The sequence below is a fragment of the Massilia sp. P1_C10 genome (genome assembly GCF_056406475.1).
The window spans coordinates 792,373-848,103 of record NZ_JBFUAC010000001.1 but is presented as its reverse complement, the minus strand read 5'-3'; the positions used below and the strand labels follow the sequence as shown (position 1 = coordinate 848,103).

Below are 55,731 nucleotides of genomic sequence, written 5' to 3'. Positions count from 1 at the left end.
CAGTGCAAACTGACGGATACCCAACCGTAACGCGAAGAGTCGTTTCGCCATTGCATACATTCTCCAGTCCATTGCGCCTGGAATTATTCATCCGACCAAGCGATCAAACCAGTGTATTGATGCGTTCCTAAAAAAACGTTGATGTGCGTCAAAAATGATTGAGCGCGCCGCTCGCCTCGGCAATTGCTGCCTTGTGATAGCGTTCGACGCTGCCGTCCTTGAGCATGGTTGCAAGCGACATCGATAAGGGCTGCACCAACGCGCGCTTCGATCGATGAATATAACAATGCATGGCAACCGACTCGACCACCGAAAGGCGCCGAATCCCAGCGCCGGCGAATTCAGGCTGCAACAGCGCGCGTTCAACAACGCTATCGATATCGACGTACAGGTCAGTGCGGCGCTGCACGAGTTTGCGTATCCCCAAGGTCGCATTATTGACCACGGAGACGTGCAATTCCGCAGGATGTGCGCCGAGCATTTCCCTGCATCGCACTACCCCATTGCGATATTCGACCCGCGGCTTACCGAACTCCGACAGGCCGCGCCACCCTTCGCCAAGGCGCTGCGTGGGATAACCGTAGGCGCAAAAGTTCATCGAGAAATGCGAAGGCGCAATGCGGATCATGTCCGGATGCAGCGTTCCATAACTGCCGACCCGGTTGATCTCGCCGTCCACCAGACCGGCGTCGGACATCGCAGATGCCCGTAGCGCCGGATACGATTGGAGCGTCAAGCCACGTCCTATCCGGGCGCAGGCATCAGCATAAATCATCCTCAGCCAGGCCCCGTGAATCGAATCCTCAACGTCTTCCGCAGTGACCAGCACGAGTTTGGATCGGCGCGCGAACGCGGCCGGAGCGCCCCCCAAAAGGACGGCGGCGGCAAGCGCTTGGATCCGGGATCTTGAAACCTGTTCGCGCAATGTTCACCTCGACATATGGGTTTGTGGATTGCTAACTTATTGCCCCGCTCCACGCGTCGGGCTGCATCAACTCGCGTTAATAATTCGTTAATGAAACATCGTTAGCATAACATTCCACCACCAGTCGCTCAGCGACATAGTGCAAGCGCCATGGCACCACAGCTAATCCTGAATGCAGAGGGCACATGACAAAGCTATATATTGCAAGCATCGCGCTGCTCGCATCAGTTGCCGCCACATGCTGGTTTTGGCGCTACCGGCGCATCACTATTGGGCTCCTATTGAGCAATGTAATTTGGGCAGCGATCGTGGCCGGCCGCCTCATTTTCGTGCTGACCCACCTCGATGTCTATGCCGCTGCGCCATTGCGCGTACTGGATCTGAGCGATGGCGGCTTGGCCGATGTGGTCGCATTATTCGCAGCGTTGGCGACGGCGGCGCACGGCACCGCACGCTCGGCCGAATTGCGCAAGCCGCTTGCCATTGCGCTCGCCAGCGGCGCCTGCGCATCGGCGCTAGCCACCATCCTGTTTCCTTTTCTTTCGACAGTGCCGATGACGACGCCTCAGATCGACGTGCGCAATCTCGACGGCGGCACCGTCAACCTTGCTACGTTGCGAGGCAAACCGTTAGTGATCAATTTGTGGGCCAGTTGGTGTCCGCCATGCAGACGGGAAATGCCGCTGTTGCAGGATGCGCAGCGAAAGCACACTGAGGTTCAATTTGTTTTCGTCAACCAAGGGGAGGACTTTACGGAAATTGTGCGATTTCTACACGAGCAGCAAACACCGCTGCAAAACGTGTTCGCCGATCGATTGAGTCAGGTTGGCAGCGCGACAAACGCCATCGGTATGCCAACCACGCTTTTCTTCAACCTCCACGGCAAGCTCGTCGCCCGTCACGTCGGCGAGATCGACGCGACGTCCCTGGCCGCCGCGCTGGCAGGGCTTGAGCGCAAACCGGGCGCAGTTGACTGACGCCGGCGACACAGCACGCTATTGCAGCAGCGCGCGCGCAGGTGTGGCGCGCGTCGCGCCCGCGCGTGCGCGATGATCGGCACGTGGGTGTGCCGGCGCCGCACCGGTGGCCAGCTTGAACGTGCCCACCACCGACGACAACTGCTTCGCCTGCTCCTGCATCGAGTCCGCCGCGGCGGCGGCCTCCTCCACCAGCGCCGCATTTTGCTGTGTGACCTGGTCCATCTGCGCAATCGCCTGATTGACTTGGGCGATGCCGGCACTTTGTTCCTGTCCGGCCAGGGCAATCTCCCCCATGATGTCGTTTACCCGCCTCACGCTGGCCACTACGTCGCTCATTGTCGTGCCGGCGGCATTCGCCATGCGGCTGCCCGCCTCGACCTTACCGACCGAGTCGCCGATCAATTCCTTGATTTCCTTGGCCGCCGCCGCGCTGCGCTGCGCCAGGTTGCGCACTTCGGACGCCACGACCGCGAAGCCCCGGCCCTGCTCCCCCGCGCGCGCCGCTTCGACCGCCGCATTCAGCGCCAGAATGTTGGTCTGGAACGCAATGCCGTCGATCACGCCGATGATGTCGACTATCCGCTTGGCCGATGCATTGATCGACTCCATCGTGCCGACTACGTCCGCAACTGCAACGCCGCCTTTGGTGGCGACTTCAGACGCCGCGTTGGCCAGCTGGTTCGCTTGACGCACGCTGTCGCCGTTCTGCTGCACCGTCGAAGTGAGTTCCTCCATCGATGCCGCCGTCTCTTCCAATGAGCTCGCTTGCTCTTCGGTACGGGCGGACAGGTCGAGGTTTCCGGCCGCGATCTCGCTCGATGCCGTCGTGATCGTGTCGGTTCCAGTGCGTACTTTGCGCACCAGCGCCGCCAGACTGTCTTGCATCATGCGCATGGTAAACAGCAGGCTGGCAGAGTTATGCTCGTTGTCGACATCAATGTGGCGCGTCAGGTCGCCCGCTGCAATCGATGCGGCGATCGACGCGGCGTAATCAGGCTCGCCACCCAACTGGCGCATCACGTTACGGGTGAGCCAGAATGCGACGCCGGCGCCGCCAAGAATTGCGCCGGCGGCCAGGAGCAGGCTGTATGTCAGTGCGGCGTGGGTGCGGTCCGCCAGATCGACTTTCGCGACCGCCACCGCGGCATTCTTGGCCTTGATCAGATCGAGCAATTCGCCGCGCATCTGGCGCCACATCGGCGTCTCTTCATTGTTCAGGCTCTCGATCGCTGCGCCTTGGTTCTCCTTTGCCAATCCGACAATCTTCCTCTGCATTTCCGACTGGCGTTCCTGCAGTGCCTTGACCTTCTGGAGAATCGACAATGCCGCCGCATCGTCTTGCGCCAGCGTCATCGCTGTGGTCATCTCTTTGGCGAATGCATCGCGCGCCGTATCGAGATTCTTGTAGCCCACCTGGTTGGCGGGCGAGAGGATGACGTTACGCAGTGCCTGGCCCATTTGCAGACCTTGGGCATACAGATTGGTGCTCGCGGCGAGAAACGCCTGGTCATGTTCAATAAACTTATCGAACTGCGCCGCGGCATTTTGCATCCCGGAGATGGCCACGCCGAGCGCGATTGCAAAAGATGCAAAGACCACTGCCATGCAGGTCGCCATTTTGTTACGTAATTTCATCGTATCGTTCCGCTCGAGTAAAAAAGGCGCTGATCAATATCTCAGCGCTTTTTCATTATCAGTGGAAATTAAAGATTACCAAAAGCAACTTTTAATTTTTCCGACCAATAGTAGGGCGATGAGGCGCTTGCACAACAATGCATGCCGCACGCCGGCGCAAGGCGGCGCCATCAACTGCGCGCGTCCTTCGGTTTGTCGCCTTTCGGCCAATCCTTTGCCTTGAATTTGTACACCGGGCGCGGCAGGTGGGTGAAATACTCGGCCACGTCGAGCGCCTCCTGATCACTCAGGGTGCCGCCCTGGCCGAGCGGCATATTGTGTTTGACGAACGCAGCGGCGGTATACGTGCGTGCCATGCCGGCGCCGTCGTTGAACGAATCCTTGCCGGCCACCGGCGGGAACAGATAGCCGCCTGACGGATTTTTGGTACCGGCGCCAGTGGCGCCATGGCAGCTGGCGCACTTGGCAGCGTAGACTTCTTGGCCGTGCGCCGGGTTCGCTTTGAGCTCCTGGTCGAGCGGGCCAAATCCGCGCCCCTTCACGCTCGTTCCCGTCGGCACGCCCGTCGACAGCCACTGCATGTACGCGAGGATATTGTTCATCTCCGCCGAATCGTAAGCGAGCGGCTTGCCGTTCATCGAGCGCTGGAAGCAATCGTTGACCCGCTCCGTCAGCGAAATCACTTTTCCGCTGCGCGAGCGATACTCGGGAAACACGCCCCAAATGCCCACCCAGGGCGAGGCGTTGGCGGTGGTTCCTCCGGCAAGGTGGCAACTGGTGCAATTTAACCCATTGCCGACGTTCTTCGGCAGGCGTTGGTGGGTTTCAGTAAGCAATTTCTTGCCTTCCTGAATCGCCAATCTCTTCGGTCCCGCCGGGATGGTTGCGTCGGCAGGCGCAGTAAATGGCGGCGCCGGCGGTTGGGCGGCAACGCTGCCTGCCAGTACCAGCGCGAGGCCGGCCGTTATCAATTCTAATTTGATCGTCATGTGCGGCTCCTGTAGTTCATTGTCAGTGCGCGGCTGACATCGTCGTCAGCGCGCTTGTCTTCGAGGCGATATCCACGCCGGCATCCTAGCGAAATTTTTCCAGGGCGCTGTCATCGTTCTTTTGCTCCGGCAGGCCGGTTATGGCCGGAAACTCCGACAGGCGCGGCATGCCGCTCCTGATCTGGACTTTGCCCTGTTTGTCCTTCCAGATCAACCCGGGCGTACCGGCGATGCCGAATCGCTGCATCAACTCGCCATTGCGGCGGATCGCCGCTGCCGCACCTGGTTGGGCAGCCTCGCTCGACTGTGACGAAGGGGTCCAAGGCTTGCCGTGGTTCGTTTCCATGACGCGAAACGCCGCCACCTTGTCGGCCGCCACCATCACCTCGATCGCCTTTGGCATGCTGTTCGGTCCGAGGGTGGCCACTGGAACCCAGCGCACCTGGAGACCGGCCTTTTCGTAGGGCTGGAATGCAAGCCATGCGGAGTGACAATACGGACAGTTGGCGTCGACGAACACGTAGACGGTCGATTTTGCGCCGGCGCCGGCGACGGCGCCTTCCGCGACGTAGCTCGACTTCTCCAGTTGCAGGAACAAGCCGCCGAGATCAGGCTTCGGTACATATTTTTCCTCGTACTGCGCGCTGATGCTTTCGCCGTTCTCGCCGATGAGCGCGCCGGCCAGCAAGGTTTTCTTGTCGGCCGTGGTGTACACGGTCGAATAATGGCCATCCTGCGCCAACACCCAGCCCGTCAGCCCGGAGACGGCGGGAAACTGGCGAACCACCTTGACGCCCGAATCCACGGCCTGGCGGATCGCCTTCGGATAGGCATCAGCCGAGAAGGCCGTGGTGGAGGCAAGCAGCGCGGCGCCGCCAGTGATCAGCGCGGCGGCGACGAGGCGCGGGTTCTTGTTCCTAAAGTGCATCGGGAGTGTCATTGAGTTTCCATGTGGTTGTCGGAAGGATTTATTTGGGCAATTCGGCCAGCCGCTGGGCCAGGCTGGCGGCCGACAGTTCGCCTAAGCGGCGCTCGACCAATCTGCCCCGGGCGTCGAAAAACAGGGTTGCCGGCAATGCTTGCGAACCGATCGCCGACGACAACGCGGAATGCGGGTCGAGCAGGACATTGGCGAGGTCGATGCGCGATGCATCAAGATACTGTCGCACCGTGGCGGCCGATTCGCTCTGATTGACAAAGACGAAGTTGACGTCCGCGCGGCGCAACTGCGCGTCGCGCAACAACGGCATCTCGCGCCGGCACGGCGGGCACCAGCTCGCCCACAGATTGACCACCAGCGGTTTGCCGGCGAACGCCTGCAATTGCTGCGGCCCGCCGCGCAGATTGGTCAGTTCGACGGCGGGGACGCCGACCTCAAGCTTCGGCTGCAGCGCGGCGACCAGCGCCACCCCCGCCCACAATGCGACGCCTGTCGCCACTCCCGCCGCCAGCGCAGGGCGTTGCGCCGGCCGCCGCCAGCCCAGCCAGGCCGCCACGATGACGCCGCCCACCACGCCGGCCCATCCCATCCAGCCGCCATCGCGCACGTCGAGGATGCTCGAGGGATGGCCGAGATACGCATCGCTGTAGCGCAGCACGTGCGCCGCGCGCGCCGCCAGCAAGGCGCAGGCGATCGTCACCCACATCATCGGTTCGGCATGCACGCCGCGCGCGCGTGCCACCCAGTTAGCCACGGTTGTGGCGAGCAGAATCGTCGCCAACACGACCAGCACGTCAAGCGAGAACGCCATCGGCCCTATGGCTATCGTACCCATCAGCTTGGCGACTCCGCGGCCATCCGCGCCTTGCAGCCGTCGCGAACGGCGCCGCGTGCTCCGCGCGTCATTGTTCTGTTGCGAAAGTATTCATCGCCATAGCGTACCAGCGGCCGATTACGGCAACATTAAGGCAATGGCGACAGTCAGCCTGGATGCGTCCCCGCGCGAGGACTGCTATGATCAAATTTTTGCGCGTTCGCCTATGCATGTTTTGCTGATTGAAGATGACGAGTTAGTAGCCAGCGGCATCCTGGCGGGCCTGCGGCTCTCGTCCATCACGGCCTACCATGCCGACACGGCGAGCGCGGCAAGTGCGGCGCTGGCAACGAGTGCGTTCGACGTCGCCATCCTGGACCTCGGCCTGCCAGACCAAGACGGCATGGCATTGCTGCAGCGCTGGCGCGGCGCCGGCAAGGACCTGCCGATCCTGATCCTGACTGCCCGCGACGACGTCCTGGATCGCGTCGCCGGCCTGCGCGCGGGCGCCGACGACTATCTGCTCAAACCGTTCGACCTGGCAGAACTGGTGGCGCGCCTGCACGCCCTGCATCGCCGTGCCGGCGGCCGCAGCGTCGATCGGATCGCCCACGGCGCGATGTGCTTCGACCCGGCCACTTGCGTCGTCACCTTGCATGGCGAAGCGGTGGAATTGTCGCGCCGCGAACTGGCGCTGCTGCAAGCGTTGCTGCACGCCGGCAAACGGATACTGAGTGCCGACCAGGTCAAGGACAAGTTGTACGGGCTGATCGACAACGTCGAGAGCAATGCGATCAATGTGCACATTCACCATCTGCGGCGCAAACTCGGCCCCGGGATAGTGGAAACCGTTCGCGGACTCGGCTACAGACTTGGCGAAGCCGGGCCATGAGCCTGCGGTTGCGGCTCCTGCTGATCATCGGCCTGCCGTTCCTCGTGCTGTGGGTGACGGCATCGACCTGGATGCTGGTCGAGCTACGCACCGAATTCAGGGCGGCGCTGGATGAACGGCTGGCGGCGTCGGCGCACATGGTGGCCGGCTTGCTGGCGCAATCGGCGGTCCCGCAAGCGGCCATGTCGCCGGTGCGCACAGTGACATCGATTGGAGCGATGAACGGGGTGGCGTGCGAAATTCGCCTGCTGCGCGGCGGCATCCTGGCGCGCACTGCCAACAGTCCCGAGCAGCTCGGCATCGCCGCTGCCGGCTACCGTACCAGAACGATCGACGGCGAACGCTGGCGCAGTTTCACGCTCGAAGAGAATGGCGTGCGGGTGACGACCGCCGATCGCGTCGATCGCCGCGAACAGTTGTTGCGCGGCGTTGTAGCCGCGGCGGCCATACCGGTACTGATCGCCACACTCGGCAGCCTGCTGGCGCTCTGGTTCGGCATTCGCCATGGCCTTGCCCCGCTCGAATCGATTCGAGCCGCGCTCGCGGCGCGCGAACCGGATGCGTTGCAGCCCGTCCCTACCGCCCGCGTGCCGGCTGAAATGTCCCCGCTCGTCGCGGCAATCAATGCGCTGCTGGCGCGTGTCGAGGGCGCACTCGAACGCGAACGACGTTTCACCGGAGATGCGGCCCATGAACTGCGCACACCGCTGACGGCCGTCAAGACGCACATTCAGGTAGCGCGGCTGTCACACGACGGCGACGGCAAAGACCTGGCGCTGCAGCACGCCGAACAAGGAGTCAACCGGCTGCAGCACACCATCGAACAGCTGCTGATGCTTGCCCGCCTTGACGGACCTTTCCGGTTCGATGACGATGACCTGGCCGGCGCTGCCACGGTCGCGCATGCCGCGCTAGCGCAGATCGCGCCCGACTTGACGCGCCGGGTGGTCGTCGCCGCCGACGGTGCGGCCGCCATGCTGACAATGCCGGCCGCCCTCGCCGCGACCGCGCTTCGCAATCTGCTCGACAACGCAATCCGCTACTCCCCGCCCAACACCGAGGTGCTCCTGCGATTCGCGCGGGACGGCGAGTCGATCGTGTTTTGCATCGAGGATCGTGGCATTGCAATGAGTGCGCAAGACAGCGCACGCGCCGTCGAACGGTTCTGGCGCAATGGACGCGGCCAAGGCAGCGGGCTTGGCTTGTCGATTGTGGAGGCCATCGCCAAGCGTTTCGGCGGCGACCTCCAACTCAGCGCCCGGCCGGGCGGCGGCCTCGTGGCGAAACTGCGCCTGCCGGCGGCTGACTAAAGCCAGCCGGCGGCCCCCTACACGGCAGCCATTACTCGTTGCAGCCGTTGTCGCACCTCGCCGGCGAGCACGGCGATGTCGGGCTTGCCGACCAGTTGAAGCACTGCATCGGTGTCCATGAATTCCACGCTGACGTTGCCATCGGCTACTTCGCGCACCAGCACATTACACGGTAACAGCAGGCCGATCGACGGCTCGGCCTGGATCGCCCGCTGCGCCAGCGCGGGATTGCAGGCGCCCAGTATCCGGTAGGCCGGCATATCGGCGTTGAGCTTCTTTTTCAAGGTGGCGGCGACGTCGATGTCGCTCAAGATGCCGAATCCTTCTGCCTGCAAGGCTGCGGTGACACGTTCAATTGCCTCGTCGAAGGCGCACGACACCGTCTTGCCAAATCCATAGTTGCTTGCCATTTTCATTCTCCATGTGATGATGTTTGTTGATTAACCGCAGCGCGGGATTTATACATTATATTGATTTATAGTTTGTCGCGTAATATAATATTTTCGTACAAGACGAAACAAGGAACGATCAACCATGAACCACCCCGTCCCGTTTGACCCGGCCGCGATGCGCGCGGCGGCAGCGCAGGCATGCGGCCTGCTGAAAGTGCTCGCCAACCCTGACCGCTTACTACTGCTGTGCCAGCTCACCCAAGGCCCACTTTGTGTCAGCGAACTTGAAACCATCCTGGGGATTCAGCAGCCTACCCTCTCCCAGCAGCTCGGTGTCCTGCGCGACGAAGCGCTGGTGACCACGCGACGCGAAGGAAAGCAGATTTTCTACAGCATTGCCAGCAGCGAGGCAATGGCCGTGATGGCGGCGCTGTACCAACTGTATTGTGAAAAACCGAACGGAGCAACATCATGATGATCGACTGGGTGCATTTCACGCCGTGGGCCTCCCTGGCCGGTGGCGTATTAATCGGACTGGCCGCGGCGCTGTTCGTACTGTTCAACGGCCGCATTGCCGGCATCAGCGGCATCCTGGGCGGCTTGCTGCAATGGCCGAAAGGCGACATCGCCTGGCGCATCGCATTCCTGTTCGGCCTGGTCGCCGCCCCGGCCGCGTATGGCCTGTTCGCCCCGCTGCCCGCGGTGCAGGTCGATGCCGGCACCGCCACGCTGGTGGTGGCCGGCCTGCTGGTTGGCATCGGTACGCGCTATGGCGCCGGCTGCACCAGCGGCCACGGCGTGTGCGGCCTGTCGCGCCGCTCACCGCGATCGCTGGTGGCCACGGCCGCCTTCATGGCGGCTGGATTTGTCACCGTTTTCATCGTTCGTCACCTCATCGGATAAGGAGCACATCATGCACATCATCATGGCACTCGTTGTCGGCCTGGTCTTCGGCATCGGCCTGATCGTCTCCGGCATGACCGATCCGTCCAAGGTAATCGGCTTTCTGGACCTGGCCGGCCACTGGGATCCCTCGCTCGGTTTCGTCATGGGCGGCGCCATCCTGGTCGGGCTGGTCGCGTTCCGCTTCGCCGCGGGGCGCGACAAGTCGCTGCTCGGCGACGTCATGCGCCTGCCCACCGCAACGCACATCGACCGCCGGCTGGTCTTGGGCGGGCTGGCCTTCGGTATCGGCTGGGGACTGGCCGGCTACTGCCCCGGTCCGGCGCTCGCATCGCTCGCCAGCGGCGGCAGCAAACCACTCATTTTTGCAGCAGCAATGATCGTCGGCATGGTGATCTTCGAATTGCTCGAGCGCCTGCCGGCGCGCCGCAAGCAGGCAGCGTAAGGGGCAGCGCCATGTTAATCGTGCTCGGACTGGGATTGGTGGTTGGCGTCATCCTCGCGCTCACCGGGGCCGGCGGCGGCATCCTGGCGGTGCCGCTGCTGGTGTTCGGCATCCAGATGGGCGTAGCCCAGGCCGGCCCGATCGGCCTGCTGGCAGTCGGCATGGCCGCCGCGCTCGGCGCAGTGCTCGGGCTGCGCGAGGGCATCGTGCGCTACCGCGCCGCCATGCTGATCGCCGCGGCCGGCATGCTGCTCTCGCCGCTCGGATTATGGCTGGCGCACCGGCTCGACAACCGCTGGCTCAGCATCCTGTTCGCCATGATCCTGCTGCTGGTGGCCTTTCGCACATTCCGCCAGGCGACGCGCCCACCGGTTGCCGCCCCCGCAAATGTCCATTCCCTGCTTCCCTGCAAGCGCGATGGCGCAACCGGCCGCTTCATCTGGACCAGCAGCTGTGCGCGCGCGCTCGCGCTGTCGGGCACCGTCACCGGCCTGCTTTCGGGCCTGCTTGGTGTTGGCGGCGGCTTCGTCATGGTGCCGGCGCTGCAGCGCTACACCGATCTGGCGATGCGCTCGATTGTTGCCACCTCGCTGGCAGTGATCGCCCTGGTCTCAGTGACCGGTGTCGTCACCAGCGCTGCCACCGGCGGCATGGTCTGGAGCGTCGCCATCCCGTTTTCCGCCGGCGCCCTTGCCGGCATGCTGGGCGGCCGGATGGTGTCGGCGCGCCTGGCCGGCCCCCATCTCCAGATCGGCTTCGCCGTTGTGTCGGCCGCGGTTGCGATCGGCATGATCGTCAAGTCGGCATTGTGACCCCCCTTAACCTCGCCTCTTTGGAGATCCGCGATATGAACGTCAATCCTATTCAATTGTTCGACGTCGAATCGTCGACCTTTACCTATATTCTGGTGGCCGACGATGACAGGTCGGCGGTGATCATCGATCCGGTCGAGCGCCATTGGGAGCGCGACTTGGCGCACCTTGCACGGCTCGACCTGAAGCTCGCCTACGTGCTCGAGACGCACGCGCACGCCGACCACGTCACCTCGGCGGGCAAGCTGCGCGAGGTCACCGGCGCCCAGGCTGCTGTTCCATCCGGCTGCGGCATTGCGCCAGCCGAGCTGCAGCTGAAAGACGGCGACGTCATCCGCTTCGGCCCACATGACCGAATCGATGTGCTGCACACACCCGGCCACACCGCAGGCAGCGTCAGCTATATCTGGCGCGGCAACGTGTTCACCGGAGACACCTTGCTGATCGACGGCTGCGGGCGCACGGACTTTCAAAGCGGCAGCTCGGCGGCGCTGTACGACAGCGTCGTCGGCAAGCTGTTCGCGCTGCCCGATACGACGCGCATGTGGCCCGGTCACGACTACAAAGGCCAGTCGGTGTCGACGATCGGATGGGAGAAGCGGCACAACGCCCGCCTTGCCAATCGCAGCAAGGGAGATTTTGGCGCGCTGATGGCGGCGCTGAACCTGCCGAAGCCGAAGCTGATTGACATCGCCGTACCCGCGAACCAGAACCTGGGACTGCCGCATGGCGCATGATAATTACTTCAGCGATCCGGCGCAAACCTGGGACGCGCGCTTCGGCGGCCCGGATTTTTTGTTTGGCACCGCGCCGAATGCTTATCTGGCGAGCCAGGGCGCGCTGATGACAGCGGGCCAGACTGCGTTGGCCGTCGCTGATGGCGAAGGCAGGAACAGCGTCTGGCTGGCGCAGCAGGGCCTGCTGGTCGACGCCTTCGATATTTCCGCGGTGGGGGTGGCGAAGGCGGACGAACTGGCACGCCGCGCTGGCGTCAGCGTCAACCTGCACGCGTCTGATTGCGACTCCTGGGACTGGCAACCTAACGCCTATGATCTCGTCGTCGCAATCTTCGTGCAGTTCGCAGGAACCGAGATGCGGCGCCGCCTGTTTGCCGGCATGGTCGCCACGCTCAAGCCGGGCGGCTACCTGATCGTCCAGGGCTACACGCCGAAGCAGCTCGACTACAAGACCGGCGGCCCTGGCCTCCTCGAACACCTGTACACCGGCGCCATGATGCGCGAAGCGTTTGCAGCGCTGGAGATCGTCGAACTGCGCGAATACGACCGTGTGCTTGCCGAAGGCACGCAGCATGTCGGCCCCTCCGCCCTGCTGGGCATAGTGGCGCGCAAGCCGGCCGCCTGACAGAAGGCTACGGTTTGATGTAGGCGTAGCCTTCCTGCGACTGCAGCCGGCTCACTTCGGCGACCCCGGACGGCACGATCGTCGCTTCGGGGATCACGCGCTTGCGGTCGATCTTGCGGATCTCCAGGGTGTTATTGCAGACCCGGAACTGGACATTGCGATTGACGAGCTCCTGCACCACGGCGTCATACGGGTTGCCGTTCTTGTCCTTCGCGCCGTCGAGCAGGAAGTCAATCCCGGGGCCATGGGTGACCACCACGATCTTCGCTTTCGGACTGGCGTTCAGGTGATTGCGAATATTGTTCAGGGCGGCCATCGGGTTGCTGCCGTCATTGATGTGATAGACGACCTTCTCTTCCCTGTCCGCCGCACCGGCGACAGAGAGCGAAGCGAATGCAAGGACCAATACGGCAAAAAGAGTACGAACGATTTTCATGGCAGCTCCGTGTGATTGACGTGGTGGGGTACTACTTGGCAAGCAGGCTCTCGCGCTCCATGAGCAGGTAGGTCTGGTAGGCATTGATCCGATTGGCCTGGGCGAAGGCCGGATAAGCAGCAAACGATTTCCAGTCGGTCTTTTGATAAGCTTCCTCGAACGGCACCATGTCGGCCACCGCATCGCCCATCGCCCGGCGCAGGAACAGCAGGTAAGACCGGGTCAGCTGCAGGTCCTTGAGCGGCGCGCGCGACATCTCGCCGTGACCGGGCACCACGACTGCTGGCGAGATCTTCAACATCTCCTCGAGGGCGGCCAGCCAGACCTTGCTGTCCGCTTCGCCGACGAACGGAATCCTGCCGGTAAAGAACAGGTCACCGGCGAACAGCATCTTGTCCTCGTCGACCGCGAGCATGATGTCTTCCGGCGAATGCGCGCCCGACATGTCGATCACGCGGAAATGCACGCCGCCGAGCGTGAACGGAATCGCCTTGCTCGCATCGAAATGCAGCCAACGGTCGGCTGTCACCAGCCGCGTCTTCTCGTTGACCCATGGCGCGAGATCGGCCTTGCGTTGCGCCAGACGCGATGGCGCGATGTCCGACGCGAGATACAGGCGGCCGTTTTCATGCGCCCATATTTCCGCTCCGGCCGCCTTGAACGCCTGCAGACCGTAGAAATGATCTGCATGATAATGGCTGACGATGACACGCCGGATCGGCTGCGCCGTGATTGCGCGGATCGCGCTCACCATCGCTTCGCCGAGCGCCGGCGTGCCGAGCGCGTCGAATACCACGACGCCGTCCGGCGTGACGACAAAGCCCGCATTCGACATGAAGCCCTGGTTGGCCGCATCGGCCATGCCGGTATGGCCGTGGAAGTAGTACACGTGCGGCGAAATCTTCACCGGCGTCAGTGCCATCGGCTGCAGCGGCGCCGCACCGGCGCCAAATGCCGGCACCGCCACGGCAAGGGCAAAAATCCAACGACGGCAGCACCGCGTCGCGGCCCCTGAAAGTGTGATGAATTCGTTTTTCACGCAGGCTCTTTTCCGAAGGTCAGGGTTGGGGATCGGTGGAGCGCGCCGTAGCGGCACCCGCCAGTTTGGCGCGCGCCTCGTCGAGGGCCCGGTCCAGGTAGGCGCCGTACATGCCGGCGACGTCGCCGCCGAGCAGCGGCGCGGCGAGCAGCTTGCCGTCGCGGTCGAGCATGACGACGGACGGCGCGACCGCTAGGCCATAGCGCGCCGCCAGCAAGCTGCCGCTGGTTCGCTCGCCATGGAACCCGGCCAGCGTCGCCGGCGAGGTCAACTCCAGTTCGCGCACGACGAGGCGGTCCGCCGCGCGCGGCGCACGCGTCAGCGGCGCCAGGTAATTGCGGCGCACAACGGCGCAATACTGGCACTCCGGCAGCGAAAAAAATACGACCAAAGGGCTGCCGCGCGTGGCGGCGAGTGCACCGTCAGCACGCAGGTCGAGCGGCGCCGCCAGCGCCGCGCCGTCACCCGCTTCGGCACTGCCGGCGAATGCGCCGCAGATCGCCAACGCGGCCAGCAGCCGTACCGCATGGCTGGCGGGGCGACGCCGATTCGACGGCGGGCAGGATCTCATCGCGCTGGTCACGTCACAATTTTGGAATGGTCATGCGCTCTTTATCGAGCTTGTAGCTCCAAGGCAGGTCGGCGTTTTTCCAGCCATTCACCACGCGCTGGCCCTGCTTTGGCCCGCTGGTGGCGACATCGCCTTCGAAGCCGTCGACCACGCTGAACACTCTCGAATAGCCCAACTGGGTCAACAGCGTGGCGGCGCGGGCGCTGCGGTCGCCCGAGCGGCACATGACGATGACCACATCGCCTTTGCCGAGGCCCTTGGCCGCCATCCGCCGCGCCAACTCGGGGCCGAAGTCGCTGTTCACCTCGAGCTTGAAGCGGCCGGCCTTGTCGTCCCACGGCGCATCGTCCGGATGCTCGACGTACGGGATATTGGCATCGGCAACCGTCGGCATGCCGACGTAGGACACTTCGTAGCGCGTGCGCACGTCGACGAAAAACGCCTTTGCGCCCAGCTTCTGCTTGAGGGCATACGCTTCGCGCGCGTCAAGGTAGCGGCCGGCCGTGGTCTGCTTGCTGGCCGGGACGGCTGCCGCCTCGACTGCTTGCGCCTGAGTGTGCGCGGCGGCCAGCGTAGCGCAGGCCGAGGCGATGAGGATCCAGTTCTTGACGCGCATGTGCTTCCTTGCCGAGTTAATTGAAATGGTGTTCACGCCAGCATCCCCGCATTGCCCTGCATGCCGATCAGGCGCGGCGTATTCAGCGTGCGCGGCGTCACCGTCTTGTGTGCCTTGAGCCACTGCGCCACGACGTCCCACACCGGTTCGCCCTGTGCGCCCTCCGCTACCGGCGCCCAGCCCGCCACCTTGTAGGTCTTGCCGGCCTCGATCAGCTTGCCGTTGAGGCGCATGTCGCTGATGCGCGCGCCCATCGCGGCATTCGGTTCGATGGCATAGGTCATGCCGCCGACGCGCACCATGTCGCCGCCCTGCTGGTAATACGGGTCCTTGTTGAACAGGTTGTCGGCGACGTCTTCCATTACTGTCTTGATCGTGCTGCCTGTCATGTCGGTCAGAGTGCTGTAGGAATAGGTCGTCGCGGTCTGGTCCATCAGGTGTTCCATCAGGATCGGGCTGTTCGGTAACAGCGACGTGCCCCAGCGGAAGCCCGGCGAGAACGCCATGTCGGCGCCTTTGACGTCCATCAGCGCATCGATGATCAACTGGTCGAAGGTGCCGTTGAAATTGCCGCGGCGATACAGCGTGCCTTCGGTCATTGCCAGCTTCTCGCCAAGTCTCGCCTCGTAGGGCGCCCTGACCTTGTCGATCAACGCCGCCATGTCGCGGTCGGCCGGCAGGAAGTTCGAAAACACCGGCAGCAGGCGATACTGGAACGCCCTGACATTGCCTTCGCGCACGTCGAAGTCAAGCACGCCGAGGAACTTGCTGTTGCTGCCAGCGTTGGTCACTAGCGTCTTGCCGCCGCCATTGCTGACGACCACCGGCACCGGCACGCCATCGTGAGTATGGCCGCCCATGATGGCGTCGATGCCGCGCACACGCGAGGCCATTTTCAAGTCGACGTCCATGCCGTTGTGCGACAGCACGACGACCACCTTGGCGCCCTTCGCACGCGCCTCGTCGACCATCTTCTGCATGTGCTCTTCCTGGATGCCGAAGCTCCATTCGGGCGTCATGTAGCGCGGGTTGGCAATCGGCGTGTAAGGAAAGGCCTGGCCGATGATCGCCACCGGCACGCCGTTCATCTGCTTGATGACGTACGGCGCAAACACCTGGTCGCCGAAATCGGTGGTCTTGACGTTTTGCGCCACGAAATCGACCTTGCCCTTGAAGTCCTTGCCGACGATTTCCTGCACCCGTTTGTCGCCCAAGGTCATTTCCCAGTGCGCCGTCATGACGTCGACGCCTAGCAGCAGGCAGGCGTCGACCATGTCCTGGCCTTTGGTCCACAGCGCGGTGCCGGAGCCTTGCCAGGTGTCGCCGCCGTCAAGCAGCAGTGCGCCGGGCCGGCCGGCGCGCATCCGCTTGACCAGCGTTGCGAGGTGGGCGAAGCCACCTACCTTGCCGTACGTTTGCGCGGCCTGTTCGAAATTAAGCGCCGTGAAAGCGTGCGCCTGCGGCGTATTCGGCTTCAGGCCAACTTGCTTGAGCAATTGTTCGCCGACCAGGTGCGGAATGCGCCCGGACGCCGCGCCGACGCCCAGGTTCATGCTCGGCTCGCGGAAATACACCGGCTTCAACTGCGCATGGCAGTCAGTGAAATGGAGGAAGTGGACATTGCCGAAGCGCGGCAGGTCATACAGGTTGCCCGCGGTCGCCGTTCCGGCCAGAGCCGCCTTCGAGTTGATCAGCATACCGCCTGCAGCAGCGATGCCCAGCAGTTGCGCAAATTCGCGCCGATTCATTCCCATCGTTCTTCCTTACAGTGATGGCGGGCGCGGCATGTCGCCCGCATTGCGGGAAACGCGCCGGCGCGCCTCGGTTACTTGTTGACTGGCGAGGCCGGGTCGAGCAGCAGCGCCATCACATCCTTGATCTGCGCCTCCGTCAGCACGCCGTTGTGGCCAAAGCGCGGCATGTTGGAACAGGCTGTATAGGCCTGCGCGTTGTAGATCTTGCCCCAGGTGTACTTGACGATCTCGTCGCTGCTGCCGCGCACCTTGCCATACTGGTACAGGCTAGGACCGATGTTGCCAAACGAGATTTCCTGCTTGGTGATCTGGTGGCATGCGTAGCAGTTGCCGCCGTTCGCCGCGCCAAGCGCGTCGGACGACTGCATGCCGCGGCCGTTCTGCGCCACCTTCTCGCCTTCCTGCCACTTGCCGAGGTACTTGCCGTCGGCCGGCAGCTTGATCGTTTTCAGCTGCGCCGCCTCGATCCTCGCGTTCACCTCGCTGGTACGCTCTTTCGGGAATTCGCTGCACAGCTTTTGCGCGTCATCCTGCACGGCAACGCGTTCGAGCGTGGCCGGCCCCTTCGAACGGAAATCCTGTTTGATCAGGTCGAGGGCAACATGGCCGTAATCGGTGTCGGCCAGCACGCTGGCGCAGCCTGCAACGGCCAGCGTCGCCACGGCGACGGCCACTATCTTTCGCATCGGAGTCATCGCTTATCCTTATCGTTTCAGGGCTGGGCCGGCGTAGACGCCGCCTTCGGCATTTTTTGCCAGGAACATGGTCATCGCGGTGATCGCCTCGGAGGCGTACACCGGCTCGGGGAAGCGCTGTTGGCGGAAGCAGTCGTTGAGCCGGTGCTGCATCGTGCGCACCTCCCCTTGCGAGACGCGGTACGCCGGCCAGGTGGTGTAGGCAGCCTGCGCGTTGGCCTTGTTGAGGATGTTCGGCAGCTCCTGCAGCCGGATGCGCTGGCCATCGGCCGAGTGGCATGTCGCGCAGGCGAAATCGTGCGAACCGCCGCGGTAGAAGAACATCTGCTTGCCGGCCTCGTAGGCGCGTTTTTCCAGCGGATGGGCGGTCGACACGGCCATCTTCATGCCGCGCGACTCGGACGTGATGTACGCCACCAACGGCTCGATGGTCGATTGCTTGGCGGTCGAACCGAACGGCGTCTTGACGGCTTCCTCGTGGCTCAGCCCCTGCAGCGTCATGCGGCAGTAGACCAGGCGCTGTTCCAAGTCCATCACCTTTCCGGTGTCCTTGAAGAAACGTGGCAATTCAACATACGTGCCCTTGACGATGCCGGCGCCCTTGCCGAGATCGCACTGTTCGAGCGACACCTTCTTCGGCCCGGCCTTCGCCTTCCACAATTCCTCGCCGCGCATCTCCCACAATTCGGCAGGATTGCCGTCTGCCAGCATCTGCCGGTATTTGGCGATTTCGTCCGTTGCGGAAGTCTGCGCCATTGCCGGCGCCAGCGCGCATAGCAGCGTTGCACAAACCGCGCCGAAGCGTTTCTTGGTCATGTCGTCTCCTTGGTTCGTCGTCATGCGGTCTGCGCCGCATTGGGGGGGTGAAACCGGGTACTGCGAAGTCAGCTCACTGTGCCTTCATCGGTGCGCGTGTCGCCGGCGGTGTCGACCCACGTGACGGTCACTTTGTCGCCTGCTGCGCCGCCCTTGAATTTGAATGACAGGAACGGGTCCTTCGACACCGACGGCCCGAAATTGGCGTCGAACACGACCTTGTCCTTGTGCTTGGCGACGAGAGTCTTGATGTAATGCGCGGGAATGACGGCGCCGGCCGCATCCTTGCGCTGGCCGGTCTCCATATCGTGCCGCATCAGAATCTTCACTTCCACCATGTCGCCAGCGATGCTGGCGCGGATACGCATTGGGTTACCCATCTCATTGTCCTTGTCTGTGTATGAAGGTTGGCTGTCGGGGCGCCGGCCTAGCCGCCGCAGCCGCCCAGCGTCACTTTGATTTCCTTGGAGGCGACCAGCCACTTGCCGTTCGCCCGCGCCAGTGCGTGCACGTTCGATGTCGCCCCCATCTTGACGCGCGTCGTCACCGCCGCCTCGGTGCCGGCCGGGATGTTGAAGCTGGCCGACATCGCGCTCGGGTTCTTGTCGACCAGGATCGCCATGAAATCGGTGCCGAGTGCCTTGCTGCTGATCGACACCGGCACGACTGCGCCGTTCTCGGCGATGTCCGGGCCGGTGATGGACACTTCCGGGCTGACTTCGAACTTGTCGCCGCCCAAAGCCTTGACCGCATCGGCCAGGCTCTTCGCATCAAACACCTTCTGGCTCCACTCCGCAGCGAAGACATCCTTTGGACTAAGTACGCCTGCCGCGAACGCGGCGCCGAGAACTGCTGTGATGCGCATTACATCGCGCCGACTCTGAATCATTGCTACCTCCATTGATTGATTGAACGCTGCCTGTGACGACCCGCCTGCGGTTACTTGACCTGCGCCATGTACTTCGAGAGGCGGTCCTTGTTCATGACGAAGCCCTTCGAAATGGTATCGGCCTGCTTCTGCGCGTCCGCCAGGTTGACTGGCTTGCCGACCTGGATCACGCCCGCCATCCCCATGACCTTGTGCGGATCGCACGCATAAATGTAGACGCCCTCCTTGTTGAGCGTGACGCTCACTTCCTCATCCGGTTTGCCCTTCCATGCAGTGGCGCCGGCCGGCACAACCATGGCAGCGCTGTTGTGGGCCGCATCGACCTTGATGAACTTGACGGTATCGCCCTTCGCAACGCGCAGGAAGCCCGGCTCGAACACCATCGAACCATCGACGCCCGTGTTGACCATTTTTACATGATGCTCAGCCGCAAAGATGGTACCGCAGGCGATCGACATGGTCACTGCAAACAAAACTTTCTTCATTACTTCTCCATTAAAAACACACTAATTACTTCGCCCCGGCGAGAATCCATTGCACCAGCGCCTTGACGTCATCGTCCTTGACATGGCCCTGCGGCGGCATCGGGATCGGCCCCCACGCGCCGCTACTGCCGTTTTTCACCTTCTCGAACAACTTGCCCGCGGCGGTCGGGTCGGCGCGGTACTTGTCGCCCACCTGCACGAAGCTCGGGCCCATGACTTTCGTTGACACGGCGTGGCAAGCAATACAGGCGTTCTGCTGCATCAACGCAAGGCCGGCGCTGGCCTTTGCAGGCGCCGCTGCGGGCGCGGCGATCGTGGCGGCGCCAACTCGGGCAGCTGTCGCCGGCTTGCTCGTATCAACGCCGCGCACGGCGCCGAACGTGCGGTTCTGCAGCGCCAGGTTGCCGTGCGCGTTGCGCGACGCCTCCGGCAGCGACGAACGGATCTTCTCGTCAACCGGGCAATTCTTCATGCAGGCGACGCTTGCCACATCACCCTTGCCGCGCACGTCCCACATGCCGTGCCTGGTCGACATGCCGTTGCGGTTCGGCATGCGCTGCTGCGCCTGCGAGATCGTTTTTTCTGACAACACGAAGTCGTCGGGCAGGATTTCGCCCATATTCAGGATGTAGGCAGTCACCGCATACACTTCGTCAGTGGTCAACGACTTCGGCGCCGTCCACGGCATTGCGCGGTTGATGTAGTCCCACAGGGTCGACACCGTGGCCACCTTCATCAGCGTCGTCTTCTGCGGCTGCTTGCCGTTGGTGAGCGAGGCGACACGGCCGGTCTTGACGTCATCGGGACCGGTGCCGCCGACGATCGGCGTGAACACCTCGTTCGACTCGCCGAAGGTGCCGTGGCAAGAGGCGCACTTGCCTTCCCATACCTTCATGCCGGCCGACACGCTGCCGGAGCCTTTCGGCAGCCCCTTGAAGTCGGGCCGCACGTCGATATCCCAGGCAGCGACCTCCTTCGTTGTCGCCGTGCGTCCCAAGTTGGTCAGCGGCGCGGCGGCCTGCACGGCCGGCGCCAGCAGGGCGAGCGCGGTCGCAATGGCGTTAATAGACCTGGACATTGGATACCTCCCCCGATGGAGCAACCTGCCAGGATTGGATCGCGTTGTTGTGGTAGATCGAGCGCGTGCCCCGCACCGCACGCAGCTCATTGATTTTCGGCTGCACGTAGCCGGTGTCGTCGATGGCCCGCGATTGCAGTACCGCCGACTTGCCGTCCCATTCCCAGTCGATGTTGAAGCGGGTCAGGCATTTCGTCAGCACCGGCGTTTCGAGGCGCGCCGTGCGCCAGTTCTTGCCGCCGTCGACCGACACGTCGACGCGCTTGATCTTGCCGCGGCCGGACCACGCCAGTCCGGTGATGTTGTAGAATCCGGTATCGAGCAGCGATTGGCCGGCCGACGGGCTGGTGATCACCGACTTGCATTCCTGGATCGAGGTGTACTGGCGGAAGGTACCGTCGGGCATGGCGTCCATGTAGTGGATCGCCTCGTCCTTGGTGGCATACGGCTGGTCGCCCACTTCGATCCGGCGCAGCCACTTGACCCAGGAGACGCCCTGCACGCCCGGCACCACCAGGCGCAGCGGATAGCCGTTCTCCGGGCGCAGCATTTCGCCGTTCATGCCCCAGGCGACCAGCACGTCGTCGAGCGCGCGGTCGATCGGGATCGTGCGCGTCATTGACGAGCCGTCAGCCCCCTCTGCCAGCACAACCTTGGCGTTGCGCTTGTCGAAACCACAGTCGTCGAGCAAGACCGACAGCGGCACGCCGGTATATTCGCTGCAACTGAGCATGCCGTGCGAATACTGTACCGATGGCACCGCCACATTGCCCCACTCCATCGCCGTGTTCGCGCCGCATTCGATGAAGTGCATGCGCGACACCGATGGCATGCGCATCAGGTCGTCCATTGTGTAAACCTTTTGATGCTTGACCATGCCATTGATCATCAGGCGGTGTTTGCTCGGATCGATGTCATGCCAGCCCTGGTGATGGCGCTCGAAATGCAGGCCGGACGGGGTGATGATGCCAAACAGCCCCTGCAGTGGCGTGAACGCCACCGACGCCGCCGATACGCGCGTCAGGCCGGGCGACTCGCGCCGCAGCAGGTTGGTTTCGAACGACGATGGCACGCCGTAGGGATTCGACGCTACCGGCTTGCCGAGCGTGCGCGAGTGCTCGGGCAGCACCAGGATGTTGGGGTCGCCGTCGGCGCCGATGGCGGCGGCGCTCTGCGCCAGCGCGCTGCCGGCCGCCAGCGAGGCGCTGGCAGCGAGAAAGCTCTTGCGCAGGAAGCCGCGGCGGTTCTCGTCGAGCGGACCACGGTTGATCTCGTCGATCAGTTCCGGTTGCAGGAAATTTTCGGGGGCGCGCAGGATGCGACCGTATTTTCGAATCAAATTTGCCATCTGACGTCGTCTCACTCTTCCAGAAATGTTGGTGCCAATTACTACATGAGCATATGACTATGCATGCATATGATGCGCGGACGCCGTGTGCGGCGGCCTTGCTTTATTCTTCTCTTACGACGAAGGCCTCCACTGGCGCCTGCCTCAGGCGCCCGGTCTGCTGGATCACCTTGTCGACCATCTGGGCGCACACGACGCGGCACAGCTGGATCGCATTCTGGTCTTCGATGCGGTAGTAGACCTGGGCGCCGTCTTTCCGTCGTTGCAGGATTTTGGCCTGATACAGCATGTTCAACTGGCGCGACACATTCGCCTGGTTGGCCTCGATTTCCTTGACGATCGCGCCGACCGGCTGCTCGCCTTCGCACAAGGCGTAAAGAATCTTCAAGCGCGTCGGCTCCGACAGCAGGAAGAAATAGTGCGAAACTTCCTCGAACACTTCTTTCATCTGTTCGCGGTTGAGGTCATCGTTCATCGTTAGTGCCAAGCAATCATATGAGCATATACGCATATAACCAAATGCACGCGCGAGAAGCAAGCGATTTCGATGTTGCAGCGCGACATGAGAAGCGCCCCACCCGCCTCAATGTCTGCATTAGAATTCGCCGCTGGCGCCGCGATCGAGCATCTTGAGCAGCGTACCGCGCACCCTCAACATCGCATCGCTTAACGGCGGCGGCATCTGACGTCCCATCTTGATCAGCATGTCCATGTTCATCGTGTAGATCCACAGTCCGTCGGCTTGCTCGACAACCGTGATGCGGCACGGCAGGAACGCTGACATCGCCGGACTGAAGTCGACCATCAGCCGCGCCGTCGCCGGATCGCAATACGAATAGACTTTCAGGAAGCGCTCCGGCTTGCCGGAACGGGTCGCCAATTCATTGGAAACGAACAGTTCCCCCACCGGGCGCACGTTGTCCTCCACGGCGACGCCGGCAAACGCCTCTTCGATTTCGGCGACCGTCACGCCGGCCTTCACCTTGCGCGACCAGGACGCGGCCGCCGCGACGTCGCCGCCGGAATCGACCCAGCGCGACACCATCTGGTTCGCTTCCGCGCCGGCGCCGGCCTGGGTATGCGCGACAACGTCCAAGGTGCGGCAACCAGACAGGCCGAACATCAGGAGCACTGTCAGCCAAGGGAGGGAACGAGGGAAGCAGCGCATGAATTTATCGAGAAGCGGAAATGGTGGAATAGAAAGTGAGTCGCTGGCCGAGAATAGCTGAGTTCGGCTCCCGGTGCAATCCAGCTACTGTCACGCCACCAGCTCGCGCGATCGAATTCAGCTCGCAGGTGTCACACCCGCCGCCGGCAGCGGCGAGAGGGCAAACGTCCACATATCCGCGCAAGCAGTGAACCAGTTGGCGGCCGGCGCCGCAGTCCGCCGACTAGCGTGCGCACCAACAGTCCCACGCTGAGTGCTTGCATAAACATCGAAAACTAGAGTAAACCCCGCTCCGGAAACCGTGTGCTCGTTTGAAAGCCGGCGTCCGGTCCAACTAAACGATCAAAATCGCAGGCTCCTCGAAGTCCGAGCGCGGAGCACGTAAACCGGCGAGAGCCTATCCTGCATTACGGTGGCGGCTCTTCGTTTTGTATAAAATATATACAAGTCGGTTCGCATACAGTCACCCCGCCCTGCTCCGAGCTCCTCCACCGGAACCTCGATGCGAAATTCCGGCCACAGCTGAGGAGCTAGGGGTCAATATCATTTGACGTGCCACCGCGCCACGTTGGTCTGCATTACGCCGGCGACCTTCCGCGAATGTTCCGTGATAACCCGGTTCAGTGCCACCATCATCGGCGCCAAGTTGGGCCCGACGCCAGGAAGCCCGCTGTTCGCCGCTCGGGTTAGCTGATTGAGATTGCGACCGATCGCAAGCAGATTCAGATTCGAGCGCGCCAGAGCCTCAAGTTCTGCCTGACCAAGCTGAGGGTCCCCGTCGAGGCGCACATTGATGAGCGCAACGATCCAGCGGTTCAGCGAGAAACCGTCGCGCACGGCCAGCGCCTCCGCGCGCCGAAGTTCCGAGGTTGTCAGGCGTAGTTCCTTGCGGATCTTGGCACCTGATTCCCCAACGATTTCGGCGACCGTATGTTGGCCGGTTGTCTGGGTCGTCAGCTTTGCGACCACCTGGCGGAATGCTTGACTCGGGGTTACTCCATTGGCTCGGCAGTAATCAAGCCAAGGCTGCTTGTAGCTTTGCAAGTCGATGTTGATTCGATTGGGGCGAGATGAGGAGTTCACGATGGATTAGTGATGAGGTTGCCGAGTGACCGCTCATCGTATCGAACCGCGCATGGAGCACATTGACCGGCGACAGCCTATGCTGCTAGCCCATTAGACGCTCCGATTTCTTTAAAATTTAAAGTCAACATGCCTGAAGTCAATGCCAAACAAGTCCTCCACCGTCCACCGAAATTCGGGTCGCGGCGACCGCGCTGCAGCCACCAGAGGCACTACGCGCGTTGGCGGCACCAACATCTTGAAGAGAATCACATGAATCACCTTCGGCGACACCTCGCGTAGACATCGGCGCGTGAGGTGCAGCTTCGGGGTGCTGGCGATACCCAGCCTAACGGAAGGTTCGAGCTTTACGTTCTGTTCGCCGGCAACATGCGGCGCAACGTCCCGTCGTGACGAATCACATGGTGATACAGGGCCGCTACTGCGTGCAAACCGATCAGCCACAGCAATGCCCACATTGCCGTCGAGTGAATATCGCCCGCCTGATTCGCCCAGCCGGCGCCAGGCTGGGCAATTGCGGGCAACGTGATCATGCCAAACAGCGTGACCGGCAGCTTGTGCGACGACGCGGAGGCCCAGCCGAGGACAGGACCGACCAGCAGGATCAGATAAAACAAGTGGTGGATTGTCTTGGCAAGGAATTGCTCCACAGGCCGCGCATCCTTGGCTTCCAAGGGGACCGGGTGCCCCAGTCGGTGCACGAAGCGTACCGCCATCACGGCGAGAATCAGGATGCCGAAAGAGAAGTGCAAGTTGATGACGGTGCTCGGCGGTGTATTGCGGCCGATATGGGGCAGGAGGTACGCGGTCACAAACTGAATGGCTACTAGCAAGACAATGAGCCAATGCAGACGCTTCGCTGTCGCCGAGTAGACAGGTGCAAGGTTCGTCGAGGTCATTAGAGTGAGGCCGGCTTATTTTGCGCCGAACTTGGCGTAGTACTGCACCACGACTGGCAACCTGGCGATGCGCTCCATGTGGGCGTTCAGTGCAGGGGCTACTTTTTCAACCAGGTCAGTCGGCACATAGTCTAAGCGGCCGGAGTTGAGCCCACGCACGTCAACAAACACCTTCAGGTCAGCTACGGTGAGAAGGTTGTCTGCGAAGTATTCGCCGCCTTGCGCGATCAATCGACTTTGCAACCAGGCCAGGTACATCGGCATCGAGCCGTTAACCAAAGCCAGGCGCGCCGCTTTCTGCTCATTGCCGGTCATGCGAAACGATGGGCCCAATTTGACGTTGGCGTCTTCAACAACACACATGACCTCGTCGCACAGCAAGGCTTGGTAGGCGTCCTCAGGATACAGGCCCGCGAGTTTGCCGACGTAGCGAATGATGGAATCGGACTGCGTGACGACCGTACCATTCACTTGCAGAGTGGGAACCTGGCCGAATGGCGTCGCCTTGCGCACCTCGGCGAACTCGGGAAAGGAGAAACGGTGGTCTTCGAACTCGACGCCGCCAATGTGCATTGCCAGGCGTGCAGGCTCGGCACGGCCGCCGTGAAAGTCGAAATAGGTGAGTTTGAGTTGAGACATAATCTTTAGCTGAGGTGGTTAGAGGCAAAATACGTGCAAGAGCTGGATTGAAACGACAAGTGAATCCGTCCGCAATGATAGTACGTATTCCACACTACCGCCCTGTCCGCCAAAACCGGTCAGCGGTTTTCAAACCGCCATTCCGGCCGCCTTTGGCGACCGTTCACAAATGCCCCGGGTTTAGCAACTTCCAGCTCCACTGGATGCACGCACAGCTTATCGGTCGACGTAAGTTTCCGGATCGATATCGTGAGGGGTAACTCCGTTGATATTTTTCGCCTCAAATACGATGAACTGGAGCGCCAGCGCATCCCGGGCGGTCAATGTCAGGGTCCGGCGCGCATCGGCAAGTCCTTGTCGCTCCTCCTCACCCATATGCTCGCTATTGACCTTGTTGACCTCGTTGATCGCGTCGAACCAATCAAGGGCACCCACCTGATGCGCTGAGACCTTGGCGATCGCATCTCGAATTTCGTTGTGGTCGTGAATGGCGTCCTTGGTCTCGCTACGCGCGTCCGGCATGCCGCCTTCACCTTGCCCATGGCGCAACAGCGAAGGATAGAAGAAGAGTTCCTCCGCACGCGCATGCACTTCGAGCAGGCAACTCAGGCGCTGCCAGACCGCCGACAATTGCTCCGTCGATGCCTTGTCGATCTGCTCGAGCACCGAAAACAAGTAGCGCTGCTCCTGATGATCCTTGAGAATGACTTCCGTGATGTCCATGTTTCGCCTGTGCCCGTTAGAAAATTTTCATATCTCGCATCGAGCAAGCTCTGCAGCGAATCCGAGACGGAATTATGCCTGCGCTGCAGATACGAGGGCGCACGCACCCCGCCTGAGACACTCCCAGCATAAGGCCGGATGCTCTGGAGGAGCACCGTGACACGCAGGGGTGCGCCCTAACGGGCTTCCTCGCATTGGCTCGGCTCAAATCGCCCCTGCCGGCAGATCGACGGCTGGCCGATAGCCTGCAGAACCCAGCATCAAACTGCATCTCCTGGTGCTGGGGCCGCCACCTTCTCCACCATTGACATACTGTAGTCCGCCCAGGCCTGCATCAACAGCACTCGCTTACCGAGCAGGTCGCCACGTCGATATGCGGCTTCGACCTTGTTTGGCAAACTGTGGGCCAACGCGTGTTCACACACCTCGCGCGAGAACACATTGTCCTCCGCTTCCGAGCACCAGTCGCGGAACGTCGAACGAAAACCATGGACGGTGATATCGCCGCGACCCATGCGGCGCAGCACCGCGGTCAAGCTCATGTCCGACAATACCGTATCCCGCGTGCGGCCAGGGAACACAAAACCGTCTTCACGCGACAGACCCTGCAGAAGGGCTTTTGCAGCCGTCGACAAGGGAACCCTGTGTTCCTTACCGGCTTTCATACGCGCGCCCGGGACGGTCCACAGCTTCGCCTTCAAATCGATCTCCGACCAGGTGGCGCCGCGTACTTCGCCGGACCGGCAAGCGGTCAGAATCGCGAACTGCACGGCGCGCGCGGCGACTCCTTCGCGCTCGGCGAGTTGCGCCATGAACGTTGCCATCTCTCGCCAAGGCAAGGCTGGGAAATTCGTCACCGGCGCGATCTTGTTCGGGTTGGCCAATAAATTCTCCAGGTGACCGCGCCACCTGGCGGGATTGTCTCCCGTTCGGTATTTGCTTACTGTCGCCCAGTCCAGGATACATTCGATCCGGCCGCGCAACCGCACGGCTGGATCGGTCTTGATGTCCCAGATCGGCCGCAGGGCGCTGACCACCAGGTCGGTATCGACGTCGGCAACGGGAAGCTCCCCGAAAACCGGCGACGCGTAGTTCGCCAGCGAGGTTTCCCATTGCGCGGCGTGCTTGGCGCTCTTCCAGCTGCCGCGATGCGCCTTGATGTATTCCGCGGCGCATTGGTCGAAGGTCTTCGCCCGCGCCCTGCTTAGCGCGGTGGCGGTCCTGCTCGCGTTGCGGGCAACGATCGGATCCTTGCCTTCGGTCAGAAGCAGCCGGCATTCCCGCGCCCGCTCCCGCGCTATGCTGAGGCTGACTGCGCTGAGGCCACCCAACCCCATCTCGCGTCGCCGGCCAGCCAGGGTGAACCGAAGCACCCAGCTCTTCGAGCCTGAACCGGAGATCTGCAGCCACAACCCGTCGCCGTCGCCGTAGTAACCAGGCGAACTTAGCTTGCTAACGAGTATGGCGGAGAGTTTTCTGACTGTGTGCGCCATGAGACCCTACCCATGCTTTTACCCGTGCTTCATCGCTGGATTCTGGCGAACAGTATAGGACGTCGGCGGACGTCGTTTTTTGATTTTTCCCTATGAAGAAGCGAAAAAAAAGCTCCCGGTCGGGGAGCTTACTGATGTGCTGCTGGCGGAAGCGGTGAGATTCGAACTCACGAGAGGGCTTCCCCTCCGCCGGTTTTCAAGACCGGTGCCTTCAACCGCTCGGCCACGCTTCCGTATTTCTTTATAACAATCTTCAAGATAACAATTTTCCGCCACGGTTGCGGAGATGATACGCAAATTGCGGAGATCAGCCACCCGAAACCCGCATGGAATAAGGCTCGCCTAAAAAGTCGCCAGTTTTCAAGACTGGTGCCTTCAACCGCTCGGCCACGCTTCCTGCAAGACCCGCATTATACATAAATCACCACCCCGCCGGTAGCGGCGGGCCCGCCATCACAGCAGCCAGTTCTCCCGCAGCGCCGTCTCAAATGCGTGCGCCGTCAGCGGACGCGCGAACAGGTACCCCTGCACTTCGTCGCAGCCCGCCGCGCGCAGGAATTCCAGCTGCTCGACCGTCTCGACCCCTTCCGCAATCACTTGGTGCCCCAGTTTCTGGGCCATGCCGATGATGGTAGTGGCAATCGCACAATCGCTGGCGTCGTCCGGCACGCCAGTGGTGAACGAGCGGTCAATCTTCAGCGTGTGGATCGGGAAGCGCTTCAGGTATGACAGGCTCGAATACCCGGTGCCGAAATCGTCCAGCGACAAGGTCACGCCCAGCGCATGGATCTCGCCCATGATCTCGATCACGCGCTCGATGTCATGCATCAGCGCGCTCTCGGTGATTTCCAGCTCAAGCCAGGAAGGCGCCAGCTCGTAGCGCTTCAGGGTCGCCGCCAGCCGCCCCGGCAAAGTCGCGCTGAATTCGCGCGCCGACACGTTGATCGCAATCCGCAGCGGCGGCAGCCCCGCCCTCTGCCACACCGCCGCCTGCGCGCACGCCGCTTCCAGCACCCACTCGCCCACCTGCACGATCAGCCCGGTGGTCTCGGCCAACGGGATGAACTCGGCCGGCGGCACCAGCCCGCGCTCGGGATGCATCCAGCGCACCAGCGCCTCGGCGCCGATGATGCGGTGGCCGTCGATCTGGAATTTCGGCTGGTAATGCAGCAGCAGCTCGCCGTGCCCCAGCGCATGTCGCAGTCCCGACTCGATGCGCATGCGCTCGTGCATGCCCTGGTTCATGTCGAGGCTGTAGAACGCCACGCTGTCCTCGGGATTGTCGTGATGGCCCTGCTTGGCGCGCGCCATCGCGATGTCGGCCAGCCGCAGCAGCGTCTCGGCGTCGCCGCCGTCCTGCGGATACACGCTGATGCCGACGCTGGCGCCCACCCGCAGGTCGTGTCCTTCGATCAGGAACGGCCGCGCGAGCGACGCCTGCAGCTTTTGCGCCACCGTGGTCGCCTCGAAATGCTGGCGGATGTCGAACAGGCCGACGACGAACTCGTCGCCCGACAGCCGCGCCACGATGTCCTCTTCACGCAGCGCGTCGCGGAAGCGCAGCGACACCTGCCGCAGCAGCTCGTCGCCAATGCGCCGCCCCAGCGTGTCGTTGATCCACTTGAAGCGGTCGAGGTCGATGAACAGCACGCAGCCGGACGACTCGTTGCGCTGCGCCACCATCAGCGCCTGGTCGAGCAGCTTGGTCAGCAACGTACGGTTCGGAAGACTGGTCAGCGCGTCGTAATACGCCAGGTGGTGCAGCCGTTCCTCGGCCTCCTTGCGCTCGGTGATATCGCTCAGGTAGGCGATCAGGCCGATGGCGCGCTCGTCGGCGTCGCACAGCGGCGTCAGCGTCATGCTGGCCCAAAACACTTCGCCGGACTTCTTGCGGCGCCGCACTTCCATCAGGCGCCCGCCCTGCTCGGCGAAGGCGTCGTGGAAATTTTCGTCCTCGTCCACGTACAGGAACAGGATGTGGTTGCCGATCGCCTCCACCGCGCTGTAGCCGAACAGCCGCTCGGCGCCCTTGTTCCAGCTGGTGATGTAGCCGGCCTGGTCGAGCGTGAGCACCGATTCCTGGATCTGGTCGAGCACCTGCAGCTGGTGCGCCAGCTGCGCCTCGACCTGCACAAAGGCGTGCGTCGAGCGCTGCGCCAGCGAATGCACTTGCATCAGGCTGGCGGTCAGGCGCGCCAGGCTGGACAGATGATGGCGGTCCTCGGCGTTGAAGCCGAGCCGGCCGAACACGCGGTAGGTGCCGAAACGGTGGCCATCGCAGTCGACTTCCTGGCGCAGCTGCTCGCCGACCGGCGCGAACGATTCGTGCCCGCCGTCGCCCGCCTCGAACACGCCGTAGGGGCAGCCCAGCAGGTTGCGCGCGATGCGCCCCAGTTCCTCATGCAACACCTTGCCGCGCAGCCGCAACACCGCGTCGCACAAGGCGTCGCTGCTGGTGATGAAGTCGGAAACGGGCTGGGCGCGCATCTATAAGTTCCTGCTGACCTGGATCGCCCAATGGTAGGCGTGCAGCTGGCTTTGCCACCAGTGCGCCGGCGTGACGCCGGCCGCCACCAGCGCCGCGCGCGACGGCGCCTCCACCAGCGCCAGCAGCCGGCCCATCGAGCCGTCGCGCGCGATCAGCGCCGCGGCCGGGTCGGGCGCCATCTTGAGTGCGTCGACAATCGCTTCCATCGACATGCCCAGCAGCACGTCGAGCAGCGAGAACACGCCGATCATGAACGCCATATCCTGCGCCTCGCGGTCGCCGCCGCGCTGCTTGCACAGCGATTCCATCTGGGCCGCGCGCAAGGCCGCCACCGGCAGCAGCGGATTGGGCAGGCCGTCGGCGCGCTGGCGCGCATACAGCAGCAGTTGCAGCCAGCGCTGCAGCTGGCGCCGGCCAAGCAGGCCGATGGCCTGCGCGAAACTGTTGATCGGGGTGCTGGGGGCGAACGCGGCGGAATTAACCAGCCTGAGCAAATGGTAGGACAGCGTCGGGTCTTGCTTGAGCAGCGACTCGACCTCGCGCGTCTCGGCGTCGGCCGCCAGCAAGCCCAGCAGATTGAGCAGGCGCTTGCGCGAACTGCCATCGTCCGGCTCGTCGGACGGCGCCGGGAAAATTGGGTAGTCGCCGCTGAACCAGCCGAAGCCCGCCTGCGCGCACTCGTCGCGGCGCGCCGCGCTGTCGACGCCGCGTGCCAGGTGCGGGCCGAAGGGCGCCGCCAGCGCGCCGGGCGCCGGGGCGGCGGCGCTGCAATCGAGCGACACGGCGCGCAGCGAGGGCGCGTGCGCCAGGCCGTCGCGCGGTGCGCCGTCGAGCAGGATGCGGTAGCCCTGATGCTGCAGCGCGAGGACGGCCTGGCAGTCGGCGTCGCCGCTCAGCGCGGCGGCGTCAATCGCGAACTGGACGCGGCTAGGCGGCATCAAACGCAGCAGCGCCGGGGTCAGCAGTTTCGGGGAGGACAGCAGCAGGATGCAGTCGAGCGGAGCGATCGCCGACAGCAGGTCGCCAGAGCCGAAGGCGGCGTGCCAGGCGGCGCCTTCGTCACTGTCGGCCGAATCGGCGTCGATGCGCAAGGTCAGCGCAACCCAGTGGTTGCCCGCGTTGGCCGCCGCTTGCATGTCGACCAACGGGAACGGAAGGGTTTGCAGCACGGCGCTCTGAGAATAGGATGGCAGGAGCGTTAATACTAGAGCAGCAATTGACCAAAAGCAATCAATTTATTGCCCTACAGACACAAAATCAGAGCAAAGCGACGTTGCGTGGCGGTGTTGGGGGGCAGATTCTAATGCCGTTAAGATAAGGAATGAGAAGACTTGGCCCGAAGGCGCCTTAGCCTGGAAACCGTCGTACCAGCGCAGGCTGGTACCCATGCTGAGCACGCGGATCCGTAAAAACGCACTCAGCATAGGTACCAGCCTTCGCTGGTACGACGCCTTAACTTAACGGCATTAGGCTCAGGTCCGCAGGACCAGACCCCTCGCTGCGTGAGGCGGGCGGGGCGAATCCTCAGCCATCCGCCGGCCCGCCGTCGAACTTGGCCTGCTCCACCGCATACTTGATCAGCTCAGCCTGCCCCTCGATTCCCAGCTTGCGCTTGATGTTGAGCCGATGCGTCTCCACCGTGCGCACCGACAGGTCGAGCGCCCTCGCAATCTGCTTGTTCGAGTGCCCCGCCGCGATCTGGTTCAGCACTTCCTGCTCGCGCACCGTCAGCTGCTGGTCCGGCAGCCGCGGCCGCACCAGCTTGCGCGCCAGCGCCTCGCTGTAATACACGCCGCCCGCCATCACCGTGTCGATCGCCCGCACGATGTCCTTGCCCGGCGCATCCTTGAGCACGTAGCCGCGCGCGCCCGCCTGCATCGCCTGGCCGACATATTCCAGCTTGTCGTGCATCGACAGGATCAGCACCGCAATCGCCGGAAAGCGCGCCCGGAACTGCGCCGTCGCTTCGATGCCGTTGGTGCCGCGCATGTTGATGTCCATCAGCACCAGGTCGACCGCGACGCCCGCCGCCTGCGCCAGCGCCTCGTCCGCGCTGCCGGCCTCGGCCACCACGCGCAGGTGCATCATCGCCTCCAGCCGCGCGCGCAGGCCGTCGCGCACCAGCGGATGGTCGTCGACCAGCATGATCCGGATGATGGCCGCGTCAGTCATCGATCGCCACCGTCGCTGCGATCGTCGTGCCGGCGCCCGACGAGGCGATCGCCAGCCGTCCGCCGATCGCTTCCATCCGCTCGCTCATGTTGCGCAGCCCGATGCCGCGTTGCGGATGGCTCGCCACCGCCTGCGGCTCGAAGCCGCGGCCGTCGTCGGCCACCGTCAGCGCCACCCTGCCCTCGCCGCGCGCCAGGGTGACGTCGATGCGGCGCGCGCCGGCATGCCGCTCGCTGTTGGCCAGCGCCTCCTGGGCCACCCGAAACAGCACGGTGTTGATGACGTCCGGCAGCCCGGCGACGTCGCCCTCGGCCGTGAAGCGCACCGGCACCGCGCCGGCCATCGTGAACTCCTGCGCCAGGTGCTCGAGCGCGGCCGCCAGGCCCAGGTCGTCGAGAATCGCCGGCCGCAAATCGTGCGAGATGCGCCGCACCTCGCCCAGCACGTCGTTCAGCTGCGCGGCGGTGTGCTCGAAGCCGGCGCGCGCCTGCTGCTGCTGCTCGGCGTTGCCGTTCAGGCGGATGATGGCCGCCTCGATCTGCAGCTTGATCGACACCAGCCACTGGCTGATGCCGTCGTGCAGGTCGCGCGACAGCCGCGCCCGCTCCTCTTCCTGCGATTCGACCACGCGCTGCGCCAGCGCCTTGAGCTTGGCGTCGGCCACCCGCAGCTCGCTGATGTTGAGCGCAAGCCCGCAGCCGGCCACCGCCAGCGCGCCGACGATCGCCAGCGCCGCAATCCACAGCATGGTGTTCTCGATGCTGCGCGACTGCTGGGCGTCGATGCGGGCCAACGCCGCGTCGACGTCATCGAGATAAATGCCGGTGCCGATCATCCAGTTCCAGCCGCGGATCGGCACCACGTAGCCGAGCTTGGGCGCCGGCCGCGCGGTCGACGGCCGCTGCCACAGGTAGCGTTCCAGCCCGCCGCCGGCCTTGGCGCGCGCGATCAGCCGCTGCACCGTCGGCGTACCGGCCTCGTCGCGCAGGTTCCACAGGTTGTGGCCGACCAGTTCCGGCTGTCTCGGATGCATCAGGTTGTTGCCCTCCAGGTCGTACACGAAGAAATAGCCGTCGTCGCCGTAGCTGAGCGTCGCCAGGATGCGCTTGGCCTCGGCCAGCGTGGCGGCATCGCTGCGGCCGGACTCGACCAGGTGCGCGATCGCGTGCGTGGCCAGCGCCACGTAGTGCTTCAGCTCGGCTTCCTTACTGGCCAGGTAGGCCTGCTGCATCGTCGCGCGCTGCTCCTGCGCCAGCGCAATCGACTGATGGCGCACGAACAGCGCAATCGCCAACAGCGCCGCCACCAGCGGCACGATGGCCAGGAATATGACTTTTTGCCTCAACTTCATGCTTGTTTCACGGCGGGGATCGAAGCGCCAATTTTACGCCACCGCATCTACGTAGTACTACGCAGATTATCTGCGTAGTGCTGCGCTTGTTCGACCGACATCGCTGGTGAATACTATCGGCCACACCGCGCGGAATCGAACCGGCTCAAGAACGGTCTAAGTCAGGTGGCCATCAATCTCTTGGAGGAGTCTATATGAAACGTCTGACAAGCCAGCTGGGCTGGGCCGCGCTATCGCTGCTCGGCGCCGGCTCGCTCGCCTACGTCGCGCTCAAGCGCGGCGAGTCGATCAACGCGGTCTGGGTCGTCGCCGCCGCCGTCTGCGTGTACCTGATCGCGTACCGCTTCTACAGCCACTTCATCGCCACCAAGGTGATGTCGCTCGACGCCAAGCGCGAAACGCCCGCCTACAAATTCAACGACGGCCTCGACTACGTGCCGACCAACCGCTACGTGCTGTTCGGCCACCACTTCGCCGCCATCGCCGGCGCCGGCCCGCTGGTCGGCCCGGTGCTGGCCGCCCAGATGGGCTACCTGCCCGGCATGCTGTGGATCCTGGCAGGCGTCGTGTTCGCCGGCGCCGTGCAGGACTTCATGGTGCTGTTCATCTCGATGCGCCGCGACGGCCGCTCGCTGGGCGACCTGATCAAATCCGAGCTGGGCGAAATCCCCGGCCTGATCGCGCTGCTGGGCACCTTCATGATCATGGTCATCATCCTCGCCGTGCTGGCGCTGATCGTGGTCAAGGCCCTGACCGGCTCGCCGTGGGGCAGCTTCACCGTCATGGCCACGATCCCGATCGCGCTGTTCATGGGCGTCTACTCGCGCTTCATCCGCGTGGGGCGCATCGGCGAAATCTCGCTGATCGGCTTCGTGCTGCTGATGCTGGCCATCGTCGGCGGCCAGTACGTGCACGAGTCGGCCGTCCTCGGCCCGATGTTCACCTTCACCGGCACCCAGCTGACCTGGATGCTGATCGGCTACGGCTTCGTCGCCTCGGTGATCCCCGTCTGGCTGCTGCTGGCGCCGCGCGACTACCTGTCGACCTTCCTGAAGATCGGCACCATCGTCGGCCTGGCGATCGGCATCCTGATCGTCGCGCCGCACCTGAAAATGCCGGCGATCACCAAGTTCATCGACGGCACCGGCCCGGTCTGGTCCGGCACCATGTTCCCCTTCCTGTTCATCACCATCGCCTGCGGCGCCGTGTCCGGCTTCCACGCGCTGATCGCCTCCGGCACCACGCCGAAGATGATCGAGAACGAACAGCACGCCCGGTTCATCGGCTACGGCGCGATGCTGATGGAGTCCTTCGTCGCCATCATGGCGCTGGTGGCCGCCTCGACCATCGAGCCGGGCATCTACTTCGCGATGAACAGCCCGATCGCCCTGCTCGGCAGCAGCGCCGAAACGGCGGCCGCGGCGGTCGGCAAGCTCGGCTTCGTGATCACGCCGGAAATGCTGGCGCAGACGGCGAAGGACGTCGGCGAGCACAGCATCATCTCGCGCGCCGGCGGCGCCCCGACGCTGGCGGTTGGCATGGCCAACATCCTGGCGGGCGTCATCGGCGGCAAGACCATGATGGCCTTCTGGTACCACTTCGCGATCCTGTTCGAGGCGCTGTTCATCCTCACCGCGGTCGACGCCGGCACCCGCGCCGGCCGCTTCATGCTGCAGGATTTGATGGGCGCCTTCGCCCCGTCGATGAAGCGCACCGAGTCGCTGCCGGCCAACCTGATCGCCACTTCGCTGTGCGTGGCGGCCTGGGGCTACTTCCTGTACCAGGGCGTGGTCGATCCGCTGGGCGGCATCAACACCTTGTGGCCGCTGTTCGGCATCGCCAACCAGATGCTGGCCGGCATCGCGCTGATTCTCGCGACCTGCGTGCTGTTCAAGATGAAGCGCGCCAAGTATGCGTGGGTCACGGTGGTGCCGACCATCTGGCTGCTGCTGTGCACTTTGGCCGCCGGCTGGCAGAAGATCTTCAACGAAGACGTGCGGGTCGGCTTCGTCGCGCACGCCAACAAGTTTCAGGCGGCGATCGACCAGGGCGTGCTGCTGGCCCCGGCCAAGTCGATGACGCAGATGCGCCAGATCGTCTTCAACGACTACCTGGACGCATCGCTGGCGGGCTTCTTCATGTTCGTCGTCATCGCCGTCTTGTTCTTCGGCGTCCGCACGATGATGAAGGCCAGCGCGCAAGGCACGCCGAGCGCGGCCGAGACGCCGTTCGTGCTTGCGCCGCAGGTGCAGTGATGCTGGCCGAACTGGCGCAGGCCGGGCGCTACCTCGGGCAAAGCCTGCGGCTGATGGTCGGCCTGCCCGAGTACGATACGTATGTGGCGCACATGGAAACGACGCATCCGGGCGAACCGATGATGAGCTACGACGACTTCTTCCGCGAGCGCCAGGAAGCGCGCTACGGCGGCGCCGGCAAGCGCGGCGGCTGCTGTTAGTGGTGCGGGGTCAGGTTCGCCGAACCTGACCCCGTTTTTGTCGCCGATATATGCTTCGTCGCGAAGTAAGCCCCATCCCTCCCTCGTTTTTCCGCAGCGAAATCCCATCTGTTTCCTAGCGGCCCCGCCTCGTTTGCGACACATCAAGTGCGCTCAGGATCTTTCCTCGTATATTTTTCCAATCGGAATTTGCATTCTTCCGTGCAGCGCGTCGCCTTATCGCTTTTCAACCGCCGGGTTAGCCATGCTGAACTTCGAGCGTTCCAGCCTCAACAAGAAGTTGACCATCATCTCGTTCCTGTCGACGGGCACCGCCTTGCTGTCGGTATTCCTCGCCTTCGCGGTCACTTCGGTGCTGAACCACCGCAAGGACGAGGGCATGCAGCTGTCCTCGTTCGCCGGCGTGATCGGCACCAACAGCGTCGACGCCCTGGTCTTCAACGACCGCAGCGCCGCGCAAAACACGCTGGCCGCGCTGAAGGCGAAGGAAGAAATCTCCAACGCCACCCTGTTCGACCGCAACGGCAAGGTGTTCGCGCGCTACGTCGCGCCGGGACGGGCCGAAGAGGTGTTCGCCAACGTCGACCCGGTTGGCCTGGGCGAGGAAGCGCTGGCCGAAGCCAACGCCCAGGGCCGCTCGTTCTGGAGCACGCGCATGCGCCTGTACCGCGAGGTCACCGGCAACAACCACCAGGTCGGCGTGGTGATGATCGAAGCGGACCTGACCAATATGTGGCTCGACATCTTCAAGAGCCTGGGCGTGATCGCCGCCGCGATGGGCGCCTCGCTGCTGGTGGCGATGATGCTGGCGAGCCGCTTCAAGAGCAGCATCGCCGACCCGGTGACCAAGCTGATCAACGCCGCGCAAAAGGTGTCGGCCAGCCAGAACTACACGCTGCGCATCGCCCACGAACGCACCGACGAGCTGGGCACCTTGATCGACAGCTTCAACGACATGCTGGCCCAGATCGAAGGCCGCGGCGCCGCCCTGACCCACCACCGCGACGAGCTCGAGCGCCAGGTCAGCGTGCGCACCGAGCAGCTGGAAAAGGCCAAGAACGCCGCCGAGGCCGCCAGCCGCGCGAAGAGCGCCTTCCTCGCCACCATGAGCCACGAGATCCGCACCCCGATGAACGGCGTGCTGGGCATGACCGAGATGCTGCTCGGCACCAGCCTGACCGACACCCAGCGCAAGTTCACCAAGCTGGTCAAGAGTTCCGGCGAGCACCTGCTGGTGATCATCAACGACATCCTCGACTTCTCCAAGATCGAAGCCGGCAAGCTGTCGGTCGAGTACATCGACTTCAACCTGTGGGACCTGCTCGACGACATCAACAACGTCTACACGCCGCAAGCCCAGGGCAAGGGCATCGCGCTCGATTTCGACATCGCCAGCAACATCCCGGTGTCGATCTGCGGCGACCCCAACCGCCTGCGCCAGATCATGGCCAACCTGATCGGCAACGCCATCAAGTTCACCGAGCAGGGCCGCATCATGGCGCGCGTGCAGGTCAACCGCGAAGACCCGCAGGCGGTGTCGCTGCGCTTCGAAGTGCACGACACCGGCATCGGCGTCTCGCGCGAGGCGCGCGGCCGCATCTTCGAGGCCTTCTCGCAAGCCGACGGCTCGACTACGCGCAAATACGGCGGCACCGGCCTCGGCCTGGCGATCTCGAAACAGCTGGTCGAACTGATGGGCGGCAAGATCGGGGTCGACAATGCCTCAACGCAAGGCTCGATCTTCTGGTTCACGGTAAGTTTCGACAAGCGGCGCGTCGCCCCCGACGAGCCCGGATTCTCACTGAGCGCCATCGAAGGACAACGCGTGCTGATCGTCGACGAACATCCGTCCAGCCGGGACCAGCTGGAGCGCCAGGTCCGCGCCTGGAATCTCGATTGCGACAGCGTCGGCTCGGCCATGCAGGCGTCCGAGCGGCTGGTGTCGGCCGCGCGCGCCGGCCAGCCCTACGACGTCGCCATCCTCGACATGGACCTCGAGCGCACCAGCGGCCTGTCGCTGGCGGCGCAGATCAAGGCCGATCCGGCCAGCCGCGCCACCCGCATCCTGCTGCTCAGCGACGAGCGCCTGGCGGCCGACCCGGTGCAGCGGCGCGAGGCCGGCGTCGCCTACCAGCTGATCAAGCCGGTGCGCGCCGGCGACCTGTTCGAATGCATCGCCGCGCGCCGCCGCAAGCCGGTCGTCGTCGCCGCCCCGGCCGAGGCGCCGGTGCCGGTGCGCGCGCCGGTTTCCGGCGCCGCCGCGCCGCGCCAGCGCAAGGTGCTGCTGGCCGAGGACAACCCGGTCAACGTCGAAGTGGCCACCGCGATGCTCGACAGCCTTGGCCTGTCCGTCAGTTGCGCGCGCAACGGCGACGAAGCGCTGCGCGCCGTGCGCGACGGCGGCCAGTACGACATCGTGCTGATGGACTGCCAGATGCCGGTGATGGACGGCTTCGCCGCGACCAAGGAGATCCGCCGCCACGAGCGCGAGGACGGCCGCACCCGCAAGCTGCCGGTGATCGCAATCACCGCCAACGCCCTGCAGGGCGACCGCGAATCCTGCCTGGCCGCCGGCATGGACGATTACCTGAGCAAGCCGTTCACGCAGCAGCAGCTCGGCGCCCTGCTGGGACGCTGGATCGCGCTGCCGCTGGCCGGATCGCTGCAGCCGTCGGCCGAACCGGCGGCGCCGCGCGCGCCCGAGCCGCTGGCCGCCAGCGTCCACCACGACGACGCGCCGCCTGCGCTGCCGCCCGAGGTGTGCGAGCAGATCCCCCGCGGCGTCATCAATATGCAAGCGCTCGACAATATCCGCGCGCTGTCGGCCGACCGCGGCGGCGCGCTGGTCCAGCGCGTCATCAACGCCTACGTCGCCGACACGCCGCAGCACCTGAAGACGCTGCACCTCGCCATCGGCGCGCGCGACACCACCAGCGTGCGCAAGGTCGCGCACAGCCTGAAGTCGAGCAGCGCCAACGTCGGCGCCGAAGCGCTGGCGCAGATGTGCAAGGACATGGAGATCCTCGGCCGCAACGACAGCACCGAAGGCGCCGCCGGCATCCTCACCGACATGGAGCACGAATTCCAGGCAGTCCGGGATTCGCTCAGTGCCATCCTAGAGAAGGAAACTTGACATGGCTTCCCCCAATCCCACCAAGCGCGGCGTGGTCCTGGTCGCCGACGACGATCCGGTGATGCGCCTGCTGATGCTCGAGATGCTGGGCCAGGTCGGCCTGGACGGCATCGAGGCCGAGGATGGCGAGCAGGCCGTCGCCACCTTCCAGGGCATGGCGCCCGACCTGATCCTGCTCGACGTCGAAATGCCGAAGATGGACGGCTTCTCGGCCTGCCGCGAGATCCGCCGCATCGAGACCGGCGCGCCGGTGCCTATCATCATGGTCACCGGCGGCGATGACATCGAGGCCGTCACCAACGCTTACGAAGTGGGCGCCACCGATTTCGTCTCCAAGCCGATCAACTGGCCGATCCTCGGCCACCGCGTGCTGTACGTGCTGCGCGCGTCCGACGCGATCGTGCGCCTGCGCATGGCCGACGCCCACAACCGCGCGGTGCTGGCGGCCATCCCGGACACCTTCTTTCGCCTCAACGGCGACGGCTTCTATCTCGATTACGAGCCTGGCCACGAACGCCACGGCCGCGACGCCATCGCGCCCTTCCCCACCGAAGCGTGCATCGGCAAGCACATTACCGAAGTGCTGCCGCGCGAGATCGCCGACCGGATCCTGGAACAGATGCGCGCCGTGCTCGACACCCAGCACATCCGCTCGGTCGACTACGAACTGGTGCGCTTCGGCGTCGTCCACCACTTCGAAGCGCGGCTGGTCGCCACCGGCGCCAGCGAGGTGCTGGGACTGGTGCGCGACATCAGCGAGCGCAAACGCACCGAAGAACAGATCCGCCGCCTGGCCTACTGCGACAGCCTGACCGGCATCCCGAACCGCCAGGCCTTCCTGGAGACGCTCGAGCGCGAACTGCACCGCTCGAAGGCCGGCAACAAGAAGTTCGCGGTGCTGTTCATGGACCTCGACGCCTTCAAGCGCATCAACGACACGCTGGGCCACAACGTCGGCGACAACCTGCTGAAGGTGGTGTCCGAGCGCCTGCGCGAAACCATCCGCCCGAGCGACCTGGTGTCGCGCGGCGACCAGTCCCATAATTTGGCGCGCCTGGGCGGCGACGAATTCACCATCCTGATCCCCGACCTCGAACGGGTCGACCACGCGATGAACGTCGCCCAGCGCGTCAAGGAAGCCATGCGCCGTCCCTTCCTCATCGAGGGCAACGAGATTTTCGTCACCGCCAGCATCGGCATCTCGCTGTTTCCGGAAGACGGCGACGACTGCGACTCGTTGCTCAAGTTCGCCGACACCGCGATGTACCACGCCAAGAACTGCGGCAAGAACAACGCCAAGCTGTACTCGTCGTCGCTGACGATGCAGATCATGAGCCACGTGAAGCTCGAAGTCGGCCTGCGCAAGGCGCTCAAGAACCAGGAGCTATACCTGCTGTACCAGCCGCAGATCGAAGTGCGCAGCGGCCAGATCGTCGGCGTCGAGGCGCTGGTGCGCTGGCGCCATCCGGAGCGCGGCATCATCTCGCCGACCGAATTCATCCCGCTGGCCGAGGAGACCGGCCTGATCGTGCCGATCGGCGAGTGGGTGATCCGCACCGCCTGCAACCAGGCGCGCGCCTGGCAGCGCGCGGCCAGGCGCTCGCTGCGCATGGCGGTCAACCTGTCGGCCAAGCAGTTCAAGGACGAGAACCTGACCCAGATCGTGGTGTCGGCGCTGAACGAGACCGGGCTCGATCCCAAGCTGCTCGAACTCGAACTGACCGAGGGCACGCTGATGGACGACGCGCGCGCCACCATGTCGACGCTGGAGCAGCTGCGCGGCATCGGCGTCTACCTGTCGATCGACGATTTCGGCACCGGCTATTCGTCGATGAACTATCTGAAGCGCTTCGACGTGCGCGCGCTGAAGATCGACAAGAGCTTCATCAGCGGCCTGCCGCAGGACTCGGAAAACGCCGCCATCACGCGCGCCATCATCGCGATGGCGCACGGGCTGAAGATGGTGGTGGTGGCCGAAGGCGTCGAGACCGACGAGCAGCTGGTCATGCTGCAGCAGTACGGCTGCGACATGGTGCAGGGTTTCTACCTGGGCCACCCGCTGCCGCACGACGCCATCACCCAGCTGCTGCTGCACCCGGCCGGCGAAACGGCGCCGGCTAAGTAGGCTTCTCGAACCTCAGTATGTGGACGGCCGGCCCGGGCAGCAGCGGGCCGGGCTTGCCCGCCACCCAGTCCGCGTGCCCGCGCAGGAAAAACGGCGACAGCGGATGCCCGCTCTGCCCGCCCGGCATGTTGAAGAGGCCCTGCTCCTCGCGCCCCGGCGACACCGTCATCCGCTCGGACTGCCCGAACTTGGCGCCCGCCACGCGCGGCATGTTGGCGTCGCCGGCCAGCATGTCGGGCGGCGCCGACAGCCACGGACGCAGCGCCGGCACCGCCATGCTGATCGGATGGGCGATGGCGGCGGTGTTGCGCGCGCCCCAGGTGGCGGCGGACAGCGGCTTGCCGTCCTTGGTCAATTCGAGGATCGCCTGGTCGATCGCGGCCAGCTGCACGTCCTGCCAGTTCGAATAGCCGGCCGGGAGCCACGCGTCCGGCTTCGCATCGAGCAGGCGCGCCACGACCGCCGGCCAGCGCGTGCTGGCCGAATGCATGGTGGCCTTCTCGTCCAGCGCGGCCATGTCGGTGGTGGCCGCGCCGAACAGCAGGTCCTGCAATCCCCACATGAACGCGCGCGCCAGCCGGTAGCCGGCCGAATCGACGCTGGCGCGGCCGCTCCAGCCGTCCTTCAACAGGCGCAGGAATTCGGTGCGCTGCGGGCGATCCTTCAGCGCCGCGGCGTCCAGCGCGGCGATCGCGCGATCGCGCCAGGTCTGCATGAACAACGCCCGGTCGTCCATCGTGATCGCATACACGCTTTTCAGGTCGGTCTTCGGGCCGAGCGCCAGCAGGCCGTCGCGCACCTGGCGGGTACGCGCGCCCAGGTCGAAGCCGCCATCGCCGATCAGCTCCGAGCCGGCGCCCATCAGCTGGCGCGAGTTCGCGGTCCACAACTGGCCGTCGGCCGGATTGATCACCTTCGGGTAATCCGCCGGCGCCAGCACCCCGTTCCAGCCTGACGCGCCTTGCTTGGGCAGCGCGCCCGTGATGGTCCAGCCGATGTTGCCCTTGTCGTCGCCGGCGAGGAAATTCTGCGCCGGGATACCGATCTTCGCAGCGATCGCCAGCGCGTCCGCCACCGTGTCGGCGCCCTCCAGTTCGATCTGGCGAAGGTTCACCGCGGCCGGATCATGCGCGATCCAGTGGATCGCGTACGAGCGCTCGCCCACCTGTCGCACCGGTCCCATCGCGCTCTCGCGCACGACCATTTTGAATGCCGGCCCGCCCTTGACCAGGATGGTTTCGTCATGACTGGTCAGCGAGGCATCGGCCGCATCGACCGGCACCAGGTCGAGGTACCTGCCGTTGCTGTTGGTGTAGCCCCACGCGACGTGGCCGTTGCTGCCGGCGATCAGCAGCGGCGCGCCGGGCAGCGTCACCCCCGCCATCCGCCGGGTTCCGCCGCGGCCGTCGGGGAACTGCAGCGCCAGCCGATACCAGGTGGTCGGCAGCTGCATCCCGAGGTGCATGTCGTCGCTGACGATGGCGGCGCCGTCGCGCGTCCGGTTGCCCGCCACCGCCCAGTTATTGCTGCCGACCGAATCGGCGAATTCGTTCAGGGCGTAGACCTTCAGCGCGCCCGAGCCGTGCCCGCCCCACCATGCGGGAGGGGCGGGCGGGATCGGCGCTTCCGCCGCGACGGCAGCAAGCCGGTCGAGCGGCGCGTCCCACTGCGTCGATTCGGGCAGCAGGAAGGCGCGCTGCGCGGCGTCGGTGTTCTCGGCGATCCAGCCGCGCGCCAGAGCGCGCGTCTCCTGGCTCCCTTGCAGGTCGAAGAACATGGCCCACACCACCAGCATCGAATCGGCCGCGGTCCAGGCGCGCGGCGTGGTTCCGGTCAGCGCGTACTCGAAAGGCCGCGCGCCGAGCGCGTTGACGCCGTCGTTGACGCCGGCGACGTAGCGGTCGAGCAGCAGGCGCTGATCGGCCGGCATCGCGGCCAGCAGTCGGTCGGCGCGCGCGCGAAAGCGGTGCAGCCGGTGCGCGCGGTCGAGCGGCAATGCCTTGGCCCCGAACAGCTCGGCCAGCTCGCCCGCACCGGAGCGGCGCAGCAGGTCCATCTGGAAGAAGCGGTCCTGGGCGTGAACGAAGCCGGTCGCGTAAGCCAGGTCGAGCCGGTCGGCGCCCTGCAGCAGCGGCGCGCCGCGCTCGTCGCGCGCCACCGTGACGGCGCCGGCCAGGCCGGCCACGTGGCGCGTGCCGTCGAGCTGCGGCAGGCTGGCGCGCAGGTACAGCCAGCCCGACAGCAGCGCCAGCGCGACCAGCGCCAGCAGCGCAAACAGGATTCGCGCCGCCAAAGTTTTCAAGCGCATGCCGTGTCCCCATAGTCGATTTGGGGCAATACTGCCAGAAAAATTCTGTTTCCGGAATTATTTGAAGCGGCAACCCGGCATTTAGTTCCCGGCGCCGGATTGATACGCCTCAGTGTTCTCAAGGGGCGCACTCCTAAGCTGGATCAAAGGGCGCTGCCCTGCTGCGCCTGTTCTATTTCTGCGGAAAGGAATCGACATGCGCCCGCTCACCATCCTCGCCGCCAGCGCGCTTCTGCTGGCCGGCTGCACCACCCCGCAGGAGCGCGCCGCGCGGATGCAGGCCGACATGGACCGCGTCATCGTCGAGTACGGCCCGGCCTGTACGCGGCTCGGCTACCAGCCCAACTCCGACGCCTGGCGCAACTGCCTGCTGCAGCTGAACACCAACGACGAACTCACTCGCTACGGATCGACCCGCTTTTATGGCGGCTGGGGCCGCTCGCACTGGGGAGGGGGCGGCGTGTGGGGGCCGTAGCGCCGTAGGCGGCGGCGAAGCCGGCCTTGGTCAGCGCCTGGCGCTCGGCCAGCAGGCGCTCGACCAGCCGCTGCGCGTGGCGCAGCAGCGCGGGATGGCGCGCGTCGGCCGGATGCAGGCTGAGGCGCACCAGCGGCTCCGGCGCCAGCAGCAGCGCCAGCGCATCGGCCATGCGCGGCGAGACCAGCCGGCCGGCGGCGTTGCGCGCCGTGTAGACCAGCGAGGGCGACCACAGCGCCGCGCCGGTCCTGAGGAAATGGAAGTGGGTGAAGGTCGTGGTGTAGTCAAAGCCGGCGGCGCGCACCGCCTCCCATGCGCCGTCGCTGAGCAGCCACGCCGGCGGCACGAAGCCACGCGCCGGCCAGCCGCGCTCGGCGAACCAGGCCAGGCCGAGCGCGATGCGCTGGCGCGCCTCGGCCGCGTCGATGGCGGCGAACTCGCCCTCGCCCGTCGTATAGACGTTGCGCAGGAAGCGGCCGCGCCAGCCGCGGGCGCGCGCCGCGCAGTCCAGGTGCGTGTAGCCGTGCAGCGCCAGCTCGTGGCCCTGCGCCAGCACCGCATCGAGCGCGCGCTCCATCAAGGGCGCGGCGATCTTGCGCCCATGGTAGCGCGGCACCACCAGCCAGGTCAGCGGGATGTCGGCCACCGCCTGGATCGCGCGCTGCAGGCAGGCGCAGTCGGGCCAGGTGTCGGGCGCGACATCGTGGATCGAGACGCACAGCGCCTTGGGCTCAGTCGGTGGCACAGATACGCTCCGCGTCGAAGGCCGCGCGCGGCCCGCTGGCCAGCAGTCCGGCGTAGCGGTTCAGCAGTTGCGGCATGATCAGGTTCCAGTCGTACTGCTCGCTGGCCTTGCGGCGCGCGGCCGCGCCCAGCGCCGCCAGGTCCTGGCGGTAGATCGCGGCGATGCCGTCGGCCAGGCTGTCGACGCTGTCCGGCCGCACCACCACGCCGGTGTGCTGGTCGACCAGCTCCGCCACGCCGCCGCCGGTCGCCACCACCGGCAGGCCGCAGGCCATCGCCTCGAGCGCAATCAGGCCGAAGGTTTCGCAGTCGCCCGGATGGACCAGCACGTCGCAGCTGGACAGCAGGCGCGCCAGCACGCGCTGGTTGCGCCGGAACGGCACGTAGGTGATCTGCGGATCGGCCGGCGGCGCGGCGCCGCCGCCGATCAGCACCAGGTGGTAGGGCCGGCCCAGCTTGCGCGCCGCCTCGATCAGCACCGGCAGCTTCTTGTCCGCCGTGAAGCGGCCGGCGTAGACCAGCAGGCGCGCGTCCGCCGTCAGCTGCAAGCGCTGGCGCAAGGTGGCGATGCGCCGGTGCGGACTGAACACGCCGGTGTCGATGCCGAGCGGCTGGTGCACCGCGTCGCCGATGCCCATGCAATGGAGTTGCTGCACCATCAGTTTGCTCGGCGCCATCACCATGTCGAAGCGCCGGTAAAGATGGCCGAGGTAGCGCCGCGCGACGTGCGGCGCCAGCGGGCCGAAGCGGTTGGCCATCAGGCGCGGCAGGTCGGAGTGATAGAAGGCCACGGCCGGAATGCCCAGCTGGTCCTTGGCGCGCAAGGCGGCCCAGGCGCAGGGGCCGGCGTCGCCCGCCTCGATCAGGTCCGGTTGCAGCGAGCGCAGGATGCGCGCGGCGGCGCCGATCGCGTGCGGCATGCGATAGCCGTTCACGCCGGGAAACGGGATGGAGGGAATCGAGACCAGCGCCGGCATCGAACCGCCGCTGTGCACGTTGGGACTGGCGACGGTGTGGGCGATGCGGCTGCGCCGGGCCAGCCAGCGTGATTTGGCATTCAGGTAGGTGCTGACGCCACCGCCCTCCGGGGCGTAGAACATCGTGATATCGACGAGATGCATGCTGGTGGCCCCCTGAGTGAGGCCAACGATAGCAGCGCGCGGCGGCTACCGGTTGCGCACACTCAAACGGATACTAACAGTGTCATTTTACGCCGTTTTGGATGAGGCGTTTCACGCGGCTAGGTAGCGCGGCGATCGAGCATCGCACGGGCGATCGTGCCCGCATCGACGTATTCCAGCTCGCCGCCGACCGGCACGCCGCGCGCCAGCCGCGACACCCGCAAGCCGCGCGATTTGAGCATCTCGCTGATGTAGTGCGCGGTCGCCTCGCCCTCGTTGGTGAAGTTGGTGGCCAGCACCACTTCGGTGACGACGCCATCGGCAGCGCGTCCGATCAGCTTCTCGAGATGGATGTCCTTCGGGCCGATCCCGTCGAGCGGCGACAGCCTGCCCATCAGCACGAAGTACAGGCCCTTGTAGGTCAGGGTCTGCTCGATCATGATCTGGTCGGCCGGCGTTTCCACCACGCACAGCAAGCTGCGGTCGCGCGCCTCGTCCTGGCACAGGTCGCACACTTCGGTCTCGGAAAAGGTATTGCACATGGCGCAGTGGTGCACCGTGTCGACCGCCTGGTACAGCGCGCGCGACAGCATCGCGGCGCCTTCGCGGTCATGCTGCAGCAAATGAAACGCCATGCGCTGCGCCGATTTCGGACCGACGCCGGGCAAGCGGCGCAAGGCTTCGGTCAGGAAATCGAGCGACTTGGACATGGGAGAATCAGAACGGCATCTTGAAGCCTGGCGGCAGCGACATGCCCGAGGTCAGGCCGCTCATCTTCTCGGCCGACGTGGCCTCGGCCTTGCGCACGGCATCGTTGAACGCGGCGGCGACCAGGTCTTCCAGCATGTCCTTGTCGTCGGCCAGCAGCGACGGATCGATGGTCACGCGCTTGACGTCGTTCTTGCAGGTCATCACGACCTTGACCAGGCCGGCGCCCGACTGGCCTTCGACTTCGACCAGCGCCAGCGCGTCCTGCGCCTTCTTCATGTTGTCCTGCATGGCCTGGGCCTGCTTCATCAAGCCTGCGAGCTGGTTCTTCATCATGGTGGTGTTCTCCGGAATCTAAGTGGTAAAGGTAATCAGTTCAAGGCGGGCGGGCGTACCGAGCCCTGCACGACGAAGGCGCCCAGCTGGCGCGCCATCTCCTGCACCCAGGGGTCGGCGGCGACGGTCTGCTCGGCCTCGACGAAGCACTTCTCGCGATACGCCTGCAGCTCGACGCTGGCCGTGTACCAGACCTGGCCGATGTCGATCTCGACGGCGATGCGCGTGTGCGGGAAGCGGTCCTGCAGCGCGGCCGACAGTTTTTCGGTGTTGCCGCTGGCGCGCAGCGTGTCGATCGGCGCGCGCAGGCGGAACGTGCTCTGGTGGCCGTCGCTGGTGCATTCGACCAGTTCGGTCTGCATCGCCAGCTGCTGGGCCACGCCGCGCAGCGGCAAGGTCGCGGCCAGCGCCGGCCAGTTGCCGTCCCATTCGATTTCGGGGACCGGCGTGATCACGTATGGCGGCGCGACGGCGCGGGCGCGCGCGGCGACCGGCGCGGCGGCGGCGGCCGGAGCGTGCTGGACGACGGCGGTGTCGTCGGAAAACTCGGTGACCCAATCCGGCGGGCCGTCATCCTCCGGCTCCTGCGTCGCGGCTTGCACTACCGGCGCAACGGCTTTTGCCGCCGGCTGCTCCCACGGCGGCGGCGCGGATGGCGCCGGGGCCGGCTGCGCCGCGGCAGGCGCCGGCGGCGCCGGTTCTGGCGCGGAAGGCGCCGCCTGTGCCGCAGCCGCGGCGGCCTGGTTCGACATCGCGGTCGACCGCTTCGGCGTTCCGCCGGCACGTCCGCCGCTCGCTGCGCGCGCGGCTTCGAGCGCGGCATTGATCGCGGCGCGTGCCGAATTCATGGCTGGCGCAGGCGCTGCCGGAGCAGCCGGCGGCGGCGCTGGCGGGCGCGCCTGTTGAACCGGCGCGGCAGGCGGCGGCGTCACCGCGGCATGGCTGGCGACCGCCACGCTGGCGGCGCGCGCTGGCGCGGCGGCCGGACGCGCCGGCATTGCCGCGGCACGGGCCGCGGCGGGACCGGCCGGGGCGACGCCCTCGTCCCCGCCCTTGCCCGGACGGAACGCCAGCATGCGCAGCAAAGTCATGGTGAAGCCGGCGTACTCGTCCGGCGCCAGGCCGATCTCGTTTCGCCCGTGCACGGCGATCTGGTAGAACAGCTGCACTTCTTGCGGATCGAAAGCCGCGGCGAGCCGCACGATGTCGGCCAGTTCAGGCAGGTCTTGTGGCACGGCGCCCGGCACCGTCTGCGCCAGCGCGATCTGGTGCAGCAAGGTGCCGAGGTCCTGCAGCGCGCCGCTGTACGACAGGCTGCGGCTGGCCATTTCGTCGGCCACCGCCATCAGGTCGGCGCCGTCCTGCGCCAGCAGCGCGTCGAGCAGGCGTACCAAATAGGACTGGTCGAGCGCGCCGAGCATGCCCTGCACCGCGTCCAGCGTGACCTGGCCGGCGGCATAGGCGATCGCCTGGTCGGTCAGCGACAGCGCGTCGCGCATCGAACCGTGGGCGCCCTGGGCCAGCAGGCGCAGCGCCGGCTGGTCGAAGGTGATGCCCTCCTGCCCGAGAATGTTGTCGAGGTGGCTGATGATGTGGCCGGGCGGCATCTGCTTGAGGTTGAACTGCAGGCAGCGCGACAGCACGGTCACGGGAATTTTTTGCGGATCGGTGGTCGCCAGGATGAACTTGACGTGCTCGGGCGGCTCCTCCAGCGTCTTCAGCATCGAGTTGAAGGCGTGGTTGGTCAGCATGTGCACCTCGTCGATCATGTAGACCTTGAAGCGCGCGTTCGACGGGGCGTACACCGCCTGCTCCAGCAACTGCGCCATCTCGTCGACGCCGCGGTTCGATGCCGCGTCCATCTCTATATAGTCGACGAAGCGGCCGGCGTCGATCGCGGTGCAGGCGTCGCACACGCCGCACGGGGTGGCGGTGATGCCGCCAGTGCCGTCCGGGCCGACGCAGTTGAGCGACTTGGCCAGGATCCGCGACAGCGTGGTCTTGCCGACGCCGCGCGTGCCCGTGAACAGGTAGGCGTGGTGCAGGCGGCCGGTCTGCAGCGCGTGCGACAAGGCGCGGACGACGTGCTCCTGGCCGACCAGCGTTTCAAAGTTGCGGGGACGGTATTTGCGGGCGAGTACTTGATAGGACATGCTGTGATTTTACCGTAGATGGCGGGCGCAGCGAAGAATCATGCTGCCAGGGCGGCAATTGTAGCAAGACGGTAAGGGAATGGGGTAAAGCGGGAGATAAAACGAAGGAGGCGAGCCTGATCTGCGGCACTCATGGTTAATAGCCGTGGCTGCTTCGTTCCCGACCTGACCAGGTTAGCCATGCCACGATGCGCAGGGGCCCGCCAGACTGCATTATAACCGACCCTCCGCAGATGTGGCAAAAGAACAGTCTCTGCTTCTTGCCAAGCGCGCTTGGGTGTCCTATCCTTATTTCGATTTCTTCGATTTTTCGAGCGAAAAAATGCGAACTCTCCTCAATAAAAAGACCAAGGGCACGCTCACCAGAATCGTCAGAGAAAGCCTTTCTGCTGCCCTAAACTCCGCCGAGCCGAAGTCGCCTGGCCTGAGCGCAAAGACGGTCGCTTCGGTCAGCAGCAAGTTGGTGGACCAATTGATGTCTGACGACCAGTTTATGGCCTGCTTGAGCAATATTGCGCCGCCGGCGAACGAATTCCTCACCACCGAGGACGCCGCCCGCCTTTCAGGGTTCAGCCGGCCATTCATCATCTCGCTGCTCGATGGCCCGCTCTACACAGGAACAGTGACGCGGTCCCCGAAGGGGCATCGGCGCGTTCTGCGCGGCGAGTTCGCCGCTTGGCTAAGCGCCGCGTCCCTGCCGACATACTCGCCTGAGACGATCAAAGATGTCCGTTCCGGCCCCAGGGATGAACGGCCCGTGGCGCGCAAGGAAACAGCTACGCAACGAAAGGAACGGCTTGCAGCCAAGGCGAAAACGATGGAATTTGCCAGGTCAAATGGCATTTTCTGATGGCAGCCCCGCCGAAGCCTGCCCTGGTTTTGGCGGATGCAAACATATTGGTGAAGGATGTAGTGTCCGCATCCCTGTTCGACATGAACAAGGCCGGATTGATTGATTTGCACTGGACGCCCGAGATCGAAGCCGAATACATCAGCATCGCGCGCGCCGTCGAGCCGGGAACTACGGGAGGTCCACGCGGCTTGAAGACCTCGATTGGGCGGCGAAACGGATCGAACGCAGCAAGCAGTATTCCGGACCCAGGCGACGTTCATGTCGCCCTGGCCGCGGCATTTATGGCCGAACAATCGAAGACACCGGTCGTCCTCGCGACGCACGATTTGGGGGACTTTCCTCAATCGGCGCTCGCCCCATTCGATGTCGTCGTGCTCCATCCGGGACTGATCCTCGACATGCTTTACCAATCCCACAGCGACGAGGTTTCAGCAACATTGTTGGACACTTGCCGAAGCTTCAGCAATCCGGAAATCACCCCGAAGGAGTTTCTGAGGTCGATTTCGGGCAAAAACCAATTTGACAATCCTGAATTGGCCGCATTGCTGGCAATCGATTGGAAACTCGCCCCCTCAGCAATCAAAGGTTCGGGCGGCAAAACGGGGCTCTGACCCGCGGGGACTCGGCTCCCATGTGATTTCCTATCACGTATCAGATGCCGAGTTCGTGCCAGATGTTATCGATGCGCGCCTTCACTTCCGGCGTCATCTCGATGGTGGTGCCCCACTCCCGGTTGGTCTCGCCCGGCCACTTGTTGGTCGCGTCGATGCCCATCTTGCTGCCCAGTCCACTCACCGGCGAGGCGAAGTCCAGATAGTCGATCGGCGTGTTGTCGACCAGCGTCGTGTCGCGCAGCGGATCGACGCGCGTCGTGATCGCCCAGATCACCTCTTTCCAGTCGCGGATGTTCACGTCCTCGTCCACCACCACGATGAATTTGGTATACATGAACTGGCGCAGGAAGCTCCACACCCCGAACATCACGCGCTTGGCGTGGCCGGCGTACTGCTTCTTCATCTGCACCACCGCCATCCGGTAGCTGCATCCTTCCGGCGGCAGGTAGAAGTCGGTGATCTCGCTGAACTGCTTCTGCAGCAGCGGAATGAACACTTCGTTGAGCGCCACGCCCAGCACTGCCGGCTCGTCGGGCGGCTTGCCTGTATACGTGGAGTGATAAATCGGATTGCGCCGCATCGTGATGCGCTCGATCGTAAACACCGGGAAGCTGTCCTGCTCGTTGTAATAACCGGTGTGGTCGCCGAACGGCCCCTCCATCGCGTGCTCGTAGCCGGACGGATGGTTCGGATCGGCCAGGATGTGCCCTTCCAGCACGATCTCGGCCGACGCCGGCACCCGCAGCTCGCTGCCAAGCGCCTTGGTCAGCACCGTGCGCTGGCCGCGCAGCAGGCCGGCGAACTGGTACTCGGACAGGCTGTCCGGCACCGGCGTCACCGCCCCTAATATGGTGGCCGGATCGGCGCCCAGCGCCACGGCGACCGGATACGGCGCGCCCTTGGTCGCGATCGCGTGCTCGCGGAAGTCGAGCGCCCCGCCGCGGTGCGCCAGCCAGCGCATGATCACCTTGTTCGGCCCGATCACCTGCTGGCGGTAGATGCCCAAGTTCTGGCGCTTCTTGTTGGGCCCCTTGGTGATCACCAGGCCCCAGGTGATCAGCGGCGCGGCGTCGCCCGGCCAGCAGTGCTGGATCGGCAGGCGCGACAGGTCGACGTCGGCGCCCTCCCAGACGATCTCCTGGCACGGCGCGCCGCGCACTTCCTTGGGCGACATGTCCCACACCGCCTTGACCAGTGATCCCAGGCCCATCAGGTCCTTGAAGCCCTTCGGCGGCTCCGGCTCCTTCAGGCGCGCCAGCACGTGGCCGATCTTGCGCAGCTCGCCGACGTCGGAGGCGCCCATCCCGAGGGCCACCCGGCGCGGCGTGCCGAACAGGTTGCCCAGCACCGGCATGTCGTAGCCGGTGGGATGTTCGAACAGCAAGGCGGGTCCGCCGGCACGCAACACGCGGTCGCACACCTCGGTCATCTCCAGATGTGGTGAAACTGGCAAGGAAACGTGCTTTAATTCGCCCATCTTTTGCAACTGGGAAATAAAATCACGCAAATCGGAATAGTTCATCGTTTTTTAATTTTTTATTGTTGAGCACACAGTTGTTGAATTTGCCACTCCAAGTGATTGATTTCACAGGACTTTGCTGCATTGCGTCATAAAAAGTAAGATCTAAAAGTAATAAAGGATCGCCGTGCTCCTATTGACTTGATATATGCGAGCTTTTACAATTTGCTTCACTTGATGAGATAGCTGCGTCCTATGACGTGATTCTAGCCTAGTCTCATACATTCACGGGGTCGGGGCCCCAACGACATTTTTAAGGAGTGTTTTCAAAAGGCGTCTGCCTTATCCCCCGAAAACAGTTGTATTGCCACTGGTTCAATACCACAGGGAACGACCAGCTGAAGCAAGCAATGACGGCGTTTGATCGACCGCAGCAGCGGCGATAGACGATATTTCTGATGCACGGCACTTGAGGTCCGATGTGCGCATTTTGCGCCGTGGGGACAGCTTTTTCCGCGACAAAGGGGAATTCGATGAGTAATCGTTTCAACGGGGCGACAGCAAAGCTCGCCCAAACCATGGCTGCCCAGCCTGTTACGTGGTCTTCCGTAACGAAAACGGCACGTGGCCTTGCCACCACCGCGCAGCACACCCTGACCGTGTTTGGTCTGACCGCAGTCACCATCGCCGCCGTGCTGTACGCCCGCCCGGACGTGGCGAAACAGGTTTCCCAGTTCATCGCCCCGGCTCCGGTCGAGGCGCCGGCCACTGCACCAGCGCCCGCGCTGGCGACGCTGATGGAATCGCATCCTGCGCCTGCCCCTGCGGCGGAAGCGGCTGCGCCCCTCAGCGCCGAAGACAAGGCCATGCTGGGCAACCAGAAGCAGCAAAAGTTCGTCACCTCCTGGCTGTCGAAGCGTTACCGCGTTGCCGGCGACGCCGCCAACATGCTGGTGTCCACTGCGTACATGACGGCGCATGACATCAAGCTCGACCCGCTGCTGATCCTGGCGGTGATGGCGATCGAATCGGGCCTCAATCCGTTCGCCGAGAGCCCGGTCGGCGCGCAGGGCCTGATGCAGGTGATGTCGAAGATCCACCACGAGAAGTTCCAGAAGATGGGCGGCGTGCAGGCTGCGCTCAACCCGGTGGCCAACATCCGTGTCGGCGCGCTGATCCTCAAGGATTACGTGCAGCGTGGCGGTTCGGTGGAAGCCGGCCTGAAGACCTACGTGGGCGCCGCGGCGTTCGAGACCGATTCGGGCTACGGCTCGAAGGTGCTGGCTGAGTATCGCCGTCTGAAGATGGTTGCGACCGGCAAGAACGTGCCGACCACCACTCCGGCAGCGCCGGCGCAGCAGCAGGTTGCCAAGGTCGACAAGAAGGCTGAAGAGCCAGTGGTGCCGGCTGGCGAGGCAATCGCCGGTCTGTAAGCAGAACTCGCGCTACATATAAGAAGCCACCGCAGAAATGCGGTGGCTTTTTTATTTTGTCGCTGACGTAAAAAAACCACCGGCATGAGGTGGCTCTTGGGATGGGTCGGACCCCGCGGGGTCAGACCCTGGTGTAACGGCCGAATCAACGCCGGGTATCGGCCGCCACTTCATCCGCGCGAAACTTCGGCGCCAGCTTGTCCAGCACGCCATTGACATACTTGTGACCATCGATGCCGCCGAACGACTTGGTCAGCTCGACCGCCTCGTTGATCACCACGCGGTACGGAATCTCCAGGTTGTTCTTCAGCTCGTACGCGCCGATCAACAGCACGCCGTGCTCGATCGGCGACAGCTCGGCGACGCCGCGGTCGATCAGCGGCGCGAACGCTTCGCGCAGCGCCACCGAATCCTTGATCGCGCCGTACAGCAAGGCCGCGAAATGGTCCGAATCGGCCTTTTCGAAGCCGTGCGCGGCGCGAATGTTGTTGACCACGGTGGTCGCGTCTTCATTGTTGAGCAGCCACTGATACAGCCCCTGCAAGGCGAACTCCCGCGCGCGGTGTCGCGGCGTGCGGTTCTTGCTGGGATTGGCGTGCGGAGTCTTGTCGGTCATGGTGGTCTTCTGTTCTTCGATTTCGGTATTAGTCTTCGTCGGCTTGCAGCTCTTCGAGCGCGAGCAGCAGGTTGGCCATCTCGACCGCGCAACGCGCCGCCTCGGTGCCCTTCTCTTCCATGCGCGCCTCGGCCTGCTCGTCGTTCTCGGTGGTCAAGACCGCGTTGGCGATCGGCATGCCGTAGTCCAGGCCGATGCGGGTGATGCCCGCGCCCGACTCGTTCGACACCAGCTCGAAATGGTAGGTCTCGCCGCGGATCACCGCGCCCAGCGCCACCAGCGCGTCGAACTGCTGGGTCTCGGCCATCTTCTGCAGCGCCAGCGGAATCTCGAGCGCGCCCGGCACGGTGACGTGCAGCACGTCCTCGTCCTGCACGCCCAGGTGCTTCAGCTCGGCCAGGCAGGACGACAGCAGCCCGTGCCCGACATCGGCGTTGAAACGCGCCTGGACGATGCCGATCCGCAGTCCGCTGCCGGTCAAATTGCTCTCATAAGTTCCTACGGTCATGGCTGGCCCCTTCGTGTTGTGGTGTTTGTTAGCTCAATAGTACGCTTCAGGCGCCCGGCTTGGCGAGATATCCCGTCACTTCCAGGTCGAACCCGGTCATCGACGGCATCTTGCGCGGGCTGGCCAGCAATTGCATCTTGCCGACGCCGAGGTCCTTCAAAATCTGGGCGCCGATGCCGTAGGTGCGCAGGTCCATGCTGGCGGCGCGCCCCTGCGGTTTGGCTTGCGGCGTGTCGAGCGCGGCGAATTGTTCGAACAGCTGCTCGGCCGATTCGCCGCAGTTCAGCAGCACCATCACGCCGCGTTCGGATTCCTTGATCGCCTGCATCGCCGACGCCATCGTCCACGAGTGCGTGGTGGCGCGGTTTTCCAGCAGGTCGAGGATCGACACCGGCTGGTGCACGCGCACCAGCGACTCCAGGTTGGGCGCCAGCTCGCCGTGCACCATGGCCAGGTGCGCCGAGCCGCTCGGCTTGTCGCGGAAGGCCACCAGGCGGAAGTCGCCGAACACGGTGTTCATCTGGCGCTCGGCCACGCGCTCGACCAGC

The 55,731-nt window shown here is 64.3% G+C and carries 57 protein-coding genes, 1 tRNA gene and 1 other RNA gene (2 of these 59 cut by a window edge); 17 read left to right on the top strand and 42 right to left on the bottom strand.

Features of this window, described 5'->3' with window-relative positions; translation table 11 throughout:
- On the bottom strand, positions 1-56 hold the 5' portion of the coding sequence (locus AC1D02_RS04010) for a cytochrome b (protein ID WP_477313904.1). Its footprint begins 499 nt before the window's first position; 56 of the gene's 555 nt are visible here — the first part of the coding sequence; its start codon is at positions 54-56; the stop codon falls past the left edge of the window.
- Positions 57-148: 92 nt separating this feature from the next.
- Complete coding sequence (locus tag AC1D02_RS04005; protein WP_477313902.1) at positions 149-736, bottom strand: hypothetical protein; 588 nt, start codon at positions 734-736, stop codon at positions 149-151.
- A gap of 374 nt (positions 737-1,110) precedes the next feature.
- Here AC1D02_RS04005 and AC1D02_RS04000 point away from each other — a divergent pair, with 374 nt between their 5' ends.
- Complete coding sequence (locus AC1D02_RS04000; protein WP_477313900.1) at positions 1,111-1,902, top strand: TlpA family protein disulfide reductase; 792 nt, start codon at positions 1,111-1,113, stop codon at positions 1,900-1,902.
- Between the two features lie 18 nt (positions 1,903-1,920).
- Here AC1D02_RS04000 and AC1D02_RS03995 read toward each other — a convergent pair whose 3' ends face one another.
- The 4 genes from AC1D02_RS03995 to AC1D02_RS03980 all read right to left on the bottom strand — a co-directional run bounded on the left by AC1D02_RS03995 (position 1,921) and on the right by AC1D02_RS03980 (position 6,280).
- On the bottom strand, positions 1,921-3,540 hold the full coding sequence (locus tag AC1D02_RS03995; protein ID WP_477313898.1) for a methyl-accepting chemotaxis protein: 1,620 nt from the start codon (positions 3,538-3,540) through the stop codon (positions 1,921-1,923).
- Positions 3,541-3,710: 170 nt separating this feature from the next.
- Entirely contained in the window at positions 3,711-4,529 is an 819-nt protein-coding gene (locus AC1D02_RS03990) for a c-type cytochrome (RefSeq protein WP_477313896.1), read from the bottom strand.
- A gap of 85 nt (positions 4,530-4,614) precedes the next feature.
- Entirely contained in the window at positions 4,615-5,469 is an 855-nt protein-coding gene (gene dsbG / locus AC1D02_RS03985; RefSeq protein WP_477313894.1) for a thiol:disulfide interchange protein DsbG, read from the bottom strand.
- Positions 5,470-5,497: 28 nt separating this feature from the next.
- On the bottom strand, positions 5,498-6,280 hold the full coding sequence (locus AC1D02_RS03980; RefSeq protein WP_477313892.1) for a prolipoprotein diacylglyceryl transferase family protein: 783 nt from the start codon (positions 6,278-6,280) through the stop codon (positions 5,498-5,500).
- Between the two features lie 229 nt (positions 6,281-6,509).
- Between AC1D02_RS03980 and AC1D02_RS03975 the strand changes: the two genes are divergently transcribed.
- Together AC1D02_RS03975 and AC1D02_RS03970 are read left to right on the top strand one after the other, a co-directional pair.
- Positions 6,510-7,175, top strand: a complete 666-nt coding sequence (locus tag AC1D02_RS03975) for a response regulator (protein ID WP_477314013.1) — start codon at positions 6,510-6,512, stop codon at positions 7,173-7,175.
- Positions 7,172-8,485 carry an ATP-binding protein gene (locus AC1D02_RS03970; protein WP_477313890.1) on the top strand — a complete coding sequence of 438 codons (1,314 nt, stop codon included), beginning with the start codon at positions 7,172-7,174 and terminating at the stop codon, positions 8,483-8,485. Before AC1D02_RS03975 ends, AC1D02_RS03970 begins: the two co-directional genes overlap by 4 nt.
- A 17-nt stretch (positions 8,486-8,502) precedes the next feature.
- Here the strand turns inward: AC1D02_RS03970 and AC1D02_RS03965 are convergent, their stop codons facing one another.
- A complete protein-coding gene (locus AC1D02_RS03965; RefSeq protein WP_477313888.1) occupies positions 8,503-8,895 on the bottom strand; it encodes a DUF302 domain-containing protein in 393 nt (130 codons plus the stop codon).
- Positions 8,896-9,019: 124 nt separating this feature from the next.
- Here AC1D02_RS03965 and AC1D02_RS03960 point away from each other — a divergent pair, with 124 nt between their 5' ends.
- Genes AC1D02_RS03960 through AC1D02_RS03935 form a run of 6 tightly spaced genes read left to right on the top strand, consistent with a single transcriptional unit; the run spans position 9,020 to position 12,399 of the window.
- Positions 9,020-9,352 carry a metalloregulator ArsR/SmtB family transcription factor gene (locus AC1D02_RS03960; RefSeq protein WP_477313886.1) on the top strand — a complete coding sequence of 111 codons (333 nt, stop codon included), beginning with the start codon at positions 9,020-9,022 and terminating at the stop codon, positions 9,350-9,352.
- Positions 9,349-9,780, top strand: a complete 432-nt coding sequence (locus AC1D02_RS03955; protein ID WP_477313884.1) for a YeeE/YedE family protein — start codon at positions 9,349-9,351, stop codon at positions 9,778-9,780. Before AC1D02_RS03960 ends, AC1D02_RS03955 begins: the two co-directional genes overlap by 4 nt.
- Before the next feature lie 10 nt (positions 9,781-9,790).
- On the top strand, positions 9,791-10,225 hold the full coding sequence (locus tag AC1D02_RS03950; protein ID WP_477313882.1) for a YeeE/YedE family protein: 435 nt from the start codon (positions 9,791-9,793) through the stop codon (positions 10,223-10,225).
- A gap of 11 nt (positions 10,226-10,236) precedes the next feature.
- Complete coding sequence (locus AC1D02_RS03945) at positions 10,237-11,037, top strand: sulfite exporter TauE/SafE family protein (protein ID WP_477313880.1); 801 nt, start codon at positions 10,237-10,239, stop codon at positions 11,035-11,037.
- A gap of 35 nt (positions 11,038-11,072) precedes the next feature.
- Positions 11,073-11,774 carry an MBL fold metallo-hydrolase gene (locus AC1D02_RS03940; RefSeq protein ID WP_477313878.1) on the top strand — a complete coding sequence of 234 codons (702 nt, stop codon included), beginning with the start codon at positions 11,073-11,075 and terminating at the stop codon, positions 11,772-11,774.
- Positions 11,764-12,399: an SAM-dependent methyltransferase gene (locus tag AC1D02_RS03935; RefSeq protein ID WP_477313876.1), complete on the top strand. Its 636-nt coding sequence runs from the start codon at positions 11,764-11,766 to the stop codon at positions 12,397-12,399. Before AC1D02_RS03940 ends, AC1D02_RS03935 begins: the two co-directional genes overlap by 11 nt.
- A 7-nt stretch (positions 12,400-12,406) precedes the next feature.
- On the opposite strand, the gene AC1D02_RS03930 is transcribed toward AC1D02_RS03935, so the two are convergent.
- The 24 genes from AC1D02_RS03930 to AC1D02_RS03815 form a co-directional block, all read right to left on the bottom strand.
- Complete coding sequence (locus AC1D02_RS03930; protein ID WP_477313874.1) at positions 12,407-12,835, bottom strand: DsrE family protein; 429 nt, start codon at positions 12,833-12,835, stop codon at positions 12,407-12,409.
- A 31-nt stretch (positions 12,836-12,866) separates the two neighbouring features.
- The gene (locus AC1D02_RS03925; RefSeq protein ID WP_477313872.1) at positions 12,867-13,874 is read right to left on the bottom strand and encodes an MBL fold metallo-hydrolase; all 1,008 of its coding nucleotides are present in this window, start codon (positions 13,872-13,874) and stop codon (positions 12,867-12,869) included.
- 19 nt (positions 13,875-13,893) lie between these two features.
- On the bottom strand, positions 13,894-14,445 hold the full coding sequence (locus AC1D02_RS03920) for a thioredoxin family protein (RefSeq protein WP_477313870.1): 552 nt from the start codon (positions 14,443-14,445) through the stop codon (positions 13,894-13,896).
- A gap of 13 nt (positions 14,446-14,458) precedes the next feature.
- Positions 14,459-15,061, bottom strand: a complete 603-nt coding sequence (locus tag AC1D02_RS03915; protein ID WP_477313868.1) for a rhodanese-like domain-containing protein — start codon at positions 15,059-15,061, stop codon at positions 14,459-14,461.
- A gap of 32 nt (positions 15,062-15,093) precedes the next feature.
- Positions 15,094-16,809, bottom strand: a complete 1,716-nt coding sequence (gene soxB, locus AC1D02_RS03910) for a thiosulfohydrolase SoxB (RefSeq protein ID WP_477314011.1) — start codon at positions 16,807-16,809, stop codon at positions 15,094-15,096.
- Between the two features lie 77 nt (positions 16,810-16,886).
- Positions 16,887-17,510, bottom strand: coding sequence for a sulfur oxidation c-type cytochrome SoxX (gene soxX, locus AC1D02_RS03905; RefSeq protein ID WP_477313866.1), 624 nt, complete (start codon positions 17,508-17,510; stop codon positions 16,887-16,889).
- 9 nt (positions 17,511-17,519) lie between these two features.
- On the bottom strand, positions 17,520-18,326 hold the full coding sequence (gene soxA, locus AC1D02_RS03900) for a sulfur oxidation c-type cytochrome SoxA (protein ID WP_477313864.1): 807 nt from the start codon (positions 18,324-18,326) through the stop codon (positions 17,520-17,522).
- 68 nt (positions 18,327-18,394) lie between these two features.
- A complete protein-coding gene (soxZ, locus tag AC1D02_RS03895) occupies positions 18,395-18,706 on the bottom strand; it encodes a thiosulfate oxidation carrier complex protein SoxZ (RefSeq protein ID WP_477313862.1) in 312 nt (103 codons plus the stop codon).
- Positions 18,707-18,753: 47 nt separating this feature from the next.
- On the bottom strand, positions 18,754-19,215 hold the full coding sequence (soxY, locus tag AC1D02_RS03890) for a thiosulfate oxidation carrier protein SoxY (protein ID WP_477313860.1): 462 nt from the start codon (positions 19,213-19,215) through the stop codon (positions 18,754-18,756).
- A 50-nt stretch (positions 19,216-19,265) separates the two neighbouring features.
- Positions 19,266-19,700: a pseudoazurin gene (locus tag AC1D02_RS03885; protein ID WP_477313858.1), complete on the bottom strand. Its 435-nt coding sequence runs from the start codon at positions 19,698-19,700 to the stop codon at positions 19,266-19,268.
- Positions 19,701-19,725: 25 nt separating this feature from the next.
- Entirely contained in the window at positions 19,726-20,778 is a 1,053-nt protein-coding gene (locus AC1D02_RS03880) for a c-type cytochrome (RefSeq protein ID WP_477313856.1), read from the bottom strand.
- Complete coding sequence (gene soxC / locus AC1D02_RS03875; protein WP_477313854.1) at positions 20,762-22,126, bottom strand: sulfite dehydrogenase; 1,365 nt, start codon at positions 22,124-22,126, stop codon at positions 20,762-20,764. Before soxC ends, AC1D02_RS03880 begins: the two co-directional genes overlap by 17 nt.
- Positions 22,127-22,229: 103 nt before the next feature.
- Positions 22,230-22,601 carry an ArsR/SmtB family transcription factor gene (locus AC1D02_RS03870; RefSeq protein ID WP_477313852.1) on the bottom strand — a complete coding sequence of 124 codons (372 nt, stop codon included), beginning with the start codon at positions 22,599-22,601 and terminating at the stop codon, positions 22,230-22,232.
- A gap of 120 nt (positions 22,602-22,721) precedes the next feature.
- Complete coding sequence (locus AC1D02_RS03865) at positions 22,722-23,249, bottom strand: DUF302 domain-containing protein (protein WP_477313850.1); 528 nt, start codon at positions 23,247-23,249, stop codon at positions 22,722-22,724.
- 588 nt (positions 23,250-23,837) lie between these two features.
- The gene (locus AC1D02_RS03860; protein ID WP_477313848.1) at positions 23,838-24,377 is read right to left on the bottom strand and encodes a MobC domain-containing protein; all 540 of its coding nucleotides are present in this window, start codon (positions 24,375-24,377) and stop codon (positions 23,838-23,840) included.
- A gap of 347 nt (positions 24,378-24,724) precedes the next feature.
- On the bottom strand, positions 24,725-25,276 hold the full coding sequence (locus tag AC1D02_RS03855; RefSeq protein ID WP_477313846.1) for a cytochrome b: 552 nt from the start codon (positions 25,274-25,276) through the stop codon (positions 24,725-24,727).
- A gap of 15 nt (positions 25,277-25,291) precedes the next feature.
- Complete coding sequence (locus tag AC1D02_RS03850; protein ID WP_477313844.1) at positions 25,292-25,915, bottom strand: glutathione S-transferase; 624 nt, start codon at positions 25,913-25,915, stop codon at positions 25,292-25,294.
- 216 nt (positions 25,916-26,131) lie between these two features.
- Positions 26,132-26,638, bottom strand: a complete 507-nt coding sequence (locus tag AC1D02_RS03845) for a hemerythrin domain-containing protein (protein WP_477313842.1) — start codon at positions 26,636-26,638, stop codon at positions 26,132-26,134.
- A gap of 260 nt (positions 26,639-26,898) precedes the next feature.
- Positions 26,899-28,131: a tyrosine-type recombinase/integrase gene (locus AC1D02_RS03840; protein ID WP_477313840.1), complete on the bottom strand. Its 1,233-nt coding sequence runs from the start codon at positions 28,129-28,131 to the stop codon at positions 26,899-26,901.
- 143 nt (positions 28,132-28,274) lie between these two features.
- Positions 28,275-28,364: transfer RNA gene (locus tag AC1D02_RS03835), tRNA-Ser, on the bottom strand.
- A 220-nt stretch (positions 28,365-28,584) separates the two neighbouring features.
- On the bottom strand, positions 28,585-30,618 hold the full coding sequence (locus tag AC1D02_RS03830) for a putative bifunctional diguanylate cyclase/phosphodiesterase (RefSeq protein WP_477313838.1): 2,034 nt from the start codon (positions 30,616-30,618) through the stop codon (positions 28,585-28,587).
- The gene (locus AC1D02_RS03825; RefSeq protein WP_477313836.1) at positions 30,619-31,788 is read right to left on the bottom strand and encodes an HDOD domain-containing protein; all 1,170 of its coding nucleotides are present in this window, start codon (positions 31,786-31,788) and stop codon (positions 30,619-30,621) included.
- Between the two features lie 355 nt (positions 31,789-32,143).
- Positions 32,144-32,791 carry a response regulator transcription factor gene (locus tag AC1D02_RS03820; RefSeq protein WP_477313834.1) on the bottom strand — a complete coding sequence of 216 codons (648 nt, stop codon included), beginning with the start codon at positions 32,789-32,791 and terminating at the stop codon, positions 32,144-32,146.
- A complete protein-coding gene (locus tag AC1D02_RS03815) occupies positions 32,784-34,142 on the bottom strand; it encodes a cache domain-containing protein (protein ID WP_477313832.1) in 1,359 nt (452 codons plus the stop codon). Before AC1D02_RS03815 ends, AC1D02_RS03820 begins: the two co-directional genes overlap by 8 nt.
- Positions 34,143-34,336: 194 nt before the next feature.
- Here AC1D02_RS03815 and AC1D02_RS03810 point away from each other — a divergent pair, with 194 nt between their 5' ends.
- From AC1D02_RS03810 to AC1D02_RS03795, 4 genes are all read left to right on the top strand, one after another.
- Positions 34,337-36,397, top strand: a complete 2,061-nt coding sequence (locus AC1D02_RS03810; RefSeq protein ID WP_477313830.1) for a carbon starvation CstA family protein — start codon at positions 34,337-34,339, stop codon at positions 36,395-36,397.
- Complete coding sequence (locus tag AC1D02_RS03805; RefSeq protein ID WP_477313828.1) at positions 36,397-36,597, top strand: YbdD/YjiX family protein; 201 nt, start codon at positions 36,397-36,399, stop codon at positions 36,595-36,597. Before AC1D02_RS03810 ends, AC1D02_RS03805 begins: the two co-directional genes overlap by 1 nt.
- 244 nt (positions 36,598-36,841) lie before the next feature.
- Positions 36,842-39,730, top strand: coding sequence for a hybrid sensor histidine kinase/response regulator (locus tag AC1D02_RS03800; RefSeq protein WP_477313826.1), 2,889 nt, complete (start codon positions 36,842-36,844; stop codon positions 39,728-39,730).
- 1 nt (position 39,731) lies between these two features.
- A complete protein-coding gene (locus AC1D02_RS03795; protein WP_477313824.1) occupies positions 39,732-41,855 on the top strand; it encodes a putative bifunctional diguanylate cyclase/phosphodiesterase in 2,124 nt (707 codons plus the stop codon).
- On the opposite strand, the gene AC1D02_RS03790 is transcribed toward AC1D02_RS03795, so the two are convergent.
- Complete coding sequence (locus AC1D02_RS03790) at positions 41,848-44,163, bottom strand: penicillin acylase family protein (RefSeq protein WP_477313822.1); 2,316 nt, start codon at positions 44,161-44,163, stop codon at positions 41,848-41,850. The two genes, AC1D02_RS03795 and AC1D02_RS03790, sit on opposite strands and share 8 nt — an antisense overlap.
- A 196-nt stretch (positions 44,164-44,359) precedes the next feature.
- On the opposite strand from AC1D02_RS03790, the gene AC1D02_RS03785 reads away from it, so the two are divergent.
- Positions 44,360-44,638 carry a hypothetical protein gene (locus AC1D02_RS03785; RefSeq protein ID WP_477313820.1) on the top strand — a complete coding sequence of 93 codons (279 nt, stop codon included), beginning with the start codon at positions 44,360-44,362 and terminating at the stop codon, positions 44,636-44,638.
- Here the strand turns inward: AC1D02_RS03785 and AC1D02_RS03780 are convergent.
- From AC1D02_RS03780 to ffs, 6 genes are all read right to left on the bottom strand, one after another.
- Complete coding sequence (locus AC1D02_RS03780) at positions 44,559-45,383, bottom strand: DUF2334 domain-containing protein (RefSeq protein ID WP_477313818.1); 825 nt, start codon at positions 45,381-45,383, stop codon at positions 44,559-44,561. The genes AC1D02_RS03785 and AC1D02_RS03780 overlap by 80 nt on opposite strands.
- Positions 45,370-46,503, bottom strand: a complete 1,134-nt coding sequence (locus AC1D02_RS03775) for a glycosyltransferase (RefSeq protein WP_477313816.1) — start codon at positions 46,501-46,503, stop codon at positions 45,370-45,372. The genes AC1D02_RS03780 and AC1D02_RS03775 overlap by 14 nt, the downstream gene beginning before the upstream one ends.
- A gap of 119 nt (positions 46,504-46,622) precedes the next feature.
- The gene (recR, locus tag AC1D02_RS03770; protein ID WP_477313814.1) at positions 46,623-47,213 is read right to left on the bottom strand and encodes a recombination mediator RecR; all 591 of its coding nucleotides are present in this window, start codon (positions 47,211-47,213) and stop codon (positions 46,623-46,625) included.
- Positions 47,214-47,220: 7 nt separating this feature from the next.
- Positions 47,221-47,547, bottom strand: a complete 327-nt coding sequence (locus tag AC1D02_RS03765) for a YbaB/EbfC family nucleoid-associated protein (protein ID WP_477313812.1) — start codon at positions 47,545-47,547, stop codon at positions 47,221-47,223.
- A 35-nt stretch (positions 47,548-47,582) separates the two neighbouring features.
- Positions 47,583-49,700 (bottom strand): DNA polymerase III subunit gamma/tau, encoded by a 2,118-nt coding sequence (locus tag AC1D02_RS03760; protein ID WP_477313810.1) that lies wholly within the window; start codon positions 49,698-49,700, stop codon positions 47,583-47,585.
- 106 nt (positions 49,701-49,806) lie between these two features.
- Positions 49,807-49,905: signal recognition particle sRNA small type (ffs, locus tag AC1D02_RS03755), an RNA gene on the bottom strand.
- 30 nt (positions 49,906-49,935) lie between these two features.
- Here ffs and AC1D02_RS03750 point away from each other — a divergent pair.
- On the top strand, positions 49,936-50,550 hold the full coding sequence (locus tag AC1D02_RS03750) for a hypothetical protein (protein ID WP_477313808.1): 615 nt from the start codon (positions 49,936-49,938) through the stop codon (positions 50,548-50,550).
- Positions 50,550-51,164: a hypothetical protein gene (locus tag AC1D02_RS03745; RefSeq protein ID WP_477313806.1), complete on the top strand. Its 615-nt coding sequence runs from the start codon at positions 50,550-50,552 to the stop codon at positions 51,162-51,164. Before AC1D02_RS03750 ends, AC1D02_RS03745 begins: the two co-directional genes overlap by 1 nt.
- 40 nt (positions 51,165-51,204) lie before the next feature.
- Here the strand turns inward: AC1D02_RS03745 and ubiD are convergent, their stop codons facing one another.
- Positions 51,205-52,689 carry a 4-hydroxy-3-polyprenylbenzoate decarboxylase gene (ubiD, locus tag AC1D02_RS03740; protein ID WP_477313804.1) on the bottom strand — a complete coding sequence of 495 codons (1,485 nt, stop codon included), beginning with the start codon at positions 52,687-52,689 and terminating at the stop codon, positions 51,205-51,207.
- A gap of 515 nt (positions 52,690-53,204) precedes the next feature.
- On the opposite strand from ubiD, the gene AC1D02_RS03735 reads away from it, so the two are divergent.
- The gene (locus AC1D02_RS03735) at positions 53,205-54,059 is read left to right on the top strand and encodes a transglycosylase SLT domain-containing protein (RefSeq protein WP_477314009.1); all 855 of its coding nucleotides are present in this window, start codon (positions 53,205-53,207) and stop codon (positions 54,057-54,059) included.
- 145 nt (positions 54,060-54,204) lie between these two features.
- Here the strand turns inward: AC1D02_RS03735 and nusB are convergent, their stop codons facing one another.
- The 3 genes in view from nusB to ribBA are tightly spaced (at most 46 nt apart) and all read right to left on the bottom strand, a layout consistent with a single transcriptional unit that may run on beyond the window.
- Positions 54,205-54,675, bottom strand: coding sequence for a transcription antitermination factor NusB (gene nusB / locus AC1D02_RS03730; protein WP_477313802.1), 471 nt, complete (start codon positions 54,673-54,675; stop codon positions 54,205-54,207).
- 28 nt (positions 54,676-54,703) lie between these two features.
- On the bottom strand, positions 54,704-55,183 hold the full coding sequence (ribH, locus tag AC1D02_RS03725) for a 6,7-dimethyl-8-ribityllumazine synthase (protein WP_305509542.1): 480 nt from the start codon (positions 55,181-55,183) through the stop codon (positions 54,704-54,706).
- A 46-nt stretch (positions 55,184-55,229) separates the two neighbouring features.
- Positions 55,230-55,731, bottom strand: partial view of a bifunctional 3,4-dihydroxy-2-butanone-4-phosphate synthase/GTP cyclohydrolase II gene (gene ribBA, locus AC1D02_RS03720; RefSeq protein WP_477313799.1) — the 3' end only. 611 nt of this gene lie beyond the right edge of the window; only the last 502 of its 1,113 coding nucleotides appear in the window; its start codon lies beyond the right edge, outside the window; its stop codon occupies positions 55,230-55,232.

Coding starts and splice junctions, on each gene's coding strand:
- AC1D02_RS03920 (WP_477313870.1), bottom strand. CDS start 14,445: ATGAGATCCTGCCCGCCGTCGAATCGGCGTCGCCCCGCCAGCCATGCG.
- soxY (WP_477313860.1), bottom strand. CDS start 19,215: ATGATTCAGAGTCGGCGCGATGTAATGCGCATCACAGCAGTTCTCGGC.
- AC1D02_RS03950 (WP_477313882.1), top strand. CDS start 9,791: ATGCACATCATCATGGCACTCGTTGTCGGCCTGGTCTTCGGCATCGGC.
- AC1D02_RS03815 (WP_477313832.1), bottom strand. CDS start 34,142: ATGAAGTTGAGGCAAAAAGTCATATTCCTGGCCATCGTGCCGCTGGTG.
- ribH (WP_305509542.1), bottom strand. CDS start 55,183: ATGACCGTAGGAACTTATGAGAGCAATTTGACCGGCAGCGGACTGCGG.
- AC1D02_RS03775 (WP_477313816.1), bottom strand. CDS start 46,503: ATGCATCTCGTCGATATCACGATGTTCTACGCCCCGGAGGGCGGTGGC.
- AC1D02_RS04000 (WP_477313900.1), top strand. CDS start 1,111: ATGACAAAGCTATATATTGCAAGCATCGCGCTGCTCGCATCAGTTGCC.
- AC1D02_RS03885 (WP_477313858.1), bottom strand. CDS start 19,700: ATGAAGAAAGTTTTGTTTGCAGTGACCATGTCGATCGCCTGCGGTACC.
- AC1D02_RS03855 (WP_477313846.1), bottom strand. CDS start 25,276: ATGACCTCGACGAACCTTGCACCTGTCTACTCGGCGACAGCGAAGCGT.
- AC1D02_RS03915 (WP_477313868.1), bottom strand. CDS start 15,061: ATGCGCGTCAAGAACTGGATCCTCATCGCCTCGGCCTGCGCTACGCTG.
- soxZ (WP_477313862.1), bottom strand. CDS start 18,706: ATGGGTAACCCAATGCGTATCCGCGCCAGCATCGCTGGCGACATGGTG.
- AC1D02_RS03990 (WP_477313896.1), bottom strand. CDS start 4,529: ATGACGATCAAATTAGAATTGATAACGGCCGGCCTCGCGCTGGTACTG.
- AC1D02_RS03760 (WP_477313810.1), bottom strand. CDS start 49,700: ATGTCCTATCAAGTACTCGCCCGCAAATACCGTCCCCGCAACTTTGAA.
- recR (WP_477313814.1), bottom strand. CDS start 47,213: ATGTCCAAGTCGCTCGATTTCCTGACCGAAGCCTTGCGCCGCTTGCCC.
- AC1D02_RS03935 (WP_477313876.1), top strand. CDS start 11,764: ATGGCGCATGATAATTACTTCAGCGATCCGGCGCAAACCTGGGACGCG.
- AC1D02_RS03970 (WP_477313890.1), top strand. CDS start 7,172: ATGAGCCTGCGGTTGCGGCTCCTGCTGATCATCGGCCTGCCGTTCCTC.
- AC1D02_RS03980 (WP_477313892.1), bottom strand. CDS start 6,280: ATGGCGTTCTCGCTTGACGTGCTGGTCGTGTTGGCGACGATTCTGCTC.
- AC1D02_RS03830 (WP_477313838.1), bottom strand. CDS start 30,618: ATGCGCGCCCAGCCCGTTTCCGACTTCATCACCAGCAGCGACGCCTTG.
- ubiD (WP_477313804.1), bottom strand. CDS start 52,689: ATGAACTATTCCGATTTGCGTGATTTTATTTCCCAGTTGCAAAAGATG.
- AC1D02_RS03790 (WP_477313822.1), bottom strand. CDS start 44,163: ATGCGCTTGAAAACTTTGGCGGCGCGAATCCTGTTTGCGCTGCTGGCG.
- AC1D02_RS03930 (WP_477313874.1), bottom strand. CDS start 12,835: ATGAAAATCGTTCGTACTCTTTTTGCCGTATTGGTCCTTGCATTCGCT.
- AC1D02_RS03940 (WP_477313878.1), top strand. CDS start 11,073: ATGAACGTCAATCCTATTCAATTGTTCGACGTCGAATCGTCGACCTTT.
- soxA (WP_477313864.1), bottom strand. CDS start 18,326: ATGACCAAGAAACGCTTCGGCGCGGTTTGTGCAACGCTGCTATGCGCG.
- AC1D02_RS03945 (WP_477313880.1), top strand. CDS start 10,237: ATGTTAATCGTGCTCGGACTGGGATTGGTGGTTGGCGTCATCCTCGCG.
- soxB (WP_477314011.1), bottom strand. CDS start 16,809: ATGAATCGGCGCGAATTTGCGCAACTGCTGGGCATCGCTGCTGCAGGC.
- AC1D02_RS03785 (WP_477313820.1), top strand. CDS start 44,360: ATGCGCCCGCTCACCATCCTCGCCGCCAGCGCGCTTCTGCTGGCCGGC.
- AC1D02_RS03960 (WP_477313886.1), top strand. CDS start 9,020: ATGAACCACCCCGTCCCGTTTGACCCGGCCGCGATGCGCGCGGCGGCA.
- soxC (WP_477313854.1), bottom strand. CDS start 22,126: ATGGCAAATTTGATTCGAAAATACGGTCGCATCCTGCGCGCCCCCGAA.
- soxX (WP_477313866.1), bottom strand. CDS start 17,510: ATGACTCCGATGCGAAAGATAGTGGCCGTCGCCGTGGCGACGCTGGCC.
- AC1D02_RS03765 (WP_477313812.1), bottom strand. CDS start 47,547: ATGATGAAGAACCAGCTCGCAGGCTTGATGAAGCAGGCCCAGGCCATG.
- AC1D02_RS03845 (WP_477313842.1), bottom strand. CDS start 26,638: ATGGACATCACGGAAGTCATTCTCAAGGATCATCAGGAGCAGCGCTAC.
- AC1D02_RS03840 (WP_477313840.1), bottom strand. CDS start 28,131: ATGGCGCACACAGTCAGAAAACTCTCCGCCATACTCGTTAGCAAGCTA.
- AC1D02_RS03975 (WP_477314013.1), top strand. CDS start 6,510: ATGCATGTTTTGCTGATTGAAGATGACGAGTTAGTAGCCAGCGGCATC.
- AC1D02_RS03865 (WP_477313850.1), bottom strand. CDS start 23,249: ATGTTCGGCCTGTCTGGTTGCCGCACCTTGGACGTTGTCGCGCATACC.
- AC1D02_RS03850 (WP_477313844.1), bottom strand. CDS start 25,915: ATGTCTCAACTCAAACTCACCTATTTCGACTTTCACGGCGGCCGTGCC.
- AC1D02_RS03800 (WP_477313826.1), top strand. CDS start 36,842: ATGCTGAACTTCGAGCGTTCCAGCCTCAACAAGAAGTTGACCATCATC.
- AC1D02_RS03880 (WP_477313856.1), bottom strand. CDS start 20,778: ATGTCCAGGTCTATTAACGCCATTGCGACCGCGCTCGCCCTGCTGGCG.
- AC1D02_RS03735 (WP_477314009.1), top strand. CDS start 53,205: ATGGCTGCCCAGCCTGTTACGTGGTCTTCCGTAACGAAAACGGCACGT.
- AC1D02_RS03965 (WP_477313888.1), bottom strand. CDS start 8,895: ATGGCAAGCAACTATGGATTTGGCAAGACGGTGTCGTGCGCCTTCGAC.
- AC1D02_RS03745 (WP_477313806.1), top strand. CDS start 50,550: ATGGCAGCCCCGCCGAAGCCTGCCCTGGTTTTGGCGGATGCAAACATA.
- AC1D02_RS03795 (WP_477313824.1), top strand. CDS start 39,732: ATGGCTTCCCCCAATCCCACCAAGCGCGGCGTGGTCCTGGTCGCCGAC.
- AC1D02_RS03955 (WP_477313884.1), top strand. CDS start 9,349: ATGATGATCGACTGGGTGCATTTCACGCCGTGGGCCTCCCTGGCCGGT.
- dsbG (WP_477313894.1), bottom strand. CDS start 5,469: ATGACACTCCCGATGCACTTTAGGAACAAGAACCCGCGCCTCGTCGCC.
- AC1D02_RS03820 (WP_477313834.1), bottom strand. CDS start 32,791: ATGACTGACGCGGCCATCATCCGGATCATGCTGGTCGACGACCATCCG.
- AC1D02_RS03870 (WP_477313852.1), bottom strand. CDS start 22,601: ATGAACGATGACCTCAACCGCGAACAGATGAAAGAAGTGTTCGAGGAA.
- AC1D02_RS03805 (WP_477313828.1), top strand. CDS start 36,397: ATGCTGGCCGAACTGGCGCAGGCCGGGCGCTACCTCGGGCAAAGCCTG.
- AC1D02_RS03995 (WP_477313898.1), bottom strand. CDS start 3,540: ATGAAATTACGTAACAAAATGGCGACCTGCATGGCAGTGGTCTTTGCA.
- nusB (WP_477313802.1), bottom strand. CDS start 54,675: ATGACCGACAAGACTCCGCACGCCAATCCCAGCAAGAACCGCACGCCG.
- AC1D02_RS03810 (WP_477313830.1), top strand. CDS start 34,337: ATGAAACGTCTGACAAGCCAGCTGGGCTGGGCCGCGCTATCGCTGCTC.